Raw genomic sequence first — 57,671 nt, forward strand, 5'->3', positions numbered from 1 at the left:
GTTAAGTCAAGAACTGCTGCCGTTACAAAGCGGAATTGGTACTACGGCAAATGCAGTGTTACGAGGATTTCTCGACTCTCCCTTTCATCACTTGAAAATGTATTCTGAGGTACTGCAGGATTCGGTGATTGATTTGTTCAATTCAGGCAGAATGGATTTTGCATCGGCTTCATCCATCACGCTTTCAAAACCGATGGCGCAACAGTTTTTCGATGACTTATCCAGATATAAGGAAAAACTGGTCCTTCGTCCACAGGAAATTAGTAATCATCCTGAAGTCATTCGAAGACTGGGTGTGATTGCGATTAATACCGCGTTAGAAGTGGACTTATATGGAAACGTAAATTCCACTCATGTCGCAGGAACACAGATGATGAATGGAATTGGAGGATCGGGAGATTTTGCTCGAAACAGTTATCTATCAGTATTTGTAACAAAATCCATTGCAAAGGATGGGAAGATTTCGTCCGTAGTGCCTATGGCGACGCATGTTGACCATACCGAACACGATGTCGATGTGATTGTTACAGAACAAGGTTTGGCGGACCTCCGGGGATTGTCTCCCAGAGAACGTGTGAGCCAGATGATTGAACATTGTGCACACCCAGATTATAGAACGGCGCTGTGGGATTATTACAAAAGTGCCTTGAAACACGGCGGGCAGACACCCCATGATTTGGAACATGCATTTGTGTTCCATCAGCGCTACAGTGAGACCCAAAGCATGTTGCCCGTCAGACAATCTGCAACGGTATAGACACACAGCGAGTTTTTAACCCCAGTTCGGGACGAAAAAGGGCCTTATGGGACTGTTTTAGTCCCATAAGGCCCTTTGGTTTTCATGAAGTTGGCATAGATGACCCTGAACGAATTTATATATGAGAGATACATGAGGTATGACAGCCAAATTCACAGGTTCATCATGAAGGTGGCATGAATATCAAGGGAAGGGATGGTGTATTCTAGAGACTACTAGGTGAAATATGAATGCTAGTGGTTTTGCCAAGTTGTCGATTTGTGATATAGAATAGCAGTTGGGAAAATACATGTGCTTACGAAAAATTAGTTTGAAAGACAGTCGTCCTGCTCACCGTTTCGCAGGGTTTACAGTTAATGAATGAAGTTGTGGAGGGAACACCATGGACGGATTCAAGAAAACGAGGAGTCACGAGAAGGACATTCTTGTTCCGGATTGTTCTGTGGTATCCAAAACTGCGCTTCGAATTGCGATTGTCAGTCTGTTTCCTGAACGCCTCACAGACCTTATACAGTACCTGTCTCAGAACTGTGTTGATATATTCATAACCCACACGGTGAAATTGGCCGTCATGCGTGCCATGGAGCCTGACGTGATGATCCTGGACCACACAGTGGCCGTTCCAATTTCATGCAAGTCAAATGCCGACGCGGTAGGGAACCTGACTGCAGCATACTTGCTGCCAAGACAAGCGGACCCTAATCACCTGGATTTGAGTGCAAATGCGGAGGTCATCATGTATCCAACGGATTTTCCAGAGGTTTTGTATCGCTTACGAGTGCTCGAGCGGAGGCAGCGCAAACCGTTCCAGCATTTGGACAACGTGCAGGTCTACAGCGGATTGGTCATCGACTATAATCGGAAGCGTGCAGAACTCAATGGAACTAGCCTGGGTCTTACGAAATCCGAATTCGACATTTTGTGGATTCTGATTCAATCGAATGGGCGGGTTCTGTCGCGGGATGAAATCATGAGTACCGTTTGGGGAGAGAAGTATTTCCCCGGAAGTAATACCATCGATGTTCATATCAAGGGTCTGCGAAGAAAACTGAAGGACAGTATCAGAAATCCAAAGTACATTCAAACAGTCCGTGGTATTGGTTACCGTTTTGCAAGCGGAACTTAACAGCGGTTGGATTGACTCGCAAACATGACACCGCACAGGCCGCCAACGGGCCTGTGTTTGTGCTGTCAACAGGAAGGTGTTTGCTATCGGAATCGTCATTGTTGAATTTTGTGAGGGGAATGTTGCAGCACTTCTGTTACTCGAGGAACTGCTCGAGACAGAGTTTCCTGAAGTTGCCGTATTACAAAGTGATTGTCTCGGACGATGCGGATTGTGCAGGGTGAGGCCGTTTGTTTTAGTCAATGATAAGCAGATTTTTGCAGAGAATACGGATGAGTTGTTAGACAAGGTGAAAGCAGTAATCGCTCAAGAACTGCAGTTCTATTCCAACTGATAGGCAGAGCGGCGGTTGCTTGGCATCCTGAGCTGTCTTCATTCTTCTTCACGCATTGTTTAGATGGTCTTCATGATAGACAAGGATTATGTAGCAGATAATGATGGCAGCATGGGTGCACGCAAACGAGAAACACGCAAAACAGGAGCGATTGCCATGGACATAATGTCTGTAACGAAGGTGCCGCCTCCGAGCACGGAAGCGGTTGTGTTGTGTATTGGAAAGTTTGATGGGGTTCATCTTGGACATCAAGAAATTCTGAGGGTTGCACAACAGTACACAATGGACGGCGGCGTGCTGGCCGTAATGAGTCTTTGGCCTCATCCACTGTGGGTACTGGCGGAACGAGAAGAGTTTCAGCACGCGTTGACACCTTCATCACAGAAATGGACCTGGTTAAGCCAATGCGGAGTCGAAAGAGTCTATGACATTGAGTTCACCAGGGATTACGCCACAACATCTCCAGAGACGTTTGTTTACGAACACCTTGCAAGATTGAATTTGAAACGCGTTGTTGTTGGCGAGGGGTTTAATTTTGGGAAAGGTGCGGCTTCGACAACACAGGAACTCGTAGACTTGTGCAGCGATATCGGTGTACCTGTGACTGTGGTGCCGACCATTAAGGTGAATCGCAAAAAAATTAGCAGTACTCAGATTCGAAAACATGTGGAAGCGGGTCGCGTCGCAGCCGCCCACGCTCTTCTGGGTCATCCATATGAGTTGACTGGAACGGTGGTTCACGGAGACGCAGTTGGACGGACGCTCGGTTTTCCTACGGCGAATTTGAGCGGGCTGGACGAATTTGTCATGCCCGCACCCGGTGTTTACGAAGCCCTCGTGAGAACGCATGAGGCAAAGTCTTGTCAGAGCGATTTCTGGTATGCGCTTGTCAGCGCTGGTTACCGTCCCACAGTGAACGGTAATAGCTACAAGGTTGAAGCTTATCTTATGGACTATTCGGGGGATTTGTATGGAAGTGAACTGACCATTGGCTTTCTTCACCGACTTCGCGATGAAGTCCGATTCCCGGACTTGGACAGTCTTGTGAAACAGATGCAGCAGGACGAAGAAGTTGCACGAGCAAGGTTTGGGCTGCTGCAGACCAAGCAAGAGACCAAGCAAGCAGAGACCAGGTAACAGACCGGGCCATTGTGACGGTGAGGGTGAGACAAGAAGACAGCCGGATAAACAACTCAGGCTGGTATTAGAGAAAAATGTTGTCTCTTTACTTGTAGATATAATAATAGAGTTAATATAAAATGTTTAGACGAAAGCATACAAAATATACTAGATAGGCTTCTATACGTGACGTTCAAAACTTGTATAAGAGTTGTTCGGGGTAAGGGGAGTACAAAAACGAGGAGGATGTTTCATTTGAAACTGAAGTCTGTTGTGTACTCTCTTTCCGTAGCAGGGGCCGCAGGTATGTTGTTTGGTGCTACAGCGTTGCCGGCCTATGCAGCTTCACACCGTCAAAGCACCCGTCCACTTGAATCTTCAAGGTCGAATCAGCCGTTCAAACACGTCTACGTCATTATGATGGAGAACCAAGGCACACCGAACATTATTGGGAATTCTCAGTTGCCCTATATTAACAAACTTGCGAAACAGTATGGTTATGAGAACAACTACTTCGGCGTGACTCATGAAAGTCTTGCCAACTATGTAGCATTCTTCAGCGGTAATAACTGGGGCACTCACAGTGACAACCCAACACAGACCTTCAACCACACCAATCTGGTGGACCAGTTGGCGTCGCATCACATTACTTGGAAAGGCTACATGCAGAGTATGCCTTATCCAGGATTCAAGGGGTACTGGTACCCTGACAATGAACCCAAAGGTACTGCTCCTTCCAAGACGCCTCCCAACGCCTTGTATGCTCTCAAGCACAACCCTTTTACGCTCATGACAGACATTGCAAATCATCCTAGTCGAGAGAAAAACGTGGTCCCTTTCACACAATTGCAGACGGACCTGAACCACAATCGCGTACCAAATTTCTCATTTATTACACCGAATGTCATTAACGACATGCACGGTCAGCCGCCGGGTCCAGGGTCGACGGTGACATACAATGATCCCGCTAAGTTGTATCAGGCCGGAGACAACTTTGTGAAACGAACAGTCAAAGAAATCATGTCATCGAGAAGTTGGAAAACAAGCAAGTCCATCATCTTTGTGACATGGGATGAAGCAAACTATCCGTATCCGCCAAGCTCGACCACCAGTAAGCAGTTAAAACAGTTTACCGCGCCAGGACCGGATGCACCTATCGTGCCTGCCGGCACTGTCGACGGCTATAAGTGGCCGGGTGGTGCTTATGGTGGCGGCAAAGTACCCATGATAATGATTGACAATGCTTTTCCGCATCACTTTACGCTCAATACTTGGGCAAATCACTATTCACTGTTGCGTACCATCGAGCAAAATTGGCACTTGGGCTTTATTGGGTATGCCTCAGATTCGCGTCAGGTAAAAACACTGCCTGTTCCCGGGGAACCGCAGTTGAGGCACAGACGGTCTGACAACTAATCTTACCGGCACAGACTCGCTACCAACAGACTCGCCTACCAATTGATGAAAAGTACATCACAGTGCCCCTCCGTTTGGCTGACGGAGGGGCACTGCTCTACTTCTACTATGACAGAGTCAACCTGTGCTCGTGTTGAGGATGTGACTGTGTGGTTTGAACGGAGATGGTTTCGACTCGCAAGTGCACCTGGATTAAGGGAAGGCCCAAGTTAGCTGTTAGGCTTCTGTGAAGGCTGGACAATAATGCTTCAGCGGCTCTCTGAATGTTTGTTCCCAGTTCGATGGCTGCATTGACTTTTACAGTGAGGGAAGGTTCAAACTCGACTTTCGTTTGGCGTAGTCGAAATGGGTGTTGTTCTTCTGATACCACACAAGTAACCAAGTCCTTGATTGCACGAGGATGGACATAAATACCTCCTCCGGAAAACACCGGATTGACGATAAGCCGCCTTCGTTCCTCACCAGTGGTTCCTTGGGGACTCAGTTTTTCCAAGCGGTATTGAATTTGTTTCAACAGCCAGTAGTGTTTTGACTGCTGAACTTGTGATGCTGCAATTGGCATAGCGTGCATCCCGTACATGCGCAGGCGCGAGGCAAGAGCTAACTCTTCGCTTGACACGAAGTCTTCAATGGCTAGCCAGTTGATATCTTCTGTTAATTCCAGGTTGCTGCAGATGGTAAGAATCATCTTTCTGGAGGTGCCTAAAACGAGGAGGTTGTCATTACCTTGGTAATGTGACAGTGCGGTCATGACGTCTGCTCTGTGGTCTTTGTTCATGAAGATGGCTCGTCGAACTGCTTTGATTGCATGCTTCTCCAGTTTTCCGGAGTAACCTGCAATCATCTGTCCGTGAGAAATGAGTACGCCGTCGTCAATGATAAGACCACTGCCGGTCTTCTTTGCCACTTCTTCCGCGACATAGCTTTTTCCGGTACCGCTGGCTCCTACCAGTGCAAAAATCTTCACTACCTGAGCACCTCGTTTGCGTACTTAAGATTTCTTCTCGGTTCCATTTTTCATCATCAATATGTACCTACATTATAATAGGATACTTTTCGTACTGGGACCAGCACAGGCTGGTCCTGTTTGTTCTGGACAAAACACTGATGCAATAACTCCGGGATGCTTCCCGGGGTTATTGCATTGGTCGTTTGAAGAAGACGGCGTTAGTGTTCAAGGGCGGGTGCAGGTTTTTCGGGTTCCCACAAGACTTCTTCTTGGGCCTTCTCTATGACCAGGTTTTCGTCACCAGGCATCAGCAGCATACCCTTCTTGAGAACGTACCGGAGCCAAGACCCAGCCATCCAGCTTGTGAACAGTGCCAGCATCACAAGAATGGCGAAGAAATTCTGGTTAATAATCCCGATGGAAAACGCGATTTGAGAAAGCACAATACCCGGTCCTCCACGGGCGTTCATGGCTGCAGCCAAGTTGAAACTGGTAAGTTTGTCGTTTTTAATGAAACGGCATGTGAAGTACACCACGACTGTCTGCACAATGGTGGCAAACAGCAGGTACAGGACGAAGAACCCGACACTAAAGTCTCGAGCCAGGTTTAACTGTAAACCGACAATCCCAAAATACAAGGGTACGAAGAAAGAGAACGAGAATTCACTCACGCCCGTCCGCAATCGGTTCCATAGTTTGTCTGGCAGCGTAAACTTGGCAGCGACACCGGCCAGCAAAGAACCGTACATGACATCGACATTCAAGTATCCTGCTACAGTCGACAAAGCAATCATCACGAACAGAAAATATCCGAGAAACGAGGCTCTGAACAGGAAATTGGACCGTTTGGAGGTGAGGCGCCTGAGCGCCCACGGAATGACGAAGATACAGAGCGCCAAAAAGCCCAGGGTTGTGCCAAGGCTCCTAAGAATAATAGACAGGTTAATCCCGTTGTGTGCACTGACAATGCCGGACGCTACGGCCAAAGCCACGAACAGGATGATGTCATGAACACCCGCAACCCCGACGATAATCTTGGCGAAGCGTGTGTGCATAATACCGAGATCGGAAAATATTTTAGAGATGACCGGGATGGATGTAACGGCAATCGAGATGGCGATTACAATCTTCAACGCGACAATATTATTGTCAGGACCGAGGAACTGAGCCGGGTTAAAGACATACGTGGAAAGCCAGCCGATAATAAACGGAATCACAGTGGACGCCACGATAATCCAAATTCCGATTTTGGCATCTGTCCCTTTAAAACGATATTGGAACTTAAGCCCGGAACTGAACATCAGCATCATCAGGCCGAATTCCATGAGAAACCCGAAAAGTTGGCTCTCTTGAGGGAAACCCAAAAAGAGCCAGTGGAATGCGTGAGGAAAGAAATATCCCAAAAACGTGGGCCCAAGCACAAGCCCCCCTGCCACCTCACCAATGATGCGAGGCACGGTTAGACGCTCGGCAATGTAGCCCAACAGGTTGGAGGCTAACAGAAGTGCCCCGATTGCGAACAGGAATTTGGCCAAATCTCCGCTGCCAATACTGAACATGAAAACTCCTCCTTATCTCAGGTATCGTGCTATCGTTCGACAGCCGTGAGATACCCTATGACCAAGGAGAAGTTATGTCCAAGGCATGTGTCTACTTGAACAGACGCAAATTGACAGAAACACAGAAAAATAGTGTTGAGTCTAATAACCGTCAATATAGAGAAGGCTCCTGCGAAGTCTATCGCAGGAGCCATTATCCGTTCGTCGGAAGTTTTGGTGAGCTCCATCACCCGTTATTCAATTTACACCATGATATGCGGTTCTTTTTAGGTTTGTTCTTCTGCAAACACCCATCTTGGATTCAAAGTGTACAACGGTTTGTTAATATCCGCCCATTCCTGCCGGAACGATGAGTACAAAGAGTACAAAGATAATCAGAAACACTACAGCCCATTGCGTATAGCCACCGAAAGTTCCCACTTGAATCCCTCCATTCAAAACGTATGGTTCACAATACGCTTTAAAAGGGTAAGTAGGATGGGCGAAACGGTTAAAAGCCAGAAATCAGGGTATTTGTCCCTGCTTTTCCCCTGTTGAATTATACACGTCATACTGGATTCAACATGTCTCAGTATCAGATGTTTGGTATTCGTTATAAAATCCGCAGAAAAGGCAGTGAAAATGTGAGAAACACTAGCTGTGGTTAAGATAATCGCTATTGTTACCGTGTCAAAGTCCGCAGACGTACTTCTCAAGTTTTGAAAGACTCAGTTGTGCAGCAGTAGATTAAGGAATGAATAAGAAGTATGACAATTTGTTGAAGAAAGAGGAGGGATGAAGAGTGTTTAGAAACAGTTCGAATGACGGGGGAAATAACCGGACAAGTGTTCAAACAGTTTTGAAATGGGGAGGCACCTTCGTCCTGGCGGCCGCAGTAGGTGCAGGAACCACTTTGTGGGGGTGGTCACATTTTCGAGCAAACGCGGCTGTGATGACGCCGTCTGTTGCAACGGCACAGCAGACTTCGACACCGCAAAATTCAATTACTTTGAAGACGCCTTCTCCAAATTGGGTTACGAGTGTCGTGAAGAAAGTAAAACCTGCTGTCATGGGGGTCGTGAATTACACGAAACAGACGAACTTCTTTTCCCAAAAGAGTCAGCTTAAGCCTTACGGAGTCGGCTCAGGTGTGCTTTTCTACAAGAATAAGAAGTATGGATATCTCGTAACGAACCATCATGTCGTTGCTGGGGCGGCGAAAGTCTCTGTTGTTACGGTAGGCGGGGTTCACCTCCAGGCACATGTGGTCGGGTCCGATCCGTTCACAGACCTGGCTGTGGTCCGCGTGCCCCTCCAAAAGATAAAGAATGTCCCTGTTGTACAATTTGCCAACTCATCGAAAATAGAGGCGGGTCAACCTGTTGTGGCGATTGGAAACCCGATGGGACTAGCCTTCCAGGATTCCGTCACCTCAGGCATTGTCAGCGCAAAGCAGAGAACGATGCCCGTGCAAACAGAGAGCAGTCATCAAACCTTGGATTACCAATCTGAGATTCAGACGGATGCGCCAATCAACCCTGGTAACAGCGGGGGTCCGCTGTTAAATCAAAATGGAAAGATCATTGGTATCAACGATAATAAAATTGTAGCACAAGGTTTTTCGAATATGGGTTTTGCCATTCCCGCAAATGAAGTAAAGCAGATAGCGGATGAAATCTTAAAGACCGGACATGTTGTTCACTCTGAAATTGGGATTGACGGCTATCCGTTAAGTGCAGTTCCTGTCTCCATGCGTCCTAACGTACCTGTCAATCAAGGTGTGTGGATAAGTGCCGTAAATTCCTCTAAGGCGAAGAGCTCAGGGCTGAAGCGCGGTGATGTGATTGTTTCCATTGACGGGCACGCCGTCACTGGTACTGCGGGCCTTCGTACCTACGTGTTTCAAAAGAATCCGGGGCAGAAGGTGACACTGACCATCTATCGCGGGCAGCATAAGATGAAGCTGCACGTTACATTACAAAAATACAAGATGGTGAAACAGTCGAGTACAAGCTCGTCATCGAGTACACAGCAAGGAGATCCACTGAACCCCTTCTCAGCACCAGGAATGTTTGGGTGATACAGTGTGATTGTGTAAGACATAATTGGGGCTGCACAAGAGGTGCAGCCCCAATTTATTCTTTGCGGCATACGTGTACGCCTCAATGCCAGTAAAACCTAGTTATTTGCGAATGCCGCTGTGTGGTCCGGGTGGTGCTGCCGAACAAGCCCGTGGGGGTCGAGCACAAACTTTCGGGCCACACCTTTATCGAAATCACGATATCCTTGTGGAGCATGACTCAGGTCCACAACTGTTGCGTTCACAGCCTTTGCGATTTGAGCACGCCCGCTGAGGATAGAGTTCATGAGTTGCCGGTGGTAGCGCATCACCGGCGTCTGTCCTGTGACGAAGTGATGAGCTTTGGCCCAGCCCAGTCCAATGCGAATTTTCAGCGAGCCGACTTTGGCGTCGTCGTCTTTGGCACCCGGATCGCCAGTAACGTACAGACCTGGAATACCCAGGCGGCCTCCGGCCCTGGTCACGTCCATGATGGAGTTTAGTACGGTCGCAGGTGCTTCTGTATGGTTTTTGCCGTGACCGTGCGCTTCAAATCCAACGCAGTCGACTGCACAATCCACTTCAGGAGTCCCGAGTATTTGCTCGATTTGCTCTCCGAGGTCGTCGTGTTCAGTTAAATTAACGGTCTCGCAACCGAAGCTCCTCGCCTGTTCCAGTCTGACCTCGTTCAGGTCTCCGACAATAACCACAGATGCTCCCAACAGTTGTGCAGAGTGAGCGGCCGCTAATCCGACGGGACCCGCTCCAGCAATATAAACGGTCGATCCCGTTGTGACCCCAGCACTGACAGCCCCGTGATATCCTGTTGGGAAAATGTCTGAGAGCATAGCGAGATCCAGTATCTTTTCCATGGCCTGGTCCTTATCTGGAAACTTTAACAGTTGGAAGTCTGCATAGGGCACCATCACATATTCTGCTTGGCCGCCTACCCAACCGCCCATGTCTACATAACCGTAGGCAGAACCAGGGCGGTCTGGGTTGACATTCAGGCAGATGTGAGTGTCGCCTTCCTTACAGGTCCGACAGCGTCCGCAGGCGATGTTGAACGGGACGGAAACGAGATCGCCCGTCTTGATAAACTCGACATCCCGTCCGGTCTCAATCACTTCTCCGGTGATTTCGTGTCCGAGAACCAGCCCTTCAGGGGCTGTTGTGCGACCGCGTACCATATGTTGATCGCTTCCGCAAATGTTTGTGGAAACCACCTTTAGAATCACCCCGTGTTCACATTTACGCCCTACATTCAACGGGTTGACGCCGGGACCGTCTTTTAGAACCAGCTCAGGATAGTCGATTGATTCGACGCCGACTCTTCCTGCACCCTTGTACACAACAGCGCGGTTTCCTGACATGTTGGCACCTCCAGAGTTTTGATGTGTGTTACAGTAAGTACAAAAGCATCTTATGATGAGTAAGTATTTCGAACAATGAGAAAACGGTTACTTTATGCACACGCATAATTTATTTTGTGCATCCATACAAAACGAGTAGGACTGTTGGACAGGACCTTCTTATTTTGAAAGGGGATGGTGTCATATGGATGAAACTGTGTCGTCTTCAACTGCGCAAAGACGTGTTTCCAGGCATCATGAGCGCGAGTTCTTTACAGCCATTCAGAGGGGCCGCGACCTGGCTGCTGATTTGGATAAAGCAGTATTAAAACTCCACCAGCGCTTCCCTCATTCAATTCTCATTCTTGAGGACCAGACTGGCTGGCCCGTGAGAACCTTTGGAAACGACGAAGAGGTTAAGCGAACAGGTGACGAATGGAAGCGGGTTCCACTCCTGTTTAACAACCACCAGTTTGGATGTATTCGCTACATGGGTGCTGTCGGAAAGCTTTCTAATATGGACGTAATAGAGATTGTACTGAGCCTTATAGAAATAGAGCACTGGGCAGAGGTTGAGAGTGAGCGCAGGGGAGAAAAAGTACAAAGACTGCTCTCTGAAGGTGTAACCGAAAGTGTGACACGGCTTCTTTCCCTCTGCGGTCTGGTTGAATCCTGCGGGTATATTCTGGTGGCGATGGAGCTCAGCACGAAAGCCGATAAGTTTTTGCACATGGATGAGCTCAGAAAATTTATGCTGGCCCGGTTGTGGAGATACGAATCAACGATGGATTTCATAGCCTTTCGACAAGGTGGACTGATTGGAATTTTTCCTGGAGAACTGGAGGACAGAAAGAAGTGGGAAGAAACTGTTGAAGACTGTATTGTTCAGTGGAATCACTATCAAGAACGTCAGTCAAGTCCGCTTGCGATGGAAGTTCACGCATGTGTCTCCTTTGTTGAGTCGCTGCATCAGTTAGACAACGGAATTCGCAGAATTGATGCTACCTTGCAGTTGGCTGACAAGTGGAATCTATCAGGTTTAATACGCCCGCGGTTCAGCCGTACACTCACAACGGACATGCTCTGCAACCTCGCGGACCGCCAAATCCTCGAAATGGTAGAGGGCACCCTTGGAGCACTTCGGGCCGCAGAGAATGAAGAACTCCTTCAGACCTTGCGCATCTATCTGCTATTCAATCAAAATGCTGCCCAGACGGCAAGAGCACTGTATATTCATCGCAATACACTCCTCTACCGCATCAAAAACATAGAAGAAATTCTTGGGTTAAATCTGCGGAACACAGCTCAACTGTCAGCCGTTTGGTTTGCTCTTGAAGGGCTCGAATTTCTGGAATCCTCCGGTCTTGGGAAGAATCTCAACGGCAAGGACGCTCAGCGTCAGTAACACCGTCTTCTCCACAACTTCTCCACATCATTTACATCATATCTTCATAAATAACCTGCTTCCGCCAACTAGACTAAATGTGTCAGGGACAGGCAACTTGTTACTAAATGGTGTAAGGAGGCAATGGTGTGGAAACAGAGCAGTCGACGCAGAGAAATGAGGAATTATATCTTACTAAGAAAGCATGGTGGAAACGACCCTTTCCCTGGATTGCAGTGGTGATTGTACTTGCCGGCGGGGGTACTTATGCAGTCGTCCGTCAACACACGAAAAAAACTGCGGCCCCTTTGTATCAAATCCGATATATTCAGGCCCGCACTGGAACCGTAGCACAAACCGTCAGTATTTCCGGAACGCTTGAGCCCATAAATCAAGCGACGGTGTCCGCCAGCGGAACGTTACAGTCTGTCTCCGTAAAAGTGGGGCAGAAGGTGAAGGAAGGTCAAGTCATTGCTCACATGGACACCAGCAGTCTTGATTTGCAGTTGGAACTGGCGAAAGCGCAGCTGGCCAGCGCTGATGCCAAACTGGCACAGGCAAATGAGACAACAACCACGACAGTTAAAGGGAAAACCCAGACGACGCAGCCGAATCCCAATGTAGTTGCAGAGGACCAAGCGTCTGTCGACCAAGCGAATGCAAAGGTTGTGTCCATTGAAAATCAGATTGCTGCCTGTACAGTCAAGAGCCCGATAGCAGGCACAGTCATGACAGTCGCAAACCCCGCCTCTACCAGCACTGTTACAATCAGCACGACGAGCAGCGGTTCCGGTTCCTCCGGCGCCAAAGGCGGCAACTCCTCGAGTAAAAGCATTGCTTCCATTACGGATTTGTCTTCGTCGGACTTTGAAGTTCAGGCCAACGTAGCACAGGCAGATGTTTCAAAAATTCATCCAGGTCAAAGAGCGGACATTTCGATGTCGTCAATTCATGGACCAAGGCTGGTTGGAACCGTCGAGAGTCTGCAGTTGATTCCGCACACTTCCAGCGGTGTGACTACATACCCGGTAATCGTCAAAGTGAATAAACCGGCAGGGTCCGGTGTGACGATGCTCCCGGGAGCCAACGTATCGGTTGTCATTGTGGAGAAACAGGCAAGAAATGTTGTGACCGTGCCCACGGCTGCTCTGGTCCAGCGTCGCGGCCAAGTAGGTGTCTACGAAAAAACAACAGGCAGTTCTTCTGCCAATGGCAGAACGACATCGGGGTCTGCTTCAGGCACTCAAACCTCAAAGGGCGGCACGCGGGGGCATTCGTCTAATTCTCAGTTCGCGGCACCGGCCAATCTCCAGTTCCACCCAGTTACTGTAGGGTTGTACGGAGGCAATACGGTTCAGATCAAGAACGGGCTTCAAGCAGGGCAGCAAGTAGCGCTCGTTCTTCCCTCATCCAGTCAATCGAGCAGTACGGGAAGTAGTGCGGGGAGACGCGGCTTTGGCCTGGGCGGCGGTTTTGCCCGGTTTGCAGGAGGAGGACTAGGCGGAGGCAGAAGGTTTGCCGGCGGAGGGACTAGAGGCAGTCGCGGCGGGGGTAAGGCTGGCGGCGGGAAGTCCGGAGGTGGCAATGGATGAAACCCGTGATTGAGCTGCAGAAGGTGTCCAAGCGTTATGACAACGGACCCATGTCGTTTTATGCGGTCAAAGATGTGGATTTGCGCATTGAATCAGGCGAATTTGTAGCTATCATGGGTCCGTCCGGTTCGGGGAAATCAACCATGATGCATTTAATGGGGTTGCTTGACGTGCCGACCTCAGGCAACATCCTCGTTGACGGGATTTCCACGTCAGTCTTGACTGAGAAATCGCTGTCGCGCCTGCGGAACAAAAAACTGGGATTTGTTTTTCAAAGCTACAATCTGCTTAGCCGAACCTCAGCTCTCGAGAACATCTCTTTGCCGCTTTGGTATGCTCGACAATCCCCGGCACACACGGAGGCTTTGGCAGCCCGAGCGATGAAAAGAGTGGGGATAAATCCTGTAACCAAAGGTCGCAACCATCCAAATCAGTTGTCAGGCGGACAACAACAGCGGATTGCCATTGCGCGTGCAATTGTAACAGAGCCCAGCTTAATTTTGGCAGACGAACCTACGGGGAACTTGGACAGTCACTCCACGGATGAGATACTGGCCTTGTTTCAGTCGCTCAACGACGAAGGCACCACAGTGGTTCTTGTCACACATGAAGACTATGTGGGACAGCACGCTAAACGAATTATCCGTTTTCGAGACGGACACATAGAGAAGCAAGAACGGGTGGAGAATCCACTGCGTGCGAAAGAGGGGGCGGTTGTGTGGGAGTAGGAAGAGTTTTAAAGACAGCTTTCTCAAGCCTGTGGCACAATCCGCTGCGAACGGCGCTAACTCTGCTCGGAATCATTATTGGTGTGGCCGCAGTCGTAGCTTTAATGAGTATCGGCAGCGCAACGACGAGCAGCGTGACGTCGAGAATTCAAGGGCTGGGCACGAATTTGCTGGTAATCTCTCCTGGACAGTCCGTGCAAAACGGCGTTAGTCAAGGACTTGGCACCGCACCGCTCACTTCAAAAGATGTGACAGCCCTGGAAAACAGCAAAGACTTTGCAAATGTGGCTCCGGATGCAACGACGAGATTGCAGGTGCTGTACGGTGCAACAAACTATCGGACTGTCATTGAAGGCAGCACCATTGCACTTCCTGCTGTACGAAATCTAAAGATGGCGAGAGGGCGTTTCTTCAATTTGGAGGAGCAAAGGGCGAAGGGGAACGTAGGCGTCATCGGATCGACCGCGGCTCAGAACATCTTTGGTAATGCGAACCCTGTAGGCAAGACGGTATGGATTAACGGATTGTCGTTTCGAATTATTGGAGAGCTCCAATCGCAAGGGTCATCAGGTCCAACCAACAGGGACGACAAAATCATTGTTCCTCTTACCACGTTGCAAGCCCGACTGACGGGTACAACAAATCCGAGTACAATCTACCTTTCTGCAAAGAATGGACAGAGTATGACTGCGGCACAGAATCAGGCAACACTGATTTTGCGACAGAGTCATGGACTAGGCTTTACACAGTCTAATGACTTCACGATTACAAATCAGGCCTCTTTGCTAAATACCCTGCAGGGTGTATCCAAAACCATGGAAGGATTTCTCGGTGGCATAGCTGGAATCTCACTGATTGTCGGCGGCATTGGTATCATGAACATTATGCTTGTCTCAGTTACTGAGCGCACTCGGGAAATTGGACTGCGTAAGGCCCTTGGCGCAACCAAGGGAACCATCCTGCGGCAATTTCTCGTCGAGAGTGCGCTGGTAGGGATTATTGGAGGTTTTATTGGGATAGGACTCGGAAGCGGTGCAGGGATTGCTATCGGTAACGTGATGAAGACTCCCGTTCAAATCAGTTTAACAGCCGTCTGGATCTCGTTTGTGGTATCGCTGGTTGTAGGACTTGTCTTCGGCATCTATCCGGCGTTCCGCGCAGCTTGGTTATCACCCATTGACGCATTACGGTTTGAGTAGGACATCTATTTCCCATGGCTTGTTGAGAAACTGTTGAGCTGCTGAGCACGCAACTGGGTTGCCCGCCCTAACCGGCTGAAAGGAACTTTGGAGCAACGTGGCTCTAAAGTTCCTTTCTGTGTTGTGATGAGATTCAACTGTCACGGTTCGCAACGATGCTGAAGCGAAGACCGAGCACTCTATTACATGGCAGAGGTTTTACCGCTGTTGCCGTTACCGCTTCCAAGGGTTGTACGGCCGAGCAATTCCTTGCCTTTTGTATAGCGAAGATATCCGTCAAAGCCAATTAAGCTTACATATCTCGGGAATTGCAGCCAGACGATATCGGTCACCAGATAACCAAAGTTGTTAGCCGCACCTGCTGCAGCGTACTGCAGGTTCAAGAAGATGGCTGCGACAAGAGCCCACACCACGCCAAACCCAAAGAAGATAAGAACGCCAATGGCCATTTCGAAGAAAACAACCATAAAATCAACGAAACCGCCAAGGTTCAGGAAAATGTGATTTGCAAACCAAACGAGAAGGTTATTAAGATGAAGCGGATCAGGCCCGTGAGAATGTTGAATGCTGTTGACCATTCCTTTAATGAGACCGCCGGAGTTGAACTTGCCGTCTGTAAGCCATCCTTCTTTGACCATTTTGTCCCAGCCGGCCTTAAACCAATCCCAGCCAAAGACAAGTCTGCATATGGTAAAGACGACAACCACGATTGCGTTCCACCAGCTCTTTTTTAGCTCTGCTGTTACGGCTTCAATATAACTCATTTCTTACCCCTCCCAAATGTAGATAAGGTTCATATGATAGCGGTGCAACAAAGCGAATGTGTTAGCTATTTATTAGAATCACATTTCGCTTAAGTCACTTTCCGCTATATAGTTTCTCTCTAAATTCCTCAATTTCCAATGGCGGAAAATGCTCATTTTACGGGTAGCTCAAAAATTACCTCCCGGGAGTATAGGAACAACAAGCATACTTGAGCGCTTGATATAGGACCTATTAGCTAGCCAGGACTATGGTGCTGAATGAGTAATTTTGATGGTGAACATAGTTGACCGATGATGACATATGGTCCTTATCACTCTTTTTAGTAATGCGCAGCACAAATAACTTGACTATTTTGACACTAAGGACGCAAAGTGTTACGTTTAGTGACATACGGACTTACTTTTTGTTTGTGAGTGCGGGCGCACAGCTGAGTCAAAGCCTCATTCATTCTGCCTCAGATTGGGTATAAGTTCTATATTCTGGGAGGTGGGTTAAGTTGAAGCTGGAATCGGAAATAAGACACACTAGTGAATTCGTTGAAGTAGACGTAGATGACGAAGTGCGAAAGGTTGCTGATACCTCTTCGGTTTTGGACGTCATTTTGGAGAACGATGCATCATTTCCCCACGTTTGTTACCACGAGGCACTTGACCCCATTGAGACCTGTGATACCTGTATTGTTGAAGTGAATGGAAGGAGAGTGCGAGCTTGTTCCACATCGGTTGAACCGGGTATGAAAGTACGCACGAAGACGGCCTCTGCAACAGCAGCGCGGAACGAGGCTATGAACCGGATTTTGTACAATCACGATTTGTATTGCACAGTCTGTGACAACAACAATGGCAACTGTACATTACACAACACGGTGAAGGCCATGGGTGTAGAACATCAGAAATACCCCTTCAAACCAAAACCGTATGAAGAGGACAATACGAATCCGTTCTATCGTTACAATCCGGACCAGTGCATTCTGTGCGGTCGCTGTGTTGAGGCATGCCAAAATCTGCAGGTGAGTGAGGTTCTGTCGATTGACTGGGAGCGTGACAGACCGCGTGTGCTTTGGGATGATGATGCCCCCATTAATGAATCGTCCTGTGTTTCCTGTGGACACTGCGTAACAGTATGCCCGACCAATGCCTTGATGGAAAAGTCCATGTTGGGAGAAGCGGGCTTTGCGACAGGCCTTAAGCCTGAATTACTCGAGTCGATGATTCATTTGACGAAAGAAACCGAGCCTGGGTATTCCCCGATTTTCACTATTTCCGATATGGAATCAAAGATGCGGGAATCCAGAATCAAGAAAACCAAGACGGTCTGTACATACTGCGGGGTTGGATGCAGTTTTGACATTTGGACAAAGGACCGTGAAATACTCAAAGTTGAGCCCCAGATGGACGCGCCGGCCAATCAGATTTCCACCTGTGTGAAAGGTAAATTCGGATGGGATTTTGTCAACAGTGACGAGCGTTTGACGGAACCCCTAATTCGCAGAGGGGATGAATTTGTTCAGGTTAGTTGGAACGAGGCAATGGATTACGTTGCAGAACGGCTGACACAGATCCGCGAGACGGATGGACCTGACGCTATTGGCTATATTTCATCTTCCAAGTGTACCAATGAAGAAAATTACTTGATGCAAAAGTTTGCACGAGCCGTAATGGGGACCAATAATGTCGACAACTGTTCCCGCTATTGCCAAGCGCCAGCTACGACGGCCTTGAGACGGACAATGGGGTATGGCGGAGATACGGGATCGATTGAGGACATTGGTCAAGCAGAACTGGTCATCATTGTTGGCGCAAACCCGGCTGAATCTCATCCCGTTCTTTCAACGCGCGTGCGGAGAGCACAAAAGAAGCATGGGCAAAAGCTGATTGTGGCGGATCTGAGAATGAACGACATGGCAAAACGAGCAGATGTCTGGCTCCATCCGAAAGCAGGCAGCGACTTAGTCTGGTTATCAGCTGTGACGAAATACATGATTGACATGGGCTGGCACGATGAGTCGTTTGTGCAGGAAACTGTGAACGATTTCCATGAATTTCTGGTTTCACTGGCCCCGTACACGTTGGAATACGCGGCGAAGGAAACTGGATTGTCACAGGAACAGCTGAAGCAAACCGCACAGATGATTCGCGACGCCTCTTCGATGTGTATCCTCTGGGCCATGGGTGTGACCCAGCAAGTGGGCGGCAGTGACACAAGTACAGCCATTTGCAACCTGCTGCTGGCCACGGGGAATGTTGGCAGACCTGGTACCGGCGCTTATCCGCTGAGGGGTCACAACAACGTACAGGGAGCTGGAGATTTCGGTTGTGCACCGGATGTTTTTCCAGGCTATGAGTCAGTCAATTCGGAAGATGTCAGAGCGCGCTATGAGAAGGCATGGAACGTTTCGATTCCTACCACAAAAGGCCTCAACAACCACCAAATGGTAGAGAAGATCCATGAAGGTGAATTGAAAGCCATGTACATCATGGGTGAAGAGATGGCAATTGTCGACTCAAATTCAAACCGCGTGCAAGCCGCCTTTGAAAAATTGGAATTCTTTGTTGCTCAGGATATTTTCTTCTCCAAAACAGCCCAGTATGCAGATGTAATCCTTCCTGCCTCCCCGAGCCTGGAGAAAGAAGGGACGTTTACCAACACAGAGCGTCGCATTCAGCATCTCTATCAGGCTCTGGATTCGAAAGGCAGTTCTCGGCCGGATTGGGTCATCATTCAGGATTTGGCTAACCGTCTTGGAGCTGCCTGGAACTACACGCATCCATCTCAAATTTTCTCTGAAGCCACTGCAATTGCGCCTATGTTTCAGGGGCTGACCTATGAATCCCTGGAAGGCTATCACTCGGAGCAGTGGCCCATTCAACCAAATCAGGCGGGAACACCGCTGTTGTACCAAAACGGTTTCCCGTTTCCAGATGGGAAAGCCCGGTTTTATCCGGTAGAGTGGACCAAACCGCTGCTCGCGCCCAATGCAGAATACGATTTACATCTGAATAACGGTCGGATGCTCGAACACTTCCACGAGGGAAACCTGACGTACCGAGTCAGCGGGATTGCTCAAAAGGTACCCACATCTTATGTAGAAGTCTCTCGTAAATTGGCCAGAGAGCGAGGTATCGAGGATGGAACGACGGTTCGTCTCATCTCCCCGTACGGAGCGGTGAAACTGCAAGCAACTGTTACAGACAGAGTAGAGGGCAATGAGCTGTATCTGCCCATGAATACTTCGAAAGATGAAGAAGCAGTCAATTACCTGACCAGCAGTAACCACGATGAAACGGCCTATACGCCCGCGTACAAAGACATCCATGTACGCATGGAAGTACTCGAAGGTAGAGGCACATCGCCGCTGGTCAAAGGCAACTTCCGCCTTGGTCACCCGAATCCTCAACCGGGTGTCATGGTTCATAGAAAATGGCAGCGCAGCGACTATGAACCCCTTGTGGAGCAGCGTCCATCGGGAGAGCGCTGAAATGGAAAAGGAGAGTGGTGAAAATGGCAAAGCCTGTGTCAACAATTCGTGATGTTGAAGGTCAGAATGACGGCAAGAAGGATCATCAGTTGCGAGAACTGGAGAATCTTTTGTCGTCTCACACCGAGGACGTGGAACAATTGTTTCGCGTCGTTCACCTTCTTCAAGAGAAGGGCCTGCTCGACGTTGCTGCAGCCGCATTAGAACAGGGGCAAGACTTGCTGGAAATTCTCGTGCGGCAAGCGAATGGTCCTGGAAGTCTCGGCGGCATTAAAAGTCTAATTGCTGTAGTTCAAGGAATGACAAAATTGGACGCCAGTGTCGTTTCTGCAGTTTTCACAGGCTTGGGGAAAGCGTCTCAAGTCATTGCCGGCGGAGAAGCGGAAGAAATTTCGGGGTTGTGGGATATTGTCCGGGTCATGCGTGATAGTGATGTGACAACCGGTCTCACAGCAATCTTCGCCATCCTGAAGGCAGTGGGGCAGCAACTCAATCCAACTGGTTCCACAGGAGAATCCAGTCAAGACCTGAATTTTTCCTCACCAACAGCAAAGACTGTGTGAGTAGAAAACTTTAGTGAGCCTGTGAGTACCATTTCCGGGTGAATAGGAGTGTGTGCTTTGACAACAACGATTCAATTTGCACAATCAGCATTTTGGCCGGTGGCAGTCGGCTTTTTTGGACTTGGCACAGGATACTTCATTTGGGGCGGCCAGGCATTGTTTGGTTTTCCAAGGTCAAGTGACGAGGTTAACAAAACGATGGGCATGTGGGGCTTTTGGATGCCTGGGTTTATGCAGTTTATCACTGGGGTCTATTTAATGGTGGGTCTGACCTGGTTTGGGGTTTACCAGAAATCCGCTCCGCTGTATATGGCTGCACTGGCTTTTACATCCTATGGGATACATTGGTTTGCGATGGCACACCGACGTTATATTGGCAGCAGCGAAAAACCTGACGCCTGGATGGCAATTCCCTTCTTCTTAATTTCCTTGTTAGGCATGTTGGTGTTTTTCAGTGCGGGAGATCATCCGGTGGGTATATTGTTTTTGGGTCTGGTATTAATCTATCTGTCAGAAATCCCAGCACGCTTCAGCGGTTCCGCAGGGCTTGGCAGGTTGGTCGGTTTTTGGCAGTTTATCACTGGTATTTGGCTGATGTACCTGACCTATGGTGTGACATTCAATACTGCACTAGGTCAACACTGGTGGGTCTGATTCGTCCGTATGGAGAGCAACCAGCGTATGAACTCCATTCAACAATTCATGCAGGAATCGATGGGCCCCGTAGTGCATTCTGCGCAACGGGGTCTTCTGGTGGTAATAGAGGTACTCGCCTCTGACCTTGCATTATTGTGCTAATCTGTACCTTTTGTCATTGTCACTAACGATTTATGATGACACCATTCGATGTGAATACGTAGGGAGAGAATGGAGGATCACGTTAGTGAAAGAGCAAGCGGTAAAAGCACAGTTGTTTCGAGACTTGCATTATGCTGCGTCGCCGCTGGTACTGGCGAACGCCTGGGATGCTGTCACTGCACGCATTTTTGAAGCTGTTGGCTTTCCAGCCATCGCGACGACGAGTGCCGGTATGGCCATGGCACTTGGCTATCCGGACGGCGGGTATTTGCCTTTTGAAGCACTTGTTGCTGCACTTCAGCGAGTTGTTACTAGTGTCCAAGTCCCCGTATCTGCTGACATCGAATCGGGTTATGGCGTGACCCCTGAAGAGACTGCGGACTACGTTGACAAATTGATTGAAACTGGTATTGTCGGCATCAATATTGAAGACTCAGTCGGACACGGAGATGGGGCCTTGTTTCCAGAAGAACTTCAGGCGCAAAGGATTGCTGCAATTCACGAAACATGCCACATTCCCCTGTTTATCAATGCCAGAATCGACAACTTTAAGCACGGAGGGAAAACGGACAAGGAATTGCTTGAAGACGCAATTCGTCGTGCCCAGTTGTATCGACAAGCGGGAGCTGACTGCATCTTTGTCTTTGGTGTCCGCGATTTGGATGTTATTCAAGCCTCGGTGCGACGAATTCCGGGTCCGGTGAACTTCATGGCTGGAAGCGGGATGCCTTCAGTCAATCAGTTGAAAGAAGCAGGCGCTTCCAGAATAAGCATGGGTCCTGCAGCACTCAAGGTCGCAATGGGGTCTGTGAAAAAGGTTGCCACAGACCTCTTCAGCAATGGAACCTATGATAGTTCTCCGCAATCCGAGATGTCATATCAAGAGTTGAACGGCTATTTCCTGTAATGGCAATCACACCGCCGTGACATCAATTGTTGATAATCTCTCCGATTGTTGCAGTAGAAATTGTCTAAATAAGCTGCTTGCTTTTGTTTCGAATTTAGACTTTCTTAACACCAAGGAGAACTTCCTTTTAATTGGAGGATACGAGAGCGGAATGACTTTCATGGTCTTGCACATGAGTTCCTTACGAATGACCCACTTAGACAACAGCGTAATTCCTAATCCGGCTTCCACAGACTCCTTAATCACTTGGTTGCTGCGGTATTCAATGAGCGTTTTTGGACGAAGGTCAAATTGCTGAAATACGTTATCTGTAATCTCGCGAGTGCCGGAGCCCTGTTCTCGAACAATCCAGCACTCGCTTTCAACATCTGCAGTCGACACAGTTTTCTGGGCCGCCAGCGGGTGGTCGATTGATGCAACTACTACCACTGTGTCGTCGGCAAAAGGTGTCACGTCTACGTGTTTCTCCCCGAGTATACCTCCTTCAATAATGCCAACATCTAATTCTCCGCATTCAACCAACTCCACAACTTTTTGTGTGTTCTCAATTGTAATACTTGGTTCTATTCTGGAATAGCGGCCCCGAAAATCTGCGACCACATGTGGTAAAACATACTCTCCAAAGGTGAAACTAGAACCAATCTTCAGAGGTCCTGCTGCCTCTTCCTTTAAATCGCGGATTTGTCGACCCAGTTGCTCGTACAGGCCAAGCATCTCCTTTGCGTAACGATAAAACACTTCACCGGCTGGATTCAATCGAACGTATTTATTGGTTCTGTCCAATAAACTTACATCCATCTTCTGTTCAAGGTTTTGGATGTACTGACTAATCGCAGGTTGACTGATATGGAGTGTCTTTGCAGCGCGTGTAAAGTTTTTTTCTTCCGCCACCGTCACGAATACTTGTAATTGTTGGTCCATGTGATTTGCCTCCATCAAATGAATTCCGATAATGATAATTATATCATTATTGTTATGATTCTAATTATGTATTTTACTTATTTATTAGAAACACATACGATACGTTTGTAGTCAAAACGTTTGTAATCGTGAGGGGGAACCACGGAAATGCGCATTGTGAGACAGTTTGGCCCGAATTGGTTTACAACCATCATGGGTGTAGGAATTGTAGCAGGACTCACATACTCCTCCCCTTTTCCAATTCCATTTCAGCATCAAATTGGACTGTTTTTATTTGGCTTGTTGAACTTGATTTTTATCGTTGCTGTATTGCTCTGGATGTTCCGGTGGATATTTCATTTGGATGAGGCCGTAAATGACTTTCGTTATCCGGAGAAGGCTTTGTTTTACGGTGCATTCGCAATGGGAATTAATGTAGTTGGGAACGACTACTTTGTTATTGGTACGCATTTTTTGAATCGATACCTGGCAACAGACATCAGCAAGGTCATCTGGGTCATCGGAACTATCGCAGCGATATTCACGGTCATTGTCGTACCGTATCTGCTGTTTGCCGAACACAAAGTGGATCAGCGTGACGCTCTAGCCACCTGGTTGATTCCGGTTGTCCCGCCAATTGTCGCCGCTGATACAGGAACAAACCTGATTCCTCTGTGGGGAGGTCCCAATACACAATTCACCGTTACGGTTGTTATTTTAGCCATGCTTGGTGTGACATTTTTTCTGTTCATTATGGTAAGCGGACTTGTCTACTCGCGGCTGGTGTATCACCGACGTCTGAGCGGACACGCCGCTCCCAGTCTTTGGGTTGAAATTGGTCCCATTGGTATGTCGATGGGGACATTTAGTACACTGCCACTCACAACACATCAGATCTTAGGGCACTATGGGAACGCACTTCACGCCTTTGCTGTCATACTTTCAATGGTACTTTGGGGAATCGGCATCTGGTGGATTAGCATTTCCTCCATGTATACGCTCCTGCATCTTAGTCGACGGGGTGAAGGTCTGCCGTTTCATATGGGCTGGTGGAGCTATGTGTTCCCAATCGGCAGCTTTACCAGCGGCACATATGCGCTGAATCAGTTGGTGCAGTACCCGTTTTTTACAATTGCAGGATTTGTACAACTCGTAGTGCTTTGGACATGCTTTACCGTCGTATTTGTGCGAACTGGTATGGGAGTGTGGAAAGGCAGCTTAATTCAATGGCGGAGAATTCACGTTCAAGGAAGCATCCAAAGGGCACAAAAGCCAGCATAATTGAAGCAAAGCCTCTGTCCTTCAAAGCAGGGTACTCAATATACAATTGAACGTTGTTGTGTTATCACTAAGTCAAGCACAGATTTACCTTAGACCACTCTACTTAGAACATTTGATAAAACAACACGCCGTTGCTGTGTTGTGCGAGGAGCGAATTTTTTGGCTGACGAAATGACATTGTTGGATGCTTTTAAACAGACGAAATTTCAGGTAGTAGGCCATGGTCCAAGAAACGTGCAGGTTCTCAAAGACGCGTTGGCCGACACAGACGGAGATTTGGAAAGCGATATGTATGGCAAGGGGAAAGTTATTGAAGATTTTCAGAACAAAATGGCGGCGTATTTGGGGATGGAGGAAGCGATTTTCTTTCCCAGCGGGACGATGGCACAACAGATTGCTCTGAGAATTTGGTGCGATCAAACGGAGATTTACAAAGTCGCCTATCACCCATTATGCCACTTGGAAATCCATGAACAAGATGGATTAAAGCGGCTGCACAACATTCAGCCAGTGTTGCTGGCAGAGGAGGACAGAATCATCGAACTGGAGGATGTGCTGAACGTCCAAGAGGACATATCCTGTTTGCTGCTTGAACTTCCTCAACGTGAGATTGGAGGACAGCTTCCGGACTACGCCACACTTGAGGCGATTTCACAGCACTGCAGGGAACACGGCATCAAACTGCACTTGGATGGTGCTAGACTGTTTGAAGTGCTTCCTTACTACGGTACAACAGCAGAGGAAATTTGCCGCCTGTTTGATAGTGTCTATGTTTCCTTGTACAAGGGGATTGGGGGAGTGGCAGGAGCCATTCTGGCAGGAAATCCGGACTTTATTGCGGAGTCCGTCATATGGAAACGGCGCTACGGAGGAGACCTAATTAGTCTGTACCCTTACATCATTGCGGACGATTGGTACCTGAGCAAGAGGTTAGACAAGATGGGGCAGTATTATAAGGATGCTAGAGAACTAGCGGAATACTATAATCGTTGTTCCGGAATCTCTACCGTCCCGAGCGTGCCCGTTAGCAACATGTTTCATGTTCAGGTTGAACTTCCCAAGGATGAGTTTGAGCGCATACTCCTTGAGATGTACGAAAATACAGGTATTGGACTTACAGGAAGTATTCGGGAAATAAGCGATGTGCGTTGCTATTTTGAAGTGAGCATCGGAGATCAATATGAAAAGGTTCCGAAGGAGGCATTGGGTAAAGCGTTTGATTTTCTAGGTTCAAGAATGCTGGCAGTCCAGTAACACTGAGGAGAATCATTACCAAGAATTATCATTGTGAACACGCTCAAGACGTATCAGTCGGCGAGAAGGCAAAAATGCAGTCTACTGAAACACCCGATACTAGTCAACACTCAAATAGGAAGAACGCAAAGCGGGTTTCATAGCTATCATTGGATGGCGTATTGAATTTCCCGCTCATGTCATATCCGAGAACCACTGTTCCGTCATATAATGGCGGTGGAGGTGATAGATGTGCCAATTCTAAACTATGGTGTTGTTTGTGGCCGAGTTGTTCGTTATAGTCCAGGGTCTGACAGTTTCTCTCACTTTCAAATCATACTAGTGGATGACAGTCATACTGAATATCAGGTAGACGTAAATGTCCGTTCGAAGGATGGTTCCGAGGTGCTGTATTTCTCGACTGATAATTTCACGAGGGATTTAATACAGGATTGGAAGGGCCTATCTACGGGTTTTACGCCGCTGCAAAGCAATGCCGACAGCGGTGCACTAGATTATCTCCGGGAAGACCTATTTGCGGTTGAGTCAATGCAACCATTGCCTATGAAAGGCCCCGCAAATGACGCGCTGAATGCATATCTTGGGCAGGCCATTAAAAAGGCGTACGACGAGAATGGGTTGGTCTATGCCTTTGGGCAGCACTTTCGTGATAGAGGACACAGTGCACGCCATGACAAGAGATTTCACGAACCCAGTCGAGGCATACACGACATTCATATGAATCAAGGAAATCTTTCTCGGTATGAGAAGGAAAACGGGCCCTACCAAGACGGCGGCCTGTTCGTTGAAGATAAGAGCCGCGGACAGTGGACCGCCATTTTTCTGGCTTTTCAAACGCAGTCATTTCGTACGGATGCGTCTGGAGACCCAACCGGACCAACGTGGGCGTCAGAGCACGGCGGCGAAGTGAGATAGAGCAAGAGGGGGACTAGTCCACTCCTCTCACTATAAGCACGGAGTTACATGTGGCTGGACCGCAACAGATTTGATCTGTTGCGGTCTTTTTTCAATGCAGCCAAGACCTTCTACACTACCATGGGACAGTGTCAAGCAAAAGAAAATGACTCACAGAGGGCTGAGATTTGTTTATAATAGCAGTATCGTATCTATGAATCTATCAAACTCGCCTGAAGAGCGTAATTTATAAACCTGAAGTGAAGAACAAGGGAAAACAGGAGGATATGTGCTTGGGTTGGACTGACACGACATCACATGCTGAGACAGAAGACACTGCCAATTATCTATCTCGTAGACGAAAGCCGAAACGGCCAAGAAGTGTTCGTTGGATTTTAGTTGCCGGCACTGTCGTGGTTCTTGCTGCAGCAGCAGTCTATTTTGTGTTTTTTCGGGCTTATGATAATGGGCCAAGGCCGGTAGAGGTCGATGGTCAAAACGTTCAGCACATAGACGGCTTTCAGGTGCACGCGAAGACGTTTGTGTCCCGTTCTCAGGCTGCAGCCTTTTTAAAACGCATTGGTGACGAAAAAACACTCGTGTCCACAACCACGAAATCCTTTCGAGGGCAGTCCTACATTCGCGCTGCAGGGCTTGTTGAGGCTCTGAATAGAAGCGGCGACAAAACTAGATTTTCCAAAGGAAAATTCACTGTCAAGTTGAAGACGGGTCAACACTACAGTTATGACTTAAAAGGAAATCAGATTCGTCAACAAGAAGTCAGAGTGAATGGGAAGTTGGCTGCCAGATTTCTGGACGTGTATCATAATGAAGCCCCATACATTCCAGCGCAAACAGCAGCACACATTCTGTCTCAAGCCGGGTTAAAGAGTTCATGGGACGGTCGCCAGATGCACATTTCCCTTACAAAAGCACCTCAGTTGACACCTGTTCCAAAGTCTTCTTACGACAAAGTCATTGCCTTCGGACAGGGAAGCGCAATTTACGTACCCAGCTACGCTTGGCGAAGCATCGACTACATTCCGCTGTACAGCCTGGACACGGTGCTCCACCAGTTGGGCCTTGATGCTTCGGTATCTTCGTGGCGCTGGAATGTCTCTTCCGGAAATGGGTCCACGATTGCGGCAGTGGCGAAAGCGTCCTCGGGGGCAGGGGACACAGGCATAGCTGCTGACAGCAACAGCAACTCTAATCCATCGGGTACCGTTCATCCCCTGAATCTGACGACCCATCGACACCGCCAAGTATTGGCCTTTGTTCCTTTCTATTCAGGAAATACGGCTGATTTCAAGGATGCTTTGGGGTACCATTCATCCTATAACGCGCTTGCAGAGGACATCTGGACGATTGATGCATCCGGAGATTTGACTGGAGCAGCCCCGGCAGGGACAACTGTCCAGGCAAGTTCTGCTGGATACTCCGTTTACGCAATGATCACCAACTTGACCACCAAGGGTTTTAGCGCCACTGAAATGACAGCGGTACTCAGCAACTCCGTCAATCGCACTCGATTGCACAATCAATTGCTAAAGCTAGTTCAGTCCAAAGATTACGCTGGTGTTATGCTCGATTTTGAATCTATTCCTCCCAGTAATGAAGCAGCCTACAGCCGGTTCGTCTCCAGTTTGGCTGCTGCCTTACACGCCGAAGGGAAACGTCTTGAAGTAGCAGTTCCTGCTTTGACAGGCGCATCGCAATCCGGATTGAACGGTGCTTATAACTTGGCAAAGATAGGACAAGCGGCAGATGAAGTGGTAGTGATGGCCTATGACTACTCCTATTTCGGCGGACCGGCGGGCCCCATTGCTCCGATTCCCTGGGTGCAACAGGTACTTGCGTATACCATATCCGAGATACCTTCCTCGAAGGTAGTTTTAGGACTTGATGCATACGGTTATGACTGGAGCGGTAAACATACCACAGCTGTCAGCCTGAAGAATGTCAGTTCATTTGTGAAAAAACGGCATATTCAGCCGCAATGGAACAAGTCTGCAGAAGCACCATGGTTTCAGTGGACAGATAGTAAGGGGAATGTCCACACTGTGTATTACGAAAATGGTAAAAGCACCTCAGCCAAACTAGATCTCGCGTCGACCTACGGAGCAGGCGGTGTGGCGGTGTGGCGCGCGGGACTAGAAGACAACGCCGTGTTGAACGCACTTGCCAAGTACAAGTAAGAGGCACTTGCTGACGCCTTCGAGATAGACTTGGCGGGTTCTGTCAGCGGATTGACTTCACATAGGAGTCAATTCGAACCAAGGCCGTCTCAAGTCTGTCTACAGAGGTGGCATATGAACAACGGACAAATCCTTCTCCCGCATTGCCGAAAACGTTACCAGGCACGACTGCTACTCTGGCTTCTCGAAGCAGCCCTTCAGCAAATTCTTCAGACGTCAGCCCCGTCGCCCGTATATCTGCGAACGCGTAAAACGCCCCGCCGGGATTGTGGCAGGGAAGCCCGATTTCACGCAACCCGTCAACTATCAGATGCCTTCTCTGGTCATACTTCTCAACCATTCGGTGTACTTCAGGGAGTCCGTTCTTCAGCGCTTCCAAGGCAGCCATTTGGACCATTACGGGCGCACAGAGAATCGTGTACTGGTGAATCTTTAGCATGGCGTCGAGAATTTCCTTCGGTGCTGCCGCATAGCCCAGGCGCCAGCCGGTCATGGCAAAAGCCTTTGACATCCCGTTGATGACAATTGTTCGTTCTCGCATACCGGGAAGCGAAGCGATACTGCAGTGGTGACCGCTGTATGTAAGTTCGGCGTAGATTTCATCTGAAATGACAAAGATGTTGTTTTTCCTGATGACTTTTGCAATGTCGATGAGTCTATCTCGAGACATGACGGCACCTGTTGGATTGTTGGGGAAGGACAATATCACGGCTTTAGTGCGGGATGAAATACTATTTTCGAGTAAATCTGCAGTAAGCTGAAAATTGTCTTCTGTTTTCGTCTCAACTGCAGTAACCTGCGCGCCAGCCAGCAATGCGCACGGTCGGTAGGATACATAGGCTGGTTCCGGAATAAGCACTTCGTCGCCGGGAGAAATTACGGCACGAAGAGCCACATCGATGGCTTCACTGCCCCCAATAGTCACCAAAATTTCGTCTTCCGGGCTGTAATCTAGATTGAATTTTTTTAAGTACTCAGTAATGGCTTCTCTGAGTTCAAACAAGCCGCGGTTTGACGTATACGATGTATGACCCTGTTCAAGCGCATAGATTGCCGAGTCGCGCACGTGCCAAGGTGTGACGAAGTCTGGTTCACCTACGCCCAAGGAAATCACGTCTTCCATATCGTTGGCTAAGTCGAAAAAACGGCGAATACCAGAGGGAGGAAGATTACGAACGATGGGGGACAAGGTATCATATAAGCTGGTTGCGCTCTTCATGCTGGTCACGGAGAAACCACCAATCGCTTATCGTCGTCACTGTCGTCAAATGTGGATCCGTCAAACTTGTAGGTTTTCAAGAGAAAGTGTGTCGTAGTGGAGTTTACGTTTTCTATGGTAGCAAGTTTTTCAGACACGAATCGAGCAACCTCATGCAGATTGCGCCCTTCAACTGTGACCTGAAAGTCATAAGTTCCAGACATCAGATTCATACTTTTTACTTCCGGATATTCGTAGATCCGCTTCGCAATGGCATCGAATCCAACATCGCGCTGCGGCGTCACGGTAACATCGATGACAGCCAGGACGTGGTGTCGGGAAGTCTTGTCCCAATTTATCACCGCTGAATACCGTGAAATTGTATTACTTTCTTCCAGTTCGGAGATGGTTTGCGCAACTACTTCAGGGGTCGAGTTCAACACTTTGGCTATGGTATCCACAGATATGCGGGAATTTTCGTGCAATAAGTGCAATATCTCAAGTTGCTGGTCATCAGATAGCAATCGCTTGCGCCTCCTTAGATGTTCTTTGCAAACCAGTATACTTCATCTGCCAGCCAAGTGGATACCCATTTTGTTAGCGGCTTGGGGTCGGAGCGGCGACCTCAGATAGAGGATGCTTTGGGTTTGCTTTTATTTATCCAAAGCAAAAGACAGTGCCCAGCGGCGCTTGGCACTGTCCCTAGTCAGAGAATAAAAGAGGGATAGGAGTGAACAAAAGAGTTATCTGAACCTCGAAGCATGCTTTAGTGAGATGCTTTGTTTCGGTTTGATCCAGGCAGCTCTACCTCAAGCTTAAAGAGTCTGGCACAGCCCTTTCGTACATACGGAATGACCCAGTAGTCTCCGCCAAATTTGCCTGCATTGAACCCGGCAACAATAACAAAGATGCCAAGGAGGACCAGCAAGGGATTTACCGAGACGACCCCTGCCATCATGTAAGAGAAATTCATCACCAGGCCGAAGAACATTGCAGCAGTTGTCAAGACACCTGTGATGAGGCCGATACCAACCAGAAACTCACCCCAGGGGACGATAAAATTGAATAAACCCGCGTTTGGCAGCGCAAAGTGCTGAAGAAATGAGTGGTACACGGGATATTGCAGCGCTGTCTTGCTATGTGCTTGCATGACGGGATTCTTTACAGCATTGGCGAGAAAGCCGTTTGCGGAAAATCCCCCAGTAAGTTTATCCCATCCGGCTGTGAGAAAGTGCCAGCCGACATATACCCGAAGAACCGTTAGAACGGCGGCTGCCCAGACATTTTTGCGGAGAAAATTAGTAAAGAACATAAGACCATCTCCTCTGTATTCCTTAAGTACGATACAGTTGGTAAGCTCTTGCTGTATCTCTATTATGATTCGTATTCCGTGAAGATAGCAGACCAAGACGGACTGTTCTGCGATTCAAAGTGAACTAAGTACTTATTCAACAAGGGATGACATCGGTCCAGGTTCATTTGAGGGACAGGGGGGCGATGAATGTACTCGTTTCTACCAGTTGCTGTGCAAAAGGTTTTACCGGTGGACTAGTTCGTATTGCGTATGTGGTCTAGTAACTGTTCTCACTCATTGTACGAATGGGTCAAATTGTGATAAGAAGTAACTTGGCATAAGTTTGGGGCACCCGTTGTGCCCCTCGCAGCGTCGAGGGACACATGGTGCAGGCTTACATTACTCTTGCACTTGTTGTTGCATCACTGTTTTGTGCAACGGAAGGAGCAGAATGGAGGCTAGCGTCATAATGGCCGTCACACCGACCACCAGAAACACCGTATGCAGCGAATGTGACAGAATACCTTGCACTTCGTGAATCACGCTGGTTGAAACGTGCACATGCACAGCTCCCGGGCTAAGCAGTCTGTCGAACTGTTTCGGAGGACCGGCAGCGCCAAACTGGGCTTTCACAAAATGGCTCACGGAATGATTAAACCATGTTCCATAGATGGCCACGCCCATAGTTTGTCCCAACGTCCTCATAAACGTGTTGGAAGCCGTTGCAGCGCCTCGCATACGCCATGGCACGGAAGCCTGAATGAGAACGGTGAACGGGGTCATAGAGAATCCCATGCCAAGTCCAATAATTACCATGATGGCAATTAGGTACCAATAGGGAGCCGCCACACCCATGGTTGCCAGCCACAGGCAGCCCACTGTGATGAGCACGCCGCCTAAGACAGCCGTAAGTTTGGATCCAGCCTTATACATTAAACGCCCGCCTATGGTTGCCGCCAAGGGCCAACCGATGGACATCGGCATTAACGTAAGGCCGGAACTTGTGGCACTATGACCCAAAATAGATTGAATCCACATGGGAAGATAGACCTGAGTGGCAATCAGGACTGCGCTTGCCAGGAAGCTTGCCAAATTCGAAACTGCGATAATACGCATCTTAAACAGCGACAACGGGAGAATTGGTTCTCGCGCTCTGCTCTCCACAACAAAGAACAAAATCAAGCCCAGCACGGCTGCTGCAAATAAACCGAAGACTGTGGGTGATGTCCACGCGTAGTGCGGTTTTCCGCCGTTAAGCAATGCGTACAGAAGGGACGAAATGGACACTGTAAACAGTGCAGCTCCAAGGTAATCCACTTTGTGTTGCCGACGCTCGAAGGTTTCATGAAGATACATCCACACCAGTGTCAATGAAATAATGCCAATCGGCACATTGATGTAAAAGATCCATCGCCACGAACCATAGTCAACAAAGAAACCGCCGAGTAACGGTCCTAAGATTCCAGCAATCCCCCAAACCGAACTGAATAGCCCTTGCATTCTTCCGCGTTCTTCGCCTGAAAACAAGTCGCCAATAATCGTAAACGTAATTGGCATCACCGCACCGGCACCGATACCCTGAAGCGCCCTGAAGAAAATCAACTGCATCATGGTCTGCGATAATCCGGAGAGCATGGACCCCACTAAAAAAATAATCACGCCCACCGTAAAGACAATTTTTCGTCCATACAGGTCAGCCAGTTTTCCATAAATGGGGGTTGTAACGGATGTGGTCAATGTATAAATTGCAAAAACCCAGCTAAATAAATTGATGCCGCTTAAATCCGCGACAATTCGCGGCATGGCCGTACTCACAACCGTCACGTCTATGGCGACCAACAGCACGGCAACCATCATAGCGATGGTGACCATACGCCGGTTTGTAAGGTGACTCATGTTGCTGCATTCCTCCGTTTCTGCTTAGATTAAACTGTACCTATGAAAATAAGGTTGAGACCGTCTTTTCTATGATGGCACGAAGATGGCACGAAGATGGCACGAAAAGTCGAACCAAGAATAGCACCACGAAAATGGCACTCAAACATTATATCGCTCAATTGCTGACTGTCGATAGTACTTTGTCAATGTTCCACTCGAATTAGAAATTGGCGGCTCTGTATTGCTGAAAAAAAGCTTGTTCGAAGGTATGTATTTGACTTATATTTGACGTTGCATATTTAACGTAAGGAAACTGTGACTGATTATCTTAAAGAAGAAAGGGTTGGTGACACTGTTATGGACATAGACACCCTTGTAAGAACTCGCAGAAACATAAAAACCTTTACATCTGAGCCGGTCTCTCGCGAGCAGTTGATGACGTGGTTTGAAGCTGCCAAAATGGCACCGAATCATAAAATGACGGAGCCGTGGGAAGTGGTTTTTGTCGGACCAGAGACGCGCGCAAAACTGAATCACAAAGCAGATTTTGGCGGAGCTCCTGTAGTGCTTGCCGTGTTGTCAAAGCCCGGCAGTAATGAGAAAGAGCATTTTGAAAATACTATTACTACAGCATGCTTTATTCAGAACTTTCTTCTGTTGGCGTACAATGACGGTGTTGGAGCGCGGTGGGCTTCTCTGGGGTCACAGCCACAAAATAGAGAGATACTAGAGGTTCCAACTGGCCATGAGGTGCTGGGGGTCTTTGGAATCGGGTATCCAAGAGAAGTACCAGAGCCAAAGCTGCGTCAACCTATGGCAGATAAGGTTCGTAATTTACCCTGAGGGAATAACGCGGCGGCAGTCTCGTCGTTCTTTTTCTGAAGCAGTCATTGGAGGTGGTCTCACTGAGACGCATTCTAATGGCTGCTTTCTTATTTTGGCAAGTTGAACGGGATGTGAACAGCTACGGTTTAATGGACTGTTTCTGTACTGGTCCATCACGCACGGCCCGTGTTAGAAAGAGAAAAGGCACCGAACCGGTGCCAATACATCGTAAATTTATTTGATAAGGGGGTCAAATGTGATGTACCCATATAGTAATACCACTATGTTGCATTTGTATTACAAAGAAATGAAGAGTTTATGGTGTTTTCCGCAGAAGACTGTAAAACCTGATTGGAGAAATGGGGTGTCCATTAGCGGGGGATAGGGTTTTGCTACAATGTAGAAAGGACATGCTAGTCGAATCGACCGTTGAGTTTCACTTCCGACACTGTATTTTACCATTCTCTGAGAGGGGACAGTAATGGAGTCGTTTCTATTTCTCTTGTCCATTATTTTGTTGGCGGGTGTTTGGGCTGCCCGAGTAGGAGACAGGCTTGGATTGCCGGTTTTGATTGGATTTGTTGCCATCGGAGTGGTCCTTGGACCAGGGGGGTTAGCGATAACACCGCCCGTATCTCCGTCGTTGGCCAAATCGTTGGGCTACATGGCTTTGATTCTGATTTTATTTGAGGGAGGCCTGCACACTTCTCGCAAGCGGCTGATGAAGGCACTGCTGCCGGCGTTTTCGTTGGCCACATTTGGGGTGCTCATCAGTGCTTTTATTATGGCAGTGCTCGCTCACTACCTGCTGCACTTGTCCATGTTCCCTGCTGCGTTGCTGGGTGTCGCTGTGAGTTCAACAGATGCAGCATCTGTGTTTGCGATGCTTGGGGGTCAGGCTCTTCGTAAACAACTGGTTGACGTTCTTGAAGCGGAAAGCGGTACCAACGATCCAATGGCTTTCTTTCTTACATTAATTCTCTTGCAGTGGTTTGCTCACGGTATTGGGGCACCGTGGCACGCCGTTGGCTATGTTGTCGGAACGTTTACGCTGCAGATGGTGGTCGGATTTGTAGTTGGAATTGGCGTGGGGTATTTGGCCTCTGTGCTCAATCAGCGAATTAAGCTTGACACCGGGGGACTGTATCCGACCCTATCGTTGTCGTTCGCTCTGTTGTCCTACGTTCTGGCTGTGTTTTTTGACGGAAGCGGCTTTTTATCAGTCTACGTTGCATCAGTTGTCATGGGCAACCGAAAATTAGACCACCGACACAGCATCCTGCGCTTTCATGAAGGGCTGGCCTGGACCATGCATATCTTAATGTTTGTGGTTCTTGGATTTCAGCTTGACCTTACTCAACTCCATCGGATTTGGCTACCGGGCATCGGGTTGGCAGTTGGCGCTCTCTTTGTCGCACGGCCCGTTGCTGTTTTTCTGTCGACAGTCAAAATGGGGTTTGATTGGAAAGAGAAGCTGTTCTTGTCGTGGGCCGGACTCCGTGGAGCGGTGCCAATTGTGCTTGTTCTAAGTGCTGTGGTTCCGCCTGAGAACATGCCAAACATTTTGCTCAATGCTGTGTTTTTTGTCGTGATTGCCTCTACCCTTGTGCAAAGCTTCACTGTTAAGCCGTTTGCGAAAAAATTGAATCTGCTGGACCCGTCACCGTCTGAGGGGCTGTTGGAGTTGGTCGCGATTGCGCGTGAAAACGCCATTGTACTGCCCGTCGAAATTAGCGAAGATTCGCGCTTGCTGCATCGAAAGATGGTGGATGTACCCTTTCCTTCCAATACATTGTGTTATGCTCTTGTTCGTGACAATCAGGTGATTGTTCCGAGAGGGGCTACCCGTCTAAAGTCGTCCGACAACTTACTCATTCTCTCTGACAGACGCCATGTCGAAGACCTGCAAAGGCTGTTTGCAGAGGAAATTGTAGGAGAATCGATGTTCTTGCCATAGATGCTGTAGTGGCACGGCGCCAACTTCTACAGCCAACGATAAAAAGCAGGCACTCCAGGGGATGGAGCGCCTGCGGGACTGTATCCGTCTTGTATGGCTGCCCGAGAAGGAAGTATCTTGTCTCTAATTTAGTAAACTGGGGTTGTCGTACAAGTTGTTACGCTATAGGGAACCAGCAGAATGAACAGAACGAAGATGATGAGAAACACAACCGCCCAACGGGTATAACCTCCGAATGCACCGTACATAAGGAAAACCTCCTTTTAAATGTCTCTGCGTATCGCTGCTCCAACTTTTGTCAGGCGTTAGTACCCTGCACCAGCTCCATACCCGGGAACTAACAAGAAGAAGAGCACGAAGATAATAAGGAATACAACGGCCCATTGTGTATAACCGCCAAAGGCTCCGTACATCTTAACTCCTCCTTTCGTCTTGATGGTACAGAGTATGAGAAGAAAGAGTGCCGCGTAGCGGTATTCGCCCGTTTTTAGACTGTAATTTGCAGGAATGATCCTGCGAAAAGGAGGTGACGCTTTGCTCGTGAAGTATCCTTACAAACTGGTGCCGGTGTCTAGCGGGATTGTTCAGACTTGACTAGGAGGCTATGCATAACCATAATGCAGCGGTCCATAATCATTGTTCTTCTGTTGTCATTCGCCAACTGCGCCGCGTCTTCGTCAAACACGCCCTGCTGTGCCCAAATAACCGGAGCGGAAGTTTTAAGAACATCCTTCACGACGGATGTCAACGCTTCACTTCTTCGAAAGACGTCGACAATATCAACTGCAAACGGAATATCTTGAACAGATGCGTAGGCCTGCATCCCAAGAACGGAATCCACCTTCGGGTTGACAGGAACTATCCGATATCCGCGCCGCTGCATCTCTTGTGCAACAGCATAGCTCTCCCGGTCAGGGTTGTCCGAGAGCCCCACTACGGCAATACTTTTGGCTTGTTTTAAAATCGCTTTAATCTCATCATTTGACGGATTTTCAAACATGCAAAAAACACTCCCTTAAAAGTCGTTTGTACCGATTCAATTGCGTACGAATAGATTGTAGGGAAATCATAGCACATCTGTAGCGTCGCGAGAGTCTGCTCTAAAAAACGTTACAGGTAGTTCATAAAATTCTGGTGCAAAAGCACGAGTTATATGTATGGCGACAGCACATGTGCTGTCGCCTGAACGCTGAATTTGTGTAGTTGTGAGTGCCGCGACAGGTGTCGTTGGTTGCCGGGGACAGCACCCGGATGATTGCAGCGTGAGCCATCGAGGTTAGCTGCTGCTGCTGCTTTCTCCTTCATAGCCGTGGCCCATCATGCCGTAGCCATGGCTTCCCATACCATATCCGTGACCATGCATACCAGCCGCGTGTCCCATACTGGTGCCGTATTCGTGGTGATAGCCCGTTACCGCAACACCGCCGCCTCCAGCCGGACCAGCCATTCCGGCAGGAACCAAGAGGAAAAAGAGCACGAAAATGATGAGAAACACAACGGCCCAACGAGTATAGCCTCCAAATGTACCGTACACTAGAATCCCTCCTTTGAAGATACCTTATTGAATGTTGGGACAAATGTCTTACGACACGTACATGAGCGGAATTTGAAATCATCCAGAAACGGCGAATGATATGCGGTATTCGTGGAATTAGCGAATATACGTTATAATGTATAAAAATACTGAAGTGAGGTCGTTGCGAAAATGACCCAGTTAGTCCACGGAGTGAGAGTCGGAATTGTTGGTGCAAGTGGATATTCGGGAGCCGAACTTGTACGAATTCTCCATCACCACACGGGTACAACAGTAAGTTACATCGCCGGAAACCATTCAGAAGACCAATCTTGGTCTCAGCTGCGACCGTATCTTCCTGGATATAATGACCTTTTTATGGATGAGTTTGATTTAGACGTGTGTATGAAACGCTGTGACGTGGTATTCGTCGCACTGCCCTCAGGAACATCTGGTAAGATTGCTGCTGAATTGTGGAAGGCGGGAATGCCAGTCATCGATTTATCAGGAGACTTAAGGCTGTCTGCCGCAGAATATGAGCGATGGTACAAGCAACGGCCCTTGCCGGACGATGCGCTCAAAGCAGCTGTCTATGGACTGACTGAATGGAATCGATATAACATACGTGAAGCGAAACTCGTTGCGAATCCAGGTTGCTACGCGACCGCGATTTTAATGGGTCTTAAGCCTCTGCAGAAGCTGGAGGCTGTACGGAGAGACCTCCCCATTCTTGTGGATGCAAAATCTGGGGTAACAGGAGCTGGGAGGAAACCTCGTGTCTCGGGCTTGTATGCTGAACTAAACAATAACTTTTATGCTTATAAAGTGGGTGAGCATCAGCACACCCCTGAAATCGAACGGCATCTTGGGTGGAAGTCTTCTGTACTTCTCACAACGCAGTTACTGCCCATGCCCCGCGGAATTTATGCGAGTGCATATATCCACCTGAGTGACACAGCCATGCGTTTTGACGACGTCTCTGAACTCTATCAATCGGTCTACGAAAATGACCCTTTCGTCACTGTGCATTCGTTCGGAACGTTTCCAGAAATCAAACATGTTCAGGCTTCAAACCGATGTCATATCGGCCTCCATGTAGATAAGAGAACCAGTGTGCTTCAGGTTTTTTCGGTGATTGATAACCTCCAAAAAGGGGCTTCTGGGCAAGCGGTACAGAATATGAACGTGATGTTGGGATTCAAAGAGACCGAGGGCCTGGAGATGCTGCCGGTTTATCCGTAGGTGGATAGTCATAACAGAGGGAGGCATACGTGGTGCAGACTGTGGTGGTAAAAATCGGCGGTTCTCTGGCAGGCGGGCACTTGAACGTTCTGGCTGAAGCGATGACCGCTCTGCTTGAGGATGGGGCGGGTATTGTTCTAGTTCACGGCGGAGGCCCGCGTATATCTGACGCGCTGCGGCAACAACGATTGGAAATGCCATGGTTTGACGGGCAAAGAGTTACATCAGTTGACGCCGTACATGTTGTTCAGGATGTGCTGTGCCGCCAAGTAAATGCTGAACTGACACGAAGCTTAGCAGACGGCGGTATTCCTGCACATGGGGTTTGTGGAGCTGACGGCGTAATTACAGGGATGTTGTTTCCTAAACTAAAGCGGACAGCAGATGTCAAAGAAGTGAATGTACATAAGCTGACGGCAATGCTTCAGCATAGAGAAGTCCCTGTGGTGGCACCCGTTGGAAGAGCGGAAGATGGAGGGTTCTGTAATATTAACGCCGATTTGGCGGCAGCTTCGATTGCCAAAGCGCTGCAGGCTGAAAGGCTCATTTTCCTTACGGATGTGGACGGTATCTACTATGATTGGGACAAACAAAAAAAGCTGGAAGATGTTCATGCACAGGAGTTGCTGCGTTGGCTAGAGAAAGGAGCATTTGCTTCGGGAATGATTCCAAAAGTGCGAGCGGTACTAAGAGCGCTCGGCGGCTCCGTAGAGAGTGCTTACGTTGTAAACGGCAGTAATGCAAAAACTGTGATGGGTGCAGCCCTAACATCCGAGCAGGGGACTTGGTCCTTTGCCGGGGGAACGAGAATTCTCAATGCGCGAAGGAGGAAGTGAGGACATGACGGAATCAACAACGGACTATAAAAAGGAAATGAACAGTTACCCGCTGATGAATAATTACGGCTATCCAAAACTTGAATTGGTCCGCGGAGACGGCATGTATTTGTACGACTCGAAAGGCAACGGGTACCTCGATTTTACAGCCGGGATTGCAGTTTGCAGCCTTGGTCATGTACATCCGGCTGTAACGGATGCCATTGTGAAACAGGCCCAGACCCTGGTCCACTCCTCCAATCTATTTCGCCATCCGCTTCGAACGGAACTGGCTGAACGCCTGTGTTCGCTTACGGGGTTCGATGCTGCCTTTTATTGCAACACTGGCACAGAAGCCAATGAGGCAGCATTAAAACTGGCACGGCGTGCTCAATGGCAGCATGGCCACAAAGACAAGACAAAGCTGGTGTCGCTTCCGGGCGGGTTTCACGGACGAACCATGGGCGCACTTTCAGTTACAAAAAAACCACAGTATCACGAAGGTTTTACACCGTTAGTTCCAAATTGCGAGACACCTTCAGAGATAGAAGGCGTACCGGATGCAATTGACGACAAGACAGCCGCTTGCATTGTAGAAATCGTCCAAGGAGAAGGAGGGGTTCACCCAGTTGACCCTGGGCTCTTGAGAGAAATAGAACGGCGCTGCCGAGCAACAGGTGCGCTGCTGATTGTCGATGAGGTACAAACGGGCATCGGGAGAACTGGCAGTTTTCTTTGTTCTGAGCAAGCGGGGATTAAACCAGATATCGTGACACTGGCTAAAGGACTTGGGAATGGAATTCCAGTGGGGGCCGTGCTTGCGACCGGAGAAACTGCAAGAGCATTTACCCCGGGCAGCCATGGGACCACATTTGGCGGAAATCCAATTGCAATGGCCGCTGCTTTAGCTGTAGTAGATACGGTTGCTCAACCGGATTTTTTAGAGCATGTACAGAGAATCGGAGCCTATTTGAAGCAACAGCTGGAGCAAATTGGGCGCAATGTTACGGGCCTTGGGCTGATGCTGGGTATGACTGTTGACGATGCAGCCGACTATGTGGCAAAGGCGCAGAGCGAAGGGGTACTTGTGACTGCCGTAGGCAAAGACCGTGTGAGATTTGTGCCTCCCCTGATTGCATCCCAAAGGGATGTGGACGAGTTGATTCAGCGTTTGAGCCGAATTCGCTGACAAATCGGGACACGGCGTCACTTTAAATTTTCTGTCTATTCATGTATAATAGATCATAGCAACTTCATCACAATGATGAAATTTCTTACAGTGAATGCAGTCCGTCCAGATTTTATGAGGCAGAGTTTGCTTATCCACAACTTGGAATCCGAGTTTTTCGAAGAATTGTGTCTGATAGGTAAGAGATAAGACCTGCCGAATTCCAAGTTGCCGAGCTTGGTCCAAAGTGGCTGAAACCAACTGACGTCCCAGACCAAGCCCCTGCATGCCTTGTTTGACTGCCAGGGAACGCACCTCTGCGAGGTCTTTCCAGAGGATGTGCAGTCCTGCAGTACCCAACACTTCGCCATCTGCGTCTGCAATGGAAAAACACTGAAGTGTCTCATACAGAGACTTTTCTGTGCGAGGTAGCATAAGTCCCTGTTTTGCGTAAGCCATGATTAATTCCTGCATATGGGGAACGTCCGCAGTCGATGCCATGCGGATTTGCATGAGTGATTCTCCTCCAATTTTCCGATGAGCCCCTCTACAAAAGAGGTAATCCGTTAGGTTCCTGCTTGAATATTTATAACATGCATTCGCGTGTTTATGCAATGGATATCGCATTTTAGTTCGTTATATTGTATATTAATACATTATAACGAATCGTGCGGAAGGACGAAGAAATCATGCTTGGGTGACAAGTCGAAACGATGTCTTGGCGCATTCCTGTTCAATTTCGTTGAATATTGAATTTAAAAGGTCTATGAAAACAGTGTATATGAAAGGAAGTGACACACTTGGACCTGAACGCTGTAACCACAAATGTCACGAGAGAGCACGATGCGTGCGGAATCTTTGCACGCATTGAAAAATCTGGAGTACCTACCTACAAGACAGTACAAATGGGTCTTGATGCACTAAAGGCACTGCGTCACCGCGGAGGTTTCATTAACGGTGAGGGTGACGGATGCGGCCTGTTGCTGGATATTCCTGTGTCGATGTGGGAGGCTCGGCTTCGGGCCGTTGGACATGACATCGATGTAAGAAAGGATAAGCGTTTCTTTATTGGACACTTTTTTCTGGACAGAGACCATGCGGGAAGTCTGCAGTACATCATTCAAAACAGACTGGAACAATTTGGAGTCAGTGTCCTGTCGGTTGCAACCGATAATGTCAATCGAGCGGCGCTCGGTCCCTTGGCCAGTCGGGAAGACCCCTTCTTCTTACAAGTAGCGGGACTGACTCCGTCAGAGGAAACGGATGTATTGTACCGATTGACCATCGATCTCGAAACCATAGCAGGGGTACATGTAGTTTCTCTGAACCATCACAGTGTAGTTTATAAGGTTGTCGGAGATGGAAGTACGCTCGAAGCATACTTCAAGGATTTTTCCCATCCCGATTTTTCATCCTCGTCCGCGCTGGCGCACACTCGGTACTCAACGAATACCGGAACTACATTTAAACGTGTGCAGCCCTTTGCCTTGTTGGGACACAACGGCGAAATCAACACAATTGCTCGCTTTTATGAGGAAGCGGGCATGACGAACATTCCCGTTGACGCTGAGTTCAGCGATTCACAAATGGTAGACAGCGTATTGCATAACTTCGTTGCTGAAAAGGGTTGGAGCCTGTTCGAGACCGCCGAACTTTTACAGCCGCCAATTTTAAATGAAATTAAGCAGATGGATGCACAGCTTTCAGATATGTACATGTACTTCAGAGCTCTGTGGGGGCCTTTCAGTCAAGGACCGGCAGGCATGATGATGCGCTACGGAACCGAGGCTGTTTTTTCCGTGGACGCACTCGGACTGAGGCCGCTGTGGCTGGTCGAAACAGGTGATTCATATGTCTTTAGTTCGGAGCAAGGCATTGTTCCTGCGGATGAGTGGACGGAGGAACCGCGACCGTTAGCTCCAGGAGAAAAAGTTGGGGTATCCATGACTCAAGCTGCCCGTTTAGTGCCTTATGAAGAACTTCAGCAACGCGTACTGGAGCGTTCAAGCCAACGCTACAAGTTCACAGGTGAACGTAAGACCATTCGCTTTCGCAGTCCTTATCAGGACCGTACAAGTGTTTCGCAGCTTTATGAGGACAACACGCCCATGGCCAGGAAGATGGCAGCGTTCGGGTGGCAGGATGACCACTTGAAATGGATGGATTTTGAAATTCAAACTGGCGCAGAACCAATTAAATCCTTGGGCTATGACGGTCCTTTGCCAGCCTTGCATAAGGACCCGAGGTTGCTGTCCGATTTCCTTCAGGAAACAGTGGCAGTTGTAACCAATCCAGCAATCGACAGAGAGCGTGAAATCGAGCATTTCAGTACCCGGACACTGCTCGGGCGCCGGCCTTCGTTTTCTGGTGAATATCCGAAATTTGCGACGCGCATCGAGCTGCAGTCTCCGCTTGTCTTCGAAGAATTGCCATCTCGCTACGAGATTGAATCTGATGAAATTCGAACACTGGCTCATAGGAATGGAACGTTAACTTACGAGGATGCCTTGACAGCGTTGCATACCAACAGAAACGGAACTGTGGAAATTCTGATTCACCGTGAACAGGGTGAGGGCGTTGAGGCTGCGGTGGAGCGTTTCGCTCTTGAAGCGCTCGAAGCAGTTCAGGCAGGTGCACAAATGATTGTTCTGGATGACCGCCTGCAGTTCCGCAGGGGCAGTCACATCGATCCGTTTCTTGTCACGGCGGCTGTCCACAAATCTTTGCTGAGGTCTGCTTCCAAAAACGGCGGTGAGTACCTCCGCCGCCGCACCAGCATTCTTTTACGCAGTGCCGGGTTACGCAATCTGCATGACATTATGACTGCAGTCGGACTTGGTGCAGATGCGGTGAATCCGTACTTGATGTGGGAGATTGCGGCAGATAAGGGCGGTATCCAGGCGTTAACAAACCTGTACAAAGCCCTGACGAAGGGGATTGAAAAAGTCCTTTCTACCTTGGGAATCCACGAATTACGCGGCTATGAGCGCTTGTTTGGGGGAGTCGGTCTTGCTTCAAATATTGCTGATATTCTTGGCATCCCGAACTTTTGTTCCAACGAGGTCAGCGGCTACGGCTATCAAGACATGGAAGATGGGGCAAAAGCTCGGCAGGAGCTGTATGAAACTGCAGACGAGCGCACTCTGAGGAAACTGAAGCTGTTTCAGATGTACCCTCGTATCTGGAAAGCGGCGGGTACTGTAGCGCAGGGTGAGTTGGACTACGCTTCCTATCAAGAGCGCTTAAGCAAGTTTGAGTCAGATAATCCCATCAGCCTTCGCCATGCACTTCGATTGAAGTTTCCGACAGCAAAAGTGGTTGAGCCCAAATCGGTTATTGTGGATACAGGCATCGATAAACACAAGTATCCGCTGGTTATCAGTTCCATGTCGTTTGGCTCGCAGAACGAAACAGCGTACCGCGCCTATGCAGAGGCTGCGTATCGTGCAAACATTGTTGCGATGAATGGTGAAGGCGGAGAAATTAAGGATATTCTGACGAAGTATCCGAATCATCGCGGACGTCAGATTGCCTCAGGGAGATTTGGTGCAAATGCAGAGCTGTGTAATCACGCATATGTACTTGAAATCAAAATTGGGCAAGGTGCAAAGCCGGGTGAAGGAGGACACCTCCCTGGGAGCAAAGTAACAGTTCAAGTTGCGAATGCACGAAATGCTTCTCCGGGAGTTGACTTGATTTCACCCTCCAATAATCATGACATTTATTCAATTGAGGACTTAGCACAAGTGATACAGGAATTGCACACGGTCAATCCTGAGGCAAAGGTAGCAGTCAAGGTACCTGTGGTACCTAACATTGGAACTATCGCCGTTGGGATTGTCAAAGCGGGAGCAGACGTCGTCAATCTAAGCGGTTTTGATGGTGGAACGGGTGCAGCCCGAGCCCATGCTTTAAGACATGTGGGACTGCCCATTGAAATTGGTGTCAAACGTGTTCACGAGGCATTGTCTGAGGCCGGACTCCGTGATGTTGCAGAAGTCTGGGCGGACGGTGGGATGAAATCGGGCACGGACGTGATGAAGGCCATTTTACTCGGAGCAAACCGCGTTGGGTTTGGAACCATGGCAATGGTGGCCATTGGTTGCACATCTTGCCGAGCCTGTCATAAAGACACGTGTCACGTAGGGATTGCAACCCAAATGAACGATATGGCAGAAGCTTTGGAAAAGGGTGTAAAGTCATTCCAACCACGGGAGTTTGAAGCAGCCGTTCGTCATTTGTCAAAATTCTTTACTGACATTGGCGAGGAAGTAGCACGGCTGACGGCGGCACTCGGTGCACAGAGGACACAGGACCTGGTCGGACGCAGCGATTTGTTGGAGCAGTTTACGCTTCAAAATTCTATAGACCTGACAGAGTTGACACGCGTAAACCGAAGATTCAAAGGCCAAGGTACAATGATTTCTTACAGAGACTGGGTTGAAGAGTACGGGCTGAATCAAGTGTCAAGTGATGTCGCCATGGCGGCAGGAACAGAAGGAAATGCAGTCTCCGCAGCCGCAGACGCAACCCTGCGCAAAGTCTATTCGCACTCCTACAAATCAAAGCAGGGAGAAGACAATCACTCCCTGTCAACGGTCTACACCCCAAAGCGCACTCTGGGAACATGGGAATCAGGGGCGCATGTGCGTGAAAAGGGGAGCATCGGCAAGTACGTTCTGCGGCACCCGTTCGTCGCTGGCAATGGTTTTGCATCCTACCACTCGGTGGGCATGCATTCCGCAGCGTTGGGTGGTGCACAGGACGGTGTTGGGAAGACAGCGTACGGCGGCAAAATTGTCGTATTGAAGCACCGCACTCCTGACGGAAGATGGATTGGGGGTTCGGTCGGCAAATGTATTGCCTATGGTGCACAACACGGACTGTTCCTTGTTCAAGGCAATGCAGATGCGAGAGCGTGCATCCGACTGTCGGGAGCCGATATCGTCTTCGGTGGTGAAGCCAAGGCGCCGGTAGGTGAGACGGGGGCCAGTATTGGAACGAGATCGAACCTGAAAGGCTTTGCCTTCGAGTATATGACCTCGGGCCGTGCTGTGGTTTTAGGAGACCCAGGGCCTTGGATTTGCGCCGGTATGACGGGCGGATCGGTTTATCTCCGCGTTCAGCGTGAAAGGGGCTTGACTGAAGAAGCCTTAAGACGCAGGATTGCGAAGGGTGCAAAGGTCTCTATGCAACCTCTGGATGATGAGGGAGAAGCAGACGTCATTGAATTGCTCAGTGCATATCAGAAAGAACTTCGCAGAAGCGGACAATTAGAAGAAGCAGACAAAGTCCAAAAATTGTTGGAGAGTCCAGGCGAACACTTCCGTGCCATTCGTCCTGGAGAAGACATTACGGACCAGACGATAGCCACAGAATAGGGTTCAATTTCGGACGGAAGATGGATACAGAGCCGCGGTGCTTGGCACCGCTGTTTTTTTTGCATAAATTCCGATTGCCACTTGATGATTATACATATTCATGTATAATAATTCATAAGTTCTTGATAAGCATTCATCAAGTTGAAGCGGGAGGCGACCTGCGTGTACGCATGGAAAGAGGAAGTCACACCAGTTGGTTTAGGTGAAGGGATTGAACCTCTGGGCCAAGGATACTTGTCAGTTCGACTGCAAACAGCGTTAATGGCGGCACATCGTTTGTGGCACGGACGTGATTTACTAGATTATTCAGATGCAACTGTTGAAGACGTGGAAGCCCTTTTGAAGTTATCTGTCTTGCTCAAAGAGGCACAGAAGAGCGGTTTTCCACATGCGTTGCTCAAGGGGCAAACCCTCGGTATGATTTTTGAGAAGGCATCGACTCGAACGAGAATGTCATTTGAAGTCGGCATGTTGCAATTAGGCGGGCACGCTTTGTTCCTCTCAAGCAGCGCTACGCAAATAGGCAGAGGTGAGCCTCTTTCGGATACAGCTCAAGTGATGTCACGCTATGTAGACGCATTGATGGTTCGTACTTTCGCTCATACGGATTTGGAGTTGCTAGCGAACTCTGCAAGCGTTCCTGTTATTAATGGTCTTACAAATGAGCATCATCCGTGTCAGGTGTTGGCCGACATTCTGACTCTGCTTGAATACAAGGGCACTCTTAAAGGATTGACAGTTGCATTTGTCGGGGACGGCAACAACATGGCGCATTCGTGGCTGCAACTTGCTCCTAAATTTGGTATCAACATCAGGGTTGCAGCGCCGCCAGGGTATTTACCAGACAATGACATTGTGGAGTTTGCCAAAAAAGATGCCGTAAGTCAACGGGCTCAAATTCTTGTTACCACTGATGCCGTACGCGCAGTCAAAGGGGCTGACGTTGTCTACACTGATGTCTGGACCAGCATGGGGGATGAGGAGGAAGCAGAGTTTCGTCAGCATATCTTTGCAAATTATCAGGTTAACGAAGAACTTGTTTCACATGCACACCCAGACTACTTGTTTATGCACTGCCTGCCCGCTCATCGCGGAGAAGAGGTAACAGCTGGTGTGATTGACGGAGAACATTCTGTGATTTTTGATGAAGCCGAAAATCGGCTCCACGTGCAAAAAGCAGTGCTTGCAGCAACTATGAGCAAAACGCAGGTTTTTGGGGAGGAATCAGAGTGAGTAAAGAAAAATTGGTGTTGGCATACTCCGGCGGTTTGGATACATCCGTAGCAATAGCTTGGTTGAAGGAAAACTTCGGTTATGACGTAATTGCGATGTGTGTGGATGTAGGTGAAGGCTTAGACTTGGACTTTGTGCAGCAAAAAGCTTTGGAAGTAGGCGCAGTGAAATCCTACCGTATCGACGCAGTGGAGCGGTACGCATCTGAGTTTGTGGCACCTGCGCTGAAAGCAAACGCCTTATATGAAGGAAAGTATCCATTAGCTTCGGCATTGTCCCGTCCGTTGATTTCACAACTACTCGTCGAAGTAGCAGCTAAAGAGGGGGCCACAGCTGTAGCTCATGGCTGTACGGGCAAAGGGAATGACCAGGTTCGGTTTGAAGTCTCTGTGAAAGCACTCAATCCGGATTTGGAAGTTGTCGCACCCGTGCGTCAGTGGAGTTGGACGCGTGATGAAGAGATTGCTTACGCCAAGGAACACGACATTCCAATTGCCGCGACCAAGGAGAATCCATACAGCATTGACGCAAATTTATGGGGGCGCGCGATTGAGTGCGGAGTATTGGAAGACCCATGGGCCGAAGCGCCAACAGACGCATGGCTTTGGACCACGGAAGCAAAGGACGCTCCTGATGAACCGGAGTACATTGAAGTATCCTTTGACGAAGGCGTACCGGTGGCGCTCAATGGTGAGGTCCTTCAACTCGGTGAGCTGATTTCGAAGCTAAACAAGATTGCCGGCAAACACGGCGTCGGTCGCATTGACTGTGTTGAGAACCGCTTGGTCGGAATTAAATCTCGTGAGGTGTATGAATCACCGGCAGGCGTAGTGTTAGTGCAGGCCCACAACGAACTGGAGTCGTTGACATTGACCCGGGAAGTAGCTCAATACAAAGCCACTGTAGAGTTGGAGTACAACAAACTCATTTACAACGGACTTTGGTTCTCACCATTAAAGGAAGCTTTTGACGCATTTGTAGACACGACTCAGAAAAACGTGACGGGAGACGTCCGTGTGAAGCTCTACAAAGGGCAAGCACAAACTGTCGGTCGTAAATCACCGTACTCACTCTACCGCCACGATTTGGCCACGTACTCTGCAGGAGACACCTTTGACCATCAGGCTGCTGTGGGCTTTATCAGCTTGTGGGGCATGCCGACAACGGTTTACGCAGGACTTCAGAACCAGTTGGGTGCTAAATCAGACCAGACACTGCCCGGTGTAAGTGTATCTGTCGCAGAGAAAGAATCGGTGGGGTCTGTAGAGGGGCCCAATGCATGAAATTATGGGGAGGACGATTTTCGCAAGATACGAATGAGTTGGTAGAACAGTACACAGCTTCTATCGCCTTTGATAAGCGACTTGCAGAAGTCGACATCCGCGGCAGCATCGCGCATGCCAAGATGCTGGGAACTACGGGTATCATTGCGGAAGTTGATGCGAATCTTCTGGTGACAGGCCTCAATGAGATACGACACGACGTAGAAGCTGACAAAATTGAATGGCGCGTTGAAGACGAAGATATTCATATGAATGTGGAACGCTTGCTTCACGAGCGCATAGGTCCAGTTGCTGGGAAACTGCACACGGGGAGAAGCCGTAATGACCAAGTAGCCTTAGATATGCATTTGTTTGTGAAAGAATCGATACAGGAGCTGCAGGCGGCAGTGAGCCGCCTGCAGCAGGTGTTGCTGGAGCAGTCGGAAAGACATCTCGACGTTGTCATTCCGGGCTACACTCATCTGCAACGGGCTCAGCCGATTTTATTCAGTCACCACCTCCTGGCTTACTTTTGGATGTTACAGAGAGATTTTGACCGACTAGAGGACGTTCATCGGCGAACAGATATGTCCCCTTTGGGTGCCGGAGCATTGGCTGGAACCACGTTTGCTGTTGACAGGCAGTATACAGCAAAGCTCCTTGGTTTTGCCGGCCTGTATGAGAACTCTCTGGATGCAGTTTCGGACAGGGATTATTTGATTGAGTTTCTCAACACGGCAAGCATTCTCATGATGCACCTGTCTCGAATGTCGGAGGAATTGATACTGTGGGTGAGCGAGGAATTTGGATTCATCGAGTTGTCCGATGCTTACTGCACCGGGTCAAGTATGATGCCGCAGAAGAAGAATCCCGATGTTCCCGAAGTGATACGCGGTAAGACTGGCCGTGTATACGGACATTTGATGGCCCTGCTCACGACGCTGAAGGGTCTGCCGCTGGCGTATAACAAGGATATGCAGGAAGATAAGGAAGGCGTTTTTGATACACTGGACACGTTACTTCCAGCACTGGAACTGGTGCGTGGAATGATGAACTCATTCACAGTGCAGACACACCGTCTGAAAAAGGTTTTTGGACAGGATTTTTCCAATGCAACGGACGTCGCTGACTATCTGGTCCAAAAACAAATGCCTTTTCGTGAAGCTCATGCCGTCGTAGGCCAACTCGTGATGCAAGCCATTGAAAAGGGGACAAACCTTGCAGGACTCTCATTGGCTGATTACAAGGCGTGCTCTCCGCTGTTTGATAAGGATGTGTTTGCGGCAATAGAAGTTCGCCGCGTCGTGGATGCGCGACAAAGCCGTGGAGGAACGGGGACCAGTGCTGTGATACAGCAAATCGAATACGCAAAAGACACACTGCGGTCACAACGAAGCAAATCAATTGGAATTTAGGCATATTGTTGCGTTACCGCAATAAAGTAGGTACACTAGACTACCATAGAACCCCGTGATTAGACCTCGGCAGTCAGAATGCGAAGAACCTATTCTGACCGGTGAGGTTCTTCATTAACTTGAAGAAGTAACAGATAGGAGTGGAGAGGTTGCGGATTGTACAGAAGTACGGCGGGACTTCGGTGGGGAGCTTGGAGCGAATTGAAGCTGTAGCTGACAGAGTTGCGAAAACAGTACAGGCCGGCAATGAATGTGCTGTTGTGGTCTCTGCCATGGGTAAAACCACGGACCAGTTAGTAGAGCTGGCGAAAGGACTTACGAACAAACCGGATGCCAGGGAACTGGACGCGTTGCTGTCAACTGGAGAGCAGGTCTCAGCAGCGCTTTTGTCAATGGCGCTACACAAGCGCAATATTACTGCCAAGTCCTACACTGGCTGGCAGGCTGGTATCGAAACAGAGGCCATACATGGGACAGCGCGGATGACAAATGTTCGTACGGAATTCCTGGAACAGGCTTTGAAGGACGGAATCGTTCCGGTTGTAACGGGCTTTCAAGGTATTGCCGGAGACTCAGTGACGACGCTTGGCCGCGGGGGCTCGGACACTACCGCAGTGGTGATTGCGGCTGCACTTGATGCAGATGTGTGTGAGATCTATACAGATGTTACGGGGGTCTTCACAACGGATCCGCGAACCGTACCTAACGCTCGGAAAATCAAGTCTCTACAGCATGAGGAAATGTTGGAACTCGCGACATTGGGTGCTCAGGTTTTGCATCCGCGCGCAGTAGAAAATGCGAAGAAGTTCTCAGTACGTCTAGTGGTTAAATCTAGTTTTTCTGAAGAAGAGGGGACAGAAATCGTGGCTGATTTGGAGGGTCTTGAACTGCAAAAACCTGTAACGGGTATTGCAACTGAGAAGAGTGTCGCGCGAATCGCCGTGGTCGGTGTACCGGTCAATCGGCACGGTCTTGCCAAGATGTTTTCAAAGCTTGCTGAAGAAAGAGTAAACGTAGACGTTATCGTTCAGAGTGTTGTTAAGGAACGTGTTGTCGATGTTTCGTTTACCGTTCAGGAGCAAGATGTCGATGAGGCGCTAGCGGTCGTCGAAGGTCTGAGAACCGAACTGGGCTTTGAAGATGTCATTAAAGAGTCAGGTTTAGCGAAAATTTCCATTGTCGGAGCCGGCATGATTAGTAATCCTGGGGTTGCGGGCGAAATGTTCGAAATTTTAGCAAGTGCGGACGTGACAATCAAGATGGTCAGCACTTCAGAAATCAAAGTGTCCTGTATTATCCCCGCTTCGCAACTGGCAACGGCCGTTTCATCTGTCCACAGTGCTTTCTTGGAGGGAGTACTGTCCGGAAGCAAGTAAAAACGGAGAACTACTCAAAAATGAGTCTTAGTTTTAGATTGTTCGAAATATTTCATTGACATTCGTTCAATCCTTCTATAAATTCAAGGAAACAAAAGAGACAGTGTTCGCATGACTGGCGGATTTTTAAGGGGATTACCTTGTGGGAGTGCGAATGAATGAAATTGCCGACCGCCTGGGCGCTGCTCGTATGAGGAGTGTGCCCTGCGGTTTTTATTTTCGGCATGTCTCTCCAAGCAGCGACAGTCACGGCGGGAGAGGCGCAAGACAGAGACTATAAGGAGTTGGGAGAGAGGCGTATGAAGGTCTTCGTAGCAGATGATATTTCCTCCTTGGGGCTTGACCGATTGAAGCAGTATCAAGAGATTGAGATTGAAAAAAGGACAGGTCTGAAAGAAGACGAACTCATTGCTGCCGTTTCCGATGCAGAAGCTTTGCTTGTTCGGTCACAGACAAAAGTGACACGAAAGGTCATCCAAGCTTGTGGGCAGCTGAAAGTGATTGGCCGGGCTGGCGTTGGAGTGGACAACATTGATGTTGATGCGGCTACAGAACACGGCATCGTTGTAATTAATGCTCCTGACGGTAATACAATTTCTGCTGCAGAACACACCTTTGCAATGCTGATTTCACTGTCGCGGCATATTCCGCAGGCGCGTCAGACGATGCAGGAGGGAAAGTGGGACCGTAAGACTTTTGTCGGTGTTGAGCTGTCAGGAAAGACGCTTGCCGTTGTCGGAATGGGGCGTATTGGAACTGAAGTGGCCAAGCGTGCTAAAGCATTTGGAATGCGTCTTGTTGCCTACGATCCATTTTTGACAGAAGACCGTGCCAAGACACTTGGTGTCACATTAAAGTCGCTTGAAGATGCGGTCGCAGAAGCCGATTTTGTGACTGTTCATACACCTTTGACAAAAGATACGAAACATATTATTGATGAGAAAATGTTCGGAAAAATGAAAACCGGAGTCCGAATCGTGAACTGTGCCCGCGGCGGTATCATTGACGAAGTTGCCCTTTGCGAGGCACTGACAAGCGGCAAGGTTGCAGGTGCTGCTTTCGATGTTTTTGAAGAGGAACCCGTGACGGCAGACCATCCTCTGCTGCAATTTCCTCAAGTCATCACAACGCCCCACTTGGGGGCATCGACGGTAGAGGCGCAGGTCAATGTGGCTGTCTCTGTCGCAGAAGAAGTTGGGCATGTGCTGGTTGGAAAGCCGTTTAAGAACGCTGTAAACATACCTTCTCTAAGCGAAGAGCAGAAACAGTATTTACAGCCGCATCTAAATTTGGGTGAGCGCCTCGGGAAATTTGTAGGTCAATTGGCGTCTGGGGCTATGTCTGAAGTAGAAATGGTGTTTTGCGGTGAACTTGATGACAGTGATTTACCCTTTGTGTCGAGAAGTGTCTTGAAAGGGCTCTTGGGCTACAGATACGGTGACGAAGTCAACTTCATCAATGCTCCGACTTTGGCTAAGCAGGCAGGTATGACTATACGACAGGTCCGTGAATCGCAGCACAAGGTATTTACCCATCTTCTCAGTCTGTCGGTTCGGGTCAACGGAGAATTACACAAGGTAGCGGGTACGCTGTACAACGGTCTTGGTCCGCGTATTGTTGAAATTGAGGGCTATCCAATCGACGCAAGTACAGAAGGAAAGATGATTTTCACAAAACACCATGACAGACCCGGGATGATTGGGCATCTTGGCAGCATGTTGGGCAAGGAACAGATTAATATTGCTGCGATGCAGGTGGGTCGTAAGGAAACGGGTGGAGAGGCAGTCATGCTTCTGACAGTGGATAAGCTGGTACCTGAATCGGTAGTGCATGAGTTGTCGCAGCTGCCTGGCATTCATGAAGTACAGACCATTGTACTCTAGCGTGGACATACCGTTTTCGCTTGAAACGACCATTTTAGATTGAAGCGACCATTTTGAGGAGGTTGTAGTTTGTCACATCCAGCGCGAGTAGACAATTTTGGTGCAGGTCCTGCAGTACTCCCGGAATCCGTGCTGTTAGAAGTGCAGGAAGAACTGCTAAACTATCGGCAATCTGGGATGTCAGTCATGGAGATGAGCCACCGGGGCAAGGCGTACGAGGAAATACAGGAAGAGGCCGAGGCGCGACTGCGAAGACTGCTGCAGGTGTCTGACGAATATGAAGTTTTATTTTTGCAAGGCGGTGCCAGTCTGCAGTTCGCCATGCTTCCGTTAAATTTCCGCGGGGAGGGGTCAGAAGCTGCCTATGTTCTGAGCGGATCGTGGGCGAACAAAGCAATGCAGGAAGCAGAGACAACGGGAAGGGTGCGTATTGCAGGAAGTTCCAAGGAGCAGGGTTTCCGGTCTATACCGACACAGTGGAACACGAAAGAGTCGGACGCCTATGTGCATATCACCACTAACAACACCATCTACGGAACCCAGTGGAGACAATTGCCTGAAAAACAGTCAGTTCCATTGGTGGCTGACATGTCAAGCGATATGCTGTCTCGTCCCTTTGCCATGACAAACTTTGACATGGTGTATGGCGGAGCACAAAAGAACCTTGGTCCCGCTGGCGTGACCTTGGTTTTGCTAAGAAGGGAATGGGTACAGCAGGCCGTGATGGAAGAAGTTCCAAAAGTCATGCGTTATGCGACCCATATTTCCGGTAAATCACGGTACAATACGCCGCCGGTGTTTTCCGTTTATGTCCTCGGAAAAGTTTTGAAATGGCTGGAGAGTATGGGGGGATTGCGGGGCATTGAGCAACTGAACGAAGACAAAGCTGGTACCCTGTATACCGCCATTGATAAGAGTGAGGGTTTTTACAGAGGGTATGCACAGGCAAGCAGCCGCTCTCGAATGAATGTCACGTTTAACCTTGCATCAGACGAACTAGAGCAGAAATTTTTGCGCGAAGCGGCGGAGTCTGGTTTTGTGGGACTGTCTGGGCACCGGTCTGTCGGCGGTTGTCGTGCCTCCATTTACAATGCCCTCTCTTTGGAGGCATGTAGTCGCCTGGCCGAATTTATGCAGACTTTTCGGAAGAACAATTGAAAGTGTGGAGTGCAATCTGTGTATAAGACGATTCTGTTTGATGTAGACGGTGTGTTATTGAGTGAGGAGAGGTACTTTGATGCATCTGCCCTGACAATCTATGAATTGTTGAGCAGCTCTCGGTTTCTTGGCGTTTCCATAAGCTATCTTCCTGAATACAGGGATAACTTTAGTGACGAACAGATTCATCAGATACGATGGAGTGTTTTTGTTCAAGATACGGTTTTAAACGCAATGAAGAGCCTAGGCATCAATGCCAATTGGGATATGGTATATCTTCAATTTTTGGTGCAGTTTCTAAAATACGCAGAAGCGGTCAGCGCTGGTCCAGAGTTTTCAAAATTCGCAGCAGTTGAATCTTGGACCGAAAAATCTCTGCGGGAATTTGGCGGTATGCTGAAAGGATTGGATATTCAGACGGATTTTTCTGACTTTTCCAAGCTGTTTGAGGCATGTCGAACAAAACAGGATTTGTGGCTTGTTTTGGAACAGCGGTATCAATTGGTGTTTGGGACAAACCCGAAAATTGAGGCAGTGTTAAGAAGCTTGTGGGAGGTAGGACAGCAAACTTTTCAAGAATGGTATCTTGGGAAAAGCTATCTGCCGTCGCAGCCTGGTAACAAAACTGGTTTTGTCTTGAACGAGGTACCGGTCGTAAATCCGAAGGAAGTGAGCAAACTCTTTGCAGAGTGCGTTCGGCGCGGAGTTCGTATTGGGGTTGCCACCGGACGGCCGGAAGTGGAAACGAAAGTTCCGTTTGAAAGCTATGCCTGGGATGAATACTTTGATGAGGGATGCATTACTACTGCGTCCGACGTGCTTGAAGCGGAGACGAGCTACCCATCTTATCGCCCTTTGTCTAAGCCTCATCCGTTCTGCTACTTGCGAAGTTACATGGAGAGCCCTGACACCATTGCAGTTCTTCAAGAGGAGTTACCTCTTGAACATACGGTAGGGGACACGATTCTCATCGTTGGAGACTCCATGGCCGATTTGTTGGCTGCAAAGAGTCTGGGATGTGATTTTGCAGCAGTACTTACAGGACTTTCAGGTAAAGCAGCTCGACCTGAGTTTGAAACAGCAGGAGCCACATACATCTGGTCGGATGTGACGGATTTATGGTCGTTACTGAAAAAATAGTTATGGGAAACGCTGGTAAGGGGAGGTATTTGCCCAGCGTGTTGTTGGGGAATAACGGCAAATTTCTTCTTGTCTAAAATTCTAGAAAAACATCTTGCGGGGAGATATGGTTTCATGCTAAGATAACAATCGTCGCTTGACCAATCGACATGGAGAGATGTCCGAGTTGGCCGAAGGAGCACGATTGGAAATCGTGTAGGCGGTTTAAACCCGTCTCGAGGGTTCGAATCCCTCTCTCTCCGCCATGTGGCGGCGTAGCTCAGTTGGTTAGAGCACACGGTTCATACCCGTGGCGTCGGTGGTTCGAATCCACTCGCCGCTACCAAAGAGCACATATGAATCATCGAACTTGGTTGATTACAAGCAGAGTACGAGTTCTGTTGCCGCTTCGCAATGGAACTCGTATTGTTTATTCACTTGATGTGACAAGGGTCTTACGATGATGTAGTGACGGTGAATTCCGTTTCGATTTTTCCGTGGAGGGTTCAAATCCGTTTCAACGAGCAGGTAGAGGGCACGAGCGTATTCATGCAGGGCTGGACAGGCTGTCAGAGTGCCATTAAAATGATAAGAGATGCGTTGTGCCACCTTGGCTCAGGGGTAGAGCGGCTCACTCGTAATGAGCAGGTCGTCGGTTCGAATCCGACAGGTGGCTCCAGTTTCTCGTTGTACGCGAATAAACCGCAGTTATGGAGAATATGGACGGCCGTTGGTTCGTTCGTCACGAGTTCAATTGTAGTTGTTCATTAAAAAAACCTGCCCGAGTCGGCAGGTTTTGTGGTTTTAGGAGGGGACGTGTTACCCAAGTGAATAAATAGGAAAATCTATACGCCCTCGCTGTCCTCGTCTTCTTCCAATTCATTGTAAGCAGAGACGACCTTTTCCCATTCTGCATCGTCTTCGATTTCGGACAATACCATTTGGTCGTCTTCCTCGCCGTCAATTCGAAAGATAACGCCTTCTTCGACGTCTTCATCAATGGGTAAGAGAATTGCGTATTCAGTTTCTTCAACGCGGATGACCTCGCCGAGGATAAAATTGTGTTCCTTTCCATCCTCGTCTTCAAGAACTATTATCTCTTCTTCATCAAATTCGTGCTCATGCTCGTGTTCGTGGTCATGATTGTGTTCTGTCATAGAGTAACCCTTCTTTCTCCAATACGGAAAAATAACTAGCCCATCATAACATTGTGGGCAAAAGCCCGTCAATTCAGACACGTGCAGTGTTACTCGACGTTATCTACGTTTGCTGACGGAACAACTTGCTTCATCACGGCACTAGCCAGGCGATCACTCACTTCTTGGAGGAGACGGTTTACTTTGGATTGCGCTTCTTGAAAGGCATTGACCTCTGGTATCGTCTCCAATTTCTCCAAAAGTGATTCAGATTCCTTGGATAAGTGCTGATAGTACTGTTCGGGAACGTTCCTCGAACTAAACTCAGCAATTTGCTCCTGCAAATCCTTTAACTGCAACATCATAGACTGCGCATCAGAACACCTTTGGAGGTCTGCCTCAGCTTTTTTATATGCATCAACTTCAGGCATTTCCATAATTCTATCGGCTAACTCTTCTGCTTGCACTAACAGGTCGTTGTGTGAAATGGTAAGTCCTCCTGTCGCCACTCGTTAAACATGGTGATATTTGTTGTACTCCTTATACGGCTCTGACGGGCTGTTCTCCCCACGGTCTCCGACAACGGCTAACACGATGCCAACGATGGCCAAGATGATTAGTGCGGTATAGGAATGGACAATAACTCCGACAAGAACCAGTAAGAATAGAGAACTGAACAAAATATACTGAGTGGAAACACGCTGATGTTTGCGCTCCATCATCATTTTGGCTCCTCTCCAATGTATCCTCACTTATGGCCATTATACGGCGCGTGAAAATTCTGGTCAAAGACTATTCCGGGATGCCGCAGGGTATAAGTGAAAAAGGTGCACATTCATTTTTGAAAATGTCACAACCGATACGTAAATAGACTTGACCGCGGCTCTGCGGACTTTTAGGCTAATACATAGGCAGGTAATGTCGTTAAGGGAGGGCTTTCCATGTTGACAAATGGACTTATAGGTATGGCTGTGGCAGCCATTGGGCTGTTATTCATGTTAGGTATGAGTGCTTCGATTACGCAGGAGAAGTTTGACAAGGCACTAGAGAAGCAGAGCGGGAAAGCGAACAGATAATTGGCACAGCAAATTTTGAACTTTCAATTTCCTGACGCGGAGCAGTATGCTTTTCTGTTTGAAAATGTCCACCTGGTGATGTTGACTTGGGAGCGGGATAACGCGAAATTCCTATTCCGCATTGGTTCCCATCGAGACGACGGCGTATTGG

General features: G+C 48.7%; 48 protein-coding genes, 3 tRNA genes and 2 riboswitches (2 of these 53 cut by a window edge). Of the genes, 36 read left to right on the plus strand and 15 right to left on the minus strand.

What is annotated here, in order from left to right:
- From GI364_RS09620 to GI364_RS09640, 5 genes are all read left to right on the plus strand, one after another.
- Positions 1 to 757: the 3' portion of a succinyl-CoA:acetate CoA-transferase ScpC gene (locus GI364_RS09620; RefSeq protein WP_198853377.1), read on the plus strand. Its footprint begins 755 nt before the window's first position; the window shows 757 of its 1,512 coding nt (coding positions 756-1,512); the start codon falls outside the window, past its left edge; it ends in the stop codon at positions 755 to 757.
- Between the two features lie 382 nt (positions 758 to 1,139).
- Positions 1,140 to 1,883: a response regulator transcription factor gene (locus tag GI364_RS09625; protein ID WP_198853378.1), complete on the plus strand. Its 744-nt coding sequence runs from the start codon at positions 1,140 to 1,142 to the stop codon at positions 1,881 to 1,883.
- Between the two features lie 76 nt (positions 1,884 to 1,959).
- A complete protein-coding gene (locus GI364_RS09630; RefSeq protein WP_370541841.1) occupies positions 1,960 to 2,217 on the plus strand; it encodes a YuzB family protein in 258 nt (85 codons plus the stop codon).
- Positions 2,218 to 2,289: 72 nt separating this feature from the next.
- Positions 2,290 to 3,354, plus strand: coding sequence for a riboflavin biosynthesis protein RibF (gene ribF / locus GI364_RS09635; protein ID WP_233096082.1), 1,065 nt, complete (start codon positions 2,290 to 2,292; stop codon positions 3,352 to 3,354).
- Between the two features lie 237 nt (positions 3,355 to 3,591).
- Positions 3,592 to 4,752 (plus strand): alkaline phosphatase family protein, encoded by a 1,161-nt coding sequence (locus tag GI364_RS09640; RefSeq protein ID WP_198853379.1) that lies wholly within the window; start codon positions 3,592 to 3,594, stop codon positions 4,750 to 4,752.
- 106 nt (positions 4,753 to 4,858) lie between these two features.
- Here the strand turns inward: GI364_RS09640 and GI364_RS09645 are convergent, their stop codons facing one another.
- Positions 4,859 to 5,719 (minus strand): isopentenyl transferase family protein, encoded by an 861-nt coding sequence (locus GI364_RS09645; RefSeq protein WP_198853380.1) that lies wholly within the window; start codon positions 5,717 to 5,719, stop codon positions 4,859 to 4,861.
- 200 nt (positions 5,720 to 5,919) lie between these two features.
- Entirely contained in the window at positions 5,920 to 7,260 is a 1,341-nt protein-coding gene (locus tag GI364_RS09650; protein ID WP_198853381.1) for a cation:proton antiporter, read from the minus strand.
- A 177-nt stretch (positions 7,261 to 7,437) separates the two neighbouring features.
- Positions 7,438 to 7,500: riboswitch (Fluoride riboswitch) on the minus strand.
- A 541-nt stretch (positions 7,501 to 8,041) separates the two neighbouring features.
- Between GI364_RS09650 and GI364_RS09655 the strand changes: the two genes are divergently transcribed.
- On the plus strand, positions 8,042 to 9,319 hold the full coding sequence (locus GI364_RS09655; RefSeq protein ID WP_198853382.1) for a S1C family serine protease: 1,278 nt from the start codon (positions 8,042 to 8,044) through the stop codon (positions 9,317 to 9,319).
- Between the two features lie 98 nt (positions 9,320 to 9,417).
- Here GI364_RS09655 and fdhA read toward each other — a convergent pair whose 3' ends face one another.
- The gene (gene fdhA / locus GI364_RS09660; RefSeq protein ID WP_198853383.1) at positions 9,418 to 10,671 is read right to left on the minus strand and encodes a formaldehyde dehydrogenase, glutathione-independent; all 1,254 of its coding nucleotides are present in this window, start codon (positions 10,669 to 10,671) and stop codon (positions 9,418 to 9,420) included.
- A gap of 184 nt (positions 10,672 to 10,855) precedes the next feature.
- Here fdhA and GI364_RS09665 point away from each other — a divergent pair, with 184 nt between their 5' ends.
- The 4 genes from GI364_RS09665 (at position 10,856) to GI364_RS09680 (ending at position 15,553) form a co-directional block, all read left to right on the plus strand.
- Complete coding sequence (locus GI364_RS09665; protein WP_198853384.1) at positions 10,856 to 12,055, plus strand: PucR family transcriptional regulator; 1,200 nt, start codon at positions 10,856 to 10,858, stop codon at positions 12,053 to 12,055.
- A gap of 128 nt (positions 12,056 to 12,183) precedes the next feature.
- Complete coding sequence (locus tag GI364_RS09670) at positions 12,184 to 13,626, plus strand: efflux RND transporter periplasmic adaptor subunit (RefSeq protein WP_198853385.1); 1,443 nt, start codon at positions 12,184 to 12,186, stop codon at positions 13,624 to 13,626.
- Complete coding sequence (locus GI364_RS09675; RefSeq protein WP_198853386.1) at positions 13,623 to 14,354, plus strand: ABC transporter ATP-binding protein; 732 nt, start codon at positions 13,623 to 13,625, stop codon at positions 14,352 to 14,354. Before GI364_RS09670 ends, GI364_RS09675 begins: the two co-directional genes overlap by 4 nt.
- Positions 14,345 to 15,553 carry an ABC transporter permease gene (locus tag GI364_RS09680; protein WP_198853387.1) on the plus strand — a complete coding sequence of 403 codons (1,209 nt, stop codon included), beginning with the start codon at positions 14,345 to 14,347 and terminating at the stop codon, positions 15,551 to 15,553. Before GI364_RS09675 ends, GI364_RS09680 begins: the two co-directional genes overlap by 10 nt.
- Before the next feature lie 182 nt (positions 15,554 to 15,735).
- Here GI364_RS09680 and GI364_RS09685 read toward each other — a convergent pair whose 3' ends face one another.
- A complete protein-coding gene (locus GI364_RS09685; RefSeq protein WP_198853388.1) occupies positions 15,736 to 16,317 on the minus strand; it encodes a hypothetical protein in 582 nt (193 codons plus the stop codon).
- 497 nt (positions 16,318 to 16,814) lie between these two features.
- On the opposite strand from GI364_RS09685, the gene fdhF reads away from it, so the two are divergent.
- From fdhF to GI364_RS09705, 4 genes are all read left to right on the plus strand, one after another.
- On the plus strand, positions 16,815 to 19,796 hold the full coding sequence (gene fdhF, locus GI364_RS09690; protein WP_255524633.1) for a formate dehydrogenase subunit alpha: 2,982 nt from the start codon (positions 16,815 to 16,817) through the stop codon (positions 19,794 to 19,796).
- Between the two features lie 23 nt (positions 19,797 to 19,819).
- On the plus strand, positions 19,820 to 20,359 hold the full coding sequence (locus tag GI364_RS09695; RefSeq protein ID WP_198853389.1) for a helical membrane plugin domain-containing protein: 540 nt from the start codon (positions 19,820 to 19,822) through the stop codon (positions 20,357 to 20,359).
- Between the two features lie 57 nt (positions 20,360 to 20,416).
- On the plus strand, positions 20,417 to 21,013 hold the full coding sequence (locus GI364_RS09700) for a hypothetical protein (protein ID WP_198853390.1): 597 nt from the start codon (positions 20,417 to 20,419) through the stop codon (positions 21,011 to 21,013).
- 229 nt (positions 21,014 to 21,242) lie between these two features.
- On the plus strand, positions 21,243 to 22,064 hold the full coding sequence (locus GI364_RS09705) for an isocitrate lyase/PEP mutase family protein (protein ID WP_198853391.1): 822 nt from the start codon (positions 21,243 to 21,245) through the stop codon (positions 22,062 to 22,064).
- Between the two features lie 6 nt (positions 22,065 to 22,070).
- On the opposite strand, the gene GI364_RS09710 is transcribed toward GI364_RS09705, so the two are convergent.
- Positions 22,071 to 22,985, minus strand: a complete 915-nt coding sequence (locus GI364_RS09710) for a LysR family transcriptional regulator (protein WP_198853392.1) — start codon at positions 22,983 to 22,985, stop codon at positions 22,071 to 22,073.
- A 147-nt stretch (positions 22,986 to 23,132) separates the two neighbouring features.
- Here GI364_RS09710 and GI364_RS09715 point away from each other — a divergent pair, with 147 nt between their 5' ends.
- The 4 genes from GI364_RS09715 (at position 23,133) to GI364_RS09730 (ending at position 28,591) form a co-directional block, all read left to right on the plus strand.
- Positions 23,133 to 24,245, plus strand: a complete 1,113-nt coding sequence (locus GI364_RS09715) for a TDT family transporter (RefSeq protein ID WP_198853393.1) — start codon at positions 23,133 to 23,135, stop codon at positions 24,243 to 24,245.
- A gap of 159 nt (positions 24,246 to 24,404) precedes the next feature.
- Entirely contained in the window at positions 24,405 to 25,499 is a 1,095-nt protein-coding gene (locus GI364_RS09720) for a threonine aldolase family protein (RefSeq protein WP_198853394.1), read from the plus strand.
- A 231-nt stretch (positions 25,500 to 25,730) separates the two neighbouring features.
- Positions 25,731 to 26,414 (plus strand): YukJ family protein, encoded by a 684-nt coding sequence (locus GI364_RS09725; RefSeq protein ID WP_198853395.1) that lies wholly within the window; start codon positions 25,731 to 25,733, stop codon positions 26,412 to 26,414.
- A 272-nt stretch (positions 26,415 to 26,686) separates the two neighbouring features.
- Complete coding sequence (locus GI364_RS09730; protein WP_198853396.1) at positions 26,687 to 28,591, plus strand: glycosyl hydrolase family 18 protein; 1,905 nt, start codon at positions 26,687 to 26,689, stop codon at positions 28,589 to 28,591.
- Positions 28,592 to 28,634: 43 nt separating this feature from the next.
- Here GI364_RS09730 and GI364_RS09735 read toward each other — a convergent pair whose 3' ends face one another.
- From GI364_RS09735 to GI364_RS09750, 4 genes are all read right to left on the minus strand, one after another.
- Entirely contained in the window at positions 28,635 to 29,810 is a 1,176-nt protein-coding gene (locus tag GI364_RS09735; RefSeq protein ID WP_233096162.1) for an aminotransferase class I/II-fold pyridoxal phosphate-dependent enzyme, read from the minus strand.
- A 5-nt stretch (positions 29,811 to 29,815) separates the two neighbouring features.
- A complete protein-coding gene (locus tag GI364_RS09740; RefSeq protein WP_198853397.1) occupies positions 29,816 to 30,313 on the minus strand; it encodes an Lrp/AsnC family transcriptional regulator in 498 nt (165 codons plus the stop codon).
- Between the two features lie 242 nt (positions 30,314 to 30,555).
- Positions 30,556 to 31,101, minus strand: coding sequence for a DoxX family protein (locus GI364_RS09745; RefSeq protein ID WP_198853398.1), 546 nt, complete (start codon positions 31,099 to 31,101; stop codon positions 30,556 to 30,558).
- Between the two features lie 381 nt (positions 31,102 to 31,482).
- Complete coding sequence (locus GI364_RS09750; RefSeq protein WP_233096083.1) at positions 31,483 to 32,979, minus strand: MDR family MFS transporter; 1,497 nt, start codon at positions 32,977 to 32,979, stop codon at positions 31,483 to 31,485.
- 339 nt (positions 32,980 to 33,318) lie between these two features.
- On the opposite strand from GI364_RS09750, the gene GI364_RS09755 reads away from it, so the two are divergent.
- Both GI364_RS09755 and GI364_RS09760 read left to right on the plus strand, forming a co-directional pair.
- Positions 33,319 to 33,804: a nitroreductase family protein gene (locus GI364_RS09755; RefSeq protein ID WP_198853399.1), complete on the plus strand. Its 486-nt coding sequence runs from the start codon at positions 33,319 to 33,321 to the stop codon at positions 33,802 to 33,804.
- 463 nt (positions 33,805 to 34,267) lie between these two features.
- Positions 34,268 to 35,743 (plus strand): potassium/proton antiporter, encoded by a 1,476-nt coding sequence (locus GI364_RS09760; protein ID WP_198853400.1) that lies wholly within the window; start codon positions 34,268 to 34,270, stop codon positions 35,741 to 35,743.
- 571 nt (positions 35,744 to 36,314) lie between these two features.
- On the opposite strand, the gene GI364_RS09765 is transcribed toward GI364_RS09760, so the two are convergent.
- Complete coding sequence (locus tag GI364_RS09765) at positions 36,315 to 36,743, minus strand: CoA-binding protein (protein WP_198853401.1); 429 nt, start codon at positions 36,741 to 36,743, stop codon at positions 36,315 to 36,317.
- Positions 36,744 to 37,019: 276 nt separating this feature from the next.
- Positions 37,020 to 37,277, minus strand: a complete 258-nt coding sequence (locus GI364_RS09770) for a hypothetical protein (protein ID WP_198854211.1) — start codon at positions 37,275 to 37,277, stop codon at positions 37,020 to 37,022.
- Positions 37,278 to 37,448: 171 nt separating this feature from the next.
- Between GI364_RS09770 and argC the strand changes: the two genes are divergently transcribed.
- From argC to GI364_RS09785, 3 genes are read left to right on the plus strand one after another with little or no spacing between them, the layout of a single operon-like run.
- Positions 37,449 to 38,498 (plus strand): N-acetyl-gamma-glutamyl-phosphate reductase, encoded by a 1,050-nt coding sequence (argC, locus tag GI364_RS09775; RefSeq protein WP_198853402.1) that lies wholly within the window; start codon positions 37,449 to 37,451, stop codon positions 38,496 to 38,498.
- Positions 38,499 to 38,530: 32 nt separating this feature from the next.
- The gene (gene argB / locus GI364_RS09780) at positions 38,531 to 39,334 is read left to right on the plus strand and encodes an acetylglutamate kinase (protein WP_198853403.1); all 804 of its coding nucleotides are present in this window, start codon (positions 38,531 to 38,533) and stop codon (positions 39,332 to 39,334) included.
- Positions 39,335 to 39,338: 4 nt separating this feature from the next.
- The gene (locus GI364_RS09785; protein ID WP_233096084.1) at positions 39,339 to 40,502 is read left to right on the plus strand and encodes an aspartate aminotransferase family protein; all 1,164 of its coding nucleotides are present in this window, start codon (positions 39,339 to 39,341) and stop codon (positions 40,500 to 40,502) included.
- A 39-nt stretch (positions 40,503 to 40,541) separates the two neighbouring features.
- Here GI364_RS09785 and GI364_RS09790 read toward each other — a convergent pair whose 3' ends face one another.
- Positions 40,542 to 40,994 (minus strand): N-acetyltransferase, encoded by a 453-nt coding sequence (locus tag GI364_RS09790; protein ID WP_198853404.1) that lies wholly within the window; start codon positions 40,992 to 40,994, stop codon positions 40,542 to 40,544.
- A 278-nt stretch (positions 40,995 to 41,272) separates the two neighbouring features.
- On the opposite strand from GI364_RS09790, the gene GI364_RS09795 reads away from it, so the two are divergent.
- The 11 genes from GI364_RS09795 to GI364_RS09845 all read left to right on the plus strand — a co-directional run bounded on the left by GI364_RS09795 (position 41,273) and on the right by GI364_RS09845 (position 55,987).
- Positions 41,273 to 45,862, plus strand: coding sequence for a glutamate synthase-related protein (locus tag GI364_RS09795; protein WP_233096085.1), 4,590 nt, complete (start codon positions 41,273 to 41,275; stop codon positions 45,860 to 45,862).
- A gap of 261 nt (positions 45,863 to 46,123) precedes the next feature.
- Positions 46,124 to 47,095: an ornithine carbamoyltransferase gene (gene argF, locus GI364_RS09800; protein WP_198853937.1), complete on the plus strand. Its 972-nt coding sequence runs from the start codon at positions 46,124 to 46,126 to the stop codon at positions 47,093 to 47,095.
- Positions 47,092 to 48,378, plus strand: coding sequence for an argininosuccinate synthase (locus GI364_RS09805; protein ID WP_198853406.1), 1,287 nt, complete (start codon positions 47,092 to 47,094; stop codon positions 48,376 to 48,378). Before argF ends, GI364_RS09805 begins: the two co-directional genes overlap by 4 nt.
- Positions 48,375 to 49,772: an argininosuccinate lyase gene (gene argH / locus GI364_RS09810; protein ID WP_198853407.1), complete on the plus strand. Its 1,398-nt coding sequence runs from the start codon at positions 48,375 to 48,377 to the stop codon at positions 49,770 to 49,772. The genes GI364_RS09805 and argH overlap by 4 nt, the downstream gene beginning before the upstream one ends.
- Positions 49,773 to 49,921: 149 nt before the next feature.
- Positions 49,922 to 51,148, plus strand: coding sequence for an aspartate kinase (locus GI364_RS09815; protein WP_198853408.1), 1,227 nt, complete (start codon positions 49,922 to 49,924; stop codon positions 51,146 to 51,148).
- Between the two features lie 101 nt (positions 51,149 to 51,249).
- Positions 51,250 to 51,336, plus strand: a riboswitch (ZMP/ZTP riboswitch).
- A gap of 111 nt (positions 51,337 to 51,447) precedes the next feature.
- On the plus strand, positions 51,448 to 53,031 hold the full coding sequence (gene serA / locus GI364_RS09820) for a phosphoglycerate dehydrogenase (RefSeq protein ID WP_198853409.1): 1,584 nt from the start codon (positions 51,448 to 51,450) through the stop codon (positions 53,029 to 53,031).
- 69 nt (positions 53,032 to 53,100) lie between these two features.
- Positions 53,101 to 54,189, plus strand: coding sequence for a 3-phosphoserine/phosphohydroxythreonine transaminase (gene serC, locus GI364_RS09825; protein WP_198853410.1), 1,089 nt, complete (start codon positions 53,101 to 53,103; stop codon positions 54,187 to 54,189).
- Positions 54,190 to 54,207: 18 nt separating this feature from the next.
- Positions 54,208 to 55,329: an HAD family hydrolase gene (locus GI364_RS09830; RefSeq protein WP_198853411.1), complete on the plus strand. Its 1,122-nt coding sequence runs from the start codon at positions 54,208 to 54,210 to the stop codon at positions 55,327 to 55,329.
- A gap of 151 nt (positions 55,330 to 55,480) precedes the next feature.
- A tRNA-Ser gene (locus GI364_RS09835) sits at positions 55,481 to 55,574 on the plus strand.
- A 3-nt stretch (positions 55,575 to 55,577) separates the two neighbouring features.
- Positions 55,578 to 55,654, plus strand: a tRNA-Met gene (locus tag GI364_RS09840).
- A gap of 258 nt (positions 55,655 to 55,912) precedes the next feature.
- Positions 55,913 to 55,987: transfer RNA gene (locus GI364_RS09845), tRNA-Thr, on the plus strand.
- 166 nt (positions 55,988 to 56,153) lie between these two features.
- Here GI364_RS09845 and GI364_RS09850 read toward each other — a convergent pair.
- From GI364_RS09850 to GI364_RS09860, 3 genes are all read right to left on the minus strand, one after another.
- Entirely contained in the window at positions 56,154 to 56,465 is a 312-nt protein-coding gene (locus tag GI364_RS09850) for a DUF1292 domain-containing protein (RefSeq protein ID WP_198853412.1), read from the minus strand.
- Positions 56,466 to 56,554: 89 nt separating this feature from the next.
- Positions 56,555 to 56,953: a YlbF/YmcA family competence regulator gene (locus tag GI364_RS09855; protein ID WP_198853413.1), complete on the minus strand. Its 399-nt coding sequence runs from the start codon at positions 56,951 to 56,953 to the stop codon at positions 56,555 to 56,557.
- 3 nt (positions 56,954 to 56,956) lie between these two features.
- A complete protein-coding gene (locus tag GI364_RS09860; RefSeq protein WP_198853414.1) occupies positions 56,957 to 57,169 on the minus strand; it encodes a hypothetical protein in 213 nt (70 codons plus the stop codon).
- Between the two features lie 216 nt (positions 57,170 to 57,385).
- Between GI364_RS09860 and GI364_RS25130 the strand changes: the two genes are divergently transcribed.
- Complete coding sequence (locus GI364_RS25130) at positions 57,386 to 57,520, plus strand: hypothetical protein (protein WP_255524636.1); 135 nt, start codon at positions 57,386 to 57,388, stop codon at positions 57,518 to 57,520.
- Positions 57,521 to 57,671, plus strand: partial view of a hypothetical protein gene (locus GI364_RS09865; protein ID WP_198853415.1) — the 5' portion only. The gene runs 323 nt beyond the window's last position; 151 of the gene's 474 nt are visible here — the first part of the coding sequence; the start codon lies at positions 57,521 to 57,523; its stop codon lies beyond the right edge, outside the window. It abuts the gene before it with no gap.

The organism is Alicyclobacillus sp. SO9, assembly GCF_016406125.1.
Taxonomy (GTDB): Bacteria; Bacillota; Bacilli; order Alicyclobacillales; family Alicyclobacillaceae; genus SO9.

Coding starts and splice junctions, on each gene's coding strand:
- GI364_RS09760 (WP_198853400.1), top strand. CDS start 34,268: ATGGAGTCGTTTCTATTTCTCTTGTCCATTATTTTGTTGGCGGGTGTT.
- GI364_RS09785 (WP_233096084.1), top strand. CDS start 39,339: ATGACGGAATCAACAACGGACTATAAAAAGGAAATGAACAGTTACCCG.
- GI364_RS09710 (WP_198853392.1), bottom strand. CDS start 22,985: ATGGACCAACAATTACAAGTATTCGTGACGGTGGCGGAAGAAAAAAAC.
- fdhA (WP_198853383.1), bottom strand. CDS start 10,671: ATGTCAGGAAACCGCGCTGTTGTGTACAAGGGTGCAGGAAGAGTCGGC.
- GI364_RS09745 (WP_198853398.1), bottom strand. CDS start 31,101: ATGTTCTTTACTAATTTTCTCCGCAAAAATGTCTGGGCAGCCGCCGTT.
- GI364_RS09650 (WP_198853381.1), bottom strand. CDS start 7,260: ATGTTCAGTATTGGCAGCGGAGATTTGGCCAAATTCCTGTTCGCAATC.
- ribF (WP_233096082.1), top strand. CDS start 2,290: ATGATAGACAAGGATTATGTAGCAGATAATGATGGCAGCATGGGTGCA.
- GI364_RS09685 (WP_198853388.1), bottom strand. CDS start 16,317: ATGAGTTATATTGAAGCCGTAACAGCAGAGCTAAAAAAGAGCTGGTGG.
- GI364_RS09735 (WP_233096162.1), bottom strand. CDS start 29,810: ATGAAGAGCGCAACCAGCTTATATGATACCTTGTCCCCCATCGTTCGT.
- GI364_RS09625 (WP_198853378.1), top strand. CDS start 1,140: ATGGACGGATTCAAGAAAACGAGGAGTCACGAGAAGGACATTCTTGTT.
- serA (WP_198853409.1), top strand. CDS start 51,448: ATGAAGGTCTTCGTAGCAGATGATATTTCCTCCTTGGGGCTTGACCGA.
- argC (WP_198853402.1), top strand. CDS start 37,449: ATGACCCAGTTAGTCCACGGAGTGAGAGTCGGAATTGTTGGTGCAAGT.
- GI364_RS09765 (WP_198853401.1), bottom strand. CDS start 36,743: ATGTTTGAAAATCCGTCAAATGATGAGATTAAAGCGATTTTAAAACAA.
- GI364_RS25130 (WP_255524636.1), top strand. CDS start 57,386: ATGTTGACAAATGGACTTATAGGTATGGCTGTGGCAGCCATTGGGCTG.
- argF (WP_198853937.1), top strand. CDS start 46,124: ATGGCGGCACATCGTTTGTGGCACGGACGTGATTTACTAGATTATTCA.
- GI364_RS09860 (WP_198853414.1), bottom strand. CDS start 57,169: ATGATGATGGAGCGCAAACATCAGCGTGTTTCCACTCAGTATATTTTG.
- GI364_RS09790 (WP_198853404.1), bottom strand. CDS start 40,994: ATGCAAATCCGCATGGCATCGACTGCGGACGTTCCCCATATGCAGGAA.
- GI364_RS09755 (WP_198853399.1), top strand. CDS start 33,319: ATGGACATAGACACCCTTGTAAGAACTCGCAGAAACATAAAAACCTTT.
- GI364_RS09715 (WP_198853393.1), top strand. CDS start 23,133: ATGCGCATTGTGAGACAGTTTGGCCCGAATTGGTTTACAACCATCATG.
- argH (WP_198853407.1), top strand. CDS start 48,375: ATGAAATTATGGGGAGGACGATTTTCGCAAGATACGAATGAGTTGGTA.
- GI364_RS09750 (WP_233096083.1), bottom strand. CDS start 32,979: ATGAGTCACCTTACAAACCGGCGTATGGTCACCATCGCTATGATGGTT.
- GI364_RS09850 (WP_198853412.1), bottom strand. CDS start 56,465: ATGACAGAACACAATCATGACCACGAACACGAGCATGAGCACGAATTT.
- GI364_RS09675 (WP_198853386.1), top strand. CDS start 13,623: ATGAAACCCGTGATTGAGCTGCAGAAGGTGTCCAAGCGTTATGACAAC.
- GI364_RS09695 (WP_198853389.1), top strand. CDS start 19,820: ATGGCAAAGCCTGTGTCAACAATTCGTGATGTTGAAGGTCAGAATGAC.
- GI364_RS09665 (WP_198853384.1), top strand. CDS start 10,856: ATGGATGAAACTGTGTCGTCTTCAACTGCGCAAAGACGTGTTTCCAGG.